Genomic DNA, 57,671 nt, shown 5'->3' with positions numbered 1-57,671 from the left:
ACTGCACCAGTTCAAACGGACCGGTGCCGATTGGGTTCTGATCCAACTTCTCCGGCGTACCGGCTTTCAGCATCTGATCGGCATATTCTGCCGAGAGGATAGACGCGAAATACCAGGCCAGATCGGCGACAAATGGTGCTTCCGGGCGGGTCAGATTGAAGCGCACGGTATAATCATCCACCCTGTCGATGCTGCCAATCAGATCACCCAGTTTCAGGCTGTCAAAATTCAGATACGTGCCGCCGGAAATTTTATGGTAAGGATTATTTTCGTCTTTCTGACGCATGAACGAGAAGATTACGTCGTCAGCATTAAAGTCGCGGGTCGGCGTGAACAACTTGCTGCTCTGGAATTTCACGCCTTTGCGCAGATGGAACGTGTAGGTTTTTCCGTCCGGGCTGACATCCCAGCGTTCCGCCAGGCTCGGCACCAGTTCCGTCGTGCCGGTTTTGAAATCCACCAGACGGTTATAGATCGGCACGGCGCTGGCATCCACCGAGGTGCCCGAGGTATAAAGTTGCGGGTTGAATTGCTCCGGCGAACCCTCAGAGCAGTAAACCAGCGTTTTCGCCGAAGCGCCGCCGGTGATGGCTAATGCCAGTAAACCTGTGCTTATTTTTACGATGTTGTGTTTCATTCTTTTCCCTATTTTCCCTGTCCGGAGAGTGTTTAGATCTTCTTCATCGTGGAACATAAAGCAAAAACAGATTAACATCTGGATAACACCTAGTAATGCTTTGTTATATATGAAAATCTTATAACAACACACCTTATTGGCGATCATTCAGAGGTCAAGATGTCGACACAAATCGCAAAACAGCTTACCGAACGTTTCTACCGCTATCTCTCCGTGACGTCACAAAGTGACGCCAGCGCGACCACGCTGCCGAGTACGCCGGGGCAGCATGATATGGCGCGTTTACTGGCCGATGAGCTGAATCAGCTCGGTCTGGAAAATATTCAGATTGACGAACACGCGACTGTTACTGCCGTCAAACCGGGCACGAAAAAAGGTGGCCCGCGCATCGGTTTCATTACGCATATTGATACCGTGGATGTGGGCCTGCGCCCGGACATTCACCCGCAAACACTGCGTTTTACCGGCGATGATTTGTGTCTCAATAAAGAACAGGATATTTGGCTGCGTCCCGCGGAAAGGCCTGAGATATCACCGTATCTGGACGAAGAGATTATTTTCAGTGACGGCACCAGCGTACTCGGCGCGGACAATAAAGCAGCCGTCACCGTGGTGATGACGCTGCTGGAAAACCTCGGCGCAGACCAGGAATACGGCGATATCGTGGTGGCATTTGTCCCTGATGAAGAGATCGGTCTGCGCGGCGCAAAAGCGCTGGATCTCGCCCGTTTTGACGTGGATTTCGCTTATACCATTGACTGCTGCGAGCTTGGCGAAGTGGTATACGAAAACTTCAACGCCGCCGCCGCTGAAATTACCTTTACCGGCGTCACCGCGCACCCGATGTCAGCCAAAGGCGTACTGGTGAACCCGCTGCTGATGGCACAGGATTTCATCAGCCATTTCGACCGTGCTGAAACGCCGGAAAACACCGAAGGCCGCGAAGGTTATGTGTGGTTTAACGGCATGAGCGCCTCGCAGCAAGGGGCTAAGCTGAACGCGTCCATCCGCGATTTTGACAGCGCCAGTTTTGCCGCACGTAAGCAGAAGATTCAGGACGTCGCGAAAGACATTGCTACGCAATATCCGGCGGCACAAGTGTCAGTTGAAATCAGCGACACCTACAGCAATATCAGCAGCGCCATCGGCGAAGACCGCCGTGCGATCGATTTGATTTTTGCAGGTCTGAAAGAGATTGGCGTTGAGCCGAAGGTGATCCCGATGCGCGGCGGTACCGATGGCGCAGCGCTGTCAGCGAAAGGTTTACTGACGCCAAACTACTTCACCGGCGCGCATAATTTCCACTCGAAATATGAGTTCCTGCCGGTAAAATCGTTTGTGAAATCCTATGAACTGACCGTGCAGCTTTGCTTGCTGGCCGCAAAAGGCTGATTTTTCTCAGGTAATACCCGCCCCCCATCCAAGCCTTCCCCTCATGAGAGGGGAGGGATAGTAGGGATATTACTTCAGCGCACCGGAAAGGAACTGCTGTAAACGGGCGCTTTTCGGGTTACCGAATACTTCATCAGGGTCGCCCTGCTCTTCGATAACACCCTGATGCAGGAAAATCACATGGCTGGAAACGTGGCGGGCAAATTCCATTTCGTGCGTGACCACCACCATGGTTTTCCCCTCTTCCGCCAGTTTTTGCATGATACGCAACACCTCCCCCACCAGTTCAGGGTCAAGCGCTGACGTCGGTTCATCGAACAGCAACACTTCCGGCTCCATCGCCAGCGCACGCGCGATAGACACGCGCTGTTGCTGACCGCCTGACAGATTTACCGGATATTTTCCCTGCGCACGGGCGTCGATACCCACTTTATCGAGGTATTTCACCGCACGTTCACGCGCTTCGGCTTTGCTTAATCCCAGCACCTGAACCGGCGCTTCCATAACGTTTTCCAGCACCGTCATGTGGCTCCACAGGTTGAAATGCTGAAAGACCATCGTCAGTTTGGTGCGCAGCAGTTGCAGCTGTTTTTTGTCGAAGACTTTCAGTTGCCCGTCGGTGTCGCGCACCATACGGATATCCTGATTATTGACGCTGATGGAACCTTCACTCGGTTTTTCCAGGAAGTTAATGCAGCGCAAAAAGGTACTTTTTCCGGAACCGGACGAGCCGATAATGCTGATGACATCGCCCGCATTCGCAGACAAAGACACGCCTTTCAGCACTTCGTGGTCACCGTAGCGTTTGTGTAAGTCGAGAACCGCTAATTTGTTTTCTGGCATAATATTTATATCCGCAATGGTTATTTTTATCAGTGGCTTGACTGAGGTTTCACATGCGCCAGCCAGCGTTTTTCCGCCTTGCGGAACAGACCAATCAGGACAAAGGAGACACAAAGATAAATCACCGCCGCAATCCCGAATGCGTAGAAAGGCTGATAGGTTGCAGAGTTAATATCACGGGCGATTTTCAGCACATCCGGCACCGTGGCGGTAAAGGCAAGCGCGGTGGAATGCAGCATAAGAATCACTTCGTTACTGTACGCCGGCAGCGCGGTGCGCAGAGCCGACGGCAAAATAATGCAGGTGTACAGTTTAAAGCGTGAGAAACCATAGGCATTGGCCGCCTCAATTTCACCGTGCGGAACAGAACGGATCGCCCCGGCAAAAATCTCCGTGGTATAAGCACAGGTATTGAGCGTCAACGCGAGGATCGTACAGTTCAGGCCGCTGCGGAAAAACGCATTCAGGAAATCCGTACCGCGCACGATTTCCAGGCTGTACATGCCGGAGTAAAACACCAGCAACTGAACGTACAGCGGCGTTCCGCGGAAGACATAGGTATAAAGCCAGATCGGATAGCGAAGGAATTTGTTGGAGGAAACACGGCCAACCGCCATCGGCACCGCCAGTAATCCGCCCATCACGACGGAGCTTATTAACAGCCACAGCGTAATCGCCAGGCCGGTAAAACGGTAACCGTCGCTGTACAGCAAGGACATGCCGTATTGTTGTAAAATTTCGATCATAGGTCCGCCCTCTTCACACCCAGCGAATAACGGCGATCAAGCCAGACCAGCACGCCGTTCGACAGCGTGGTGAAAATCAGATAAACCACACCTGCAACAATCGCGAAGTAGAAAGGCTGATACGTACCTTTGCCTGCCAGTTGCGTCGCTTTCACCACGTCATTGAGGCCGAGCAGGGATACCAGCGCGGTGGCTTTCAAAATAACCTGCCAGTTGTTGGCAATTCCGGGCAGCGCAAAACGCATCATGGCCGGGAATAAAATACGACGAAAAATTTGCGGGCCGCTGAAACCAAACGCCGTCGCCGCTTCAATCTGACCGCGAGGAACCGCCATAAAAGCACCGCGGAACGTCTCGGTAAAATAGGCGCCGTAAATAAAGCCCAGCGTAATAATACCCGCGCTCATAGGATCGATATCAATCTGAGAAAAACCGAGGGATTCAGTCAGGCTGTTAAGCGCAATCTGCAATCCGTAGAAAATGAGCAACATCAACACCAGGTCAGGGACGCCGCGAATAAGCGTGGTGTAACAACCAAAAATACCCGAAATAACCCGGCTTTTTGACAGTTTCCCGCCAGCCCCGATAAGCCCGATCACCAACGCTAAAATCACTGACGAAATCGCCAGTTCCAGTGTCACCAATGTGCCCTGGATAATTACCTGGGAATACCCATACAGCATGTATTTGTCCTGTCTTCAGTGGATCCCGGCGCTGGTTACGCTAACCCTGCGTCAGAACCGCAGGGAGCGGCGAACCGCTCCCTTTGGCACATCTCACAGCGCAAATCAGCCGCCGTAAACGTCAAAATCGAAGTATTTTTTGGCCAGTTTGTCGTAAGTGCCGTCTTTACGCATGCTGTCGAACGCTTTGTTCAGCGCAGCCTGCAAATCGGTCTCGTTCTTACGCAGACCCATACCTGTACCCACACCGAAGAATTTATCGTCTTTCACGGAAGGACCCGCGAATGCGTAATCTTTACCAGCAGCCTGTTTCAGGAAGCCTTCACTGCCTGCCACTTCATCCTGGAAAGCCACATCCAGACGACCCGAAGCCAGATCGGCGTAAATCAGATCCTGGTTCTGGTAAGCCACCACGTTGATGCCTTTTGGCTGCCACATTGCGTTGGCATAGGCTTCCTGAGTAGAACCTTGCAGAACACCGACGTTTTTGCCTTTCAGCGCGTCCAGTGTTGGCAGAATTTTAGAACCTTTTGGCGCGATCAGACGGGCGTTAGCCGCGTACAGTTTTTCGGTGAAATCAATTTCCTGCTGACGTTTTTCAGTGATCGACAGGGAAGAGATAATCGCATCAATTTTCTTCGCTTTCAGAGAAGGGATCAGCGCATCAAAGTCACTTTCAACGTAAGTACATTTGATAGCCGCACGTTTACACATCTCGTTAGCCAGGTCGATATCAAAACCTACCAGCTTGCCGCTGGAGTCTTTTGATTCAAATGGGGCGTAAGTCGGATCAGTACCGATATTAATTGCTTTAGGCGCGGCAGCAAATGCACTACCTGCACTGGCTAAGACCAGAACCAGCGGAAGAACCTTGAACAACTTTTTCATACATTAGCCTCAGTGATTATTCATCTGTTGTGGTTGTGTGTGCGTGAATGAACGTCTTTTTATAGTTTGCTGAACGGCGCAAATGGCTTTTTGCCAGGTTTTCTCATGCACGTTCCGTGCCGTTTCTCCGTAAGGTGATTTTCATCTCATGAAGAACGAAAACCGTTCAAAAAAGCATCGGGATAATGAAAGTTTTCAAAGGTCTGAAGGAAGGATAGCTGAAGCGCCCGCGAACACTGCACCTTAATGAATCAAATTGTGATCATTGTTGGTGCAATGTAACGGTATTGCGCAAAAGAGGTGCGTAACGCGGTGAGAAAGTTTAGTGACTGCCCTGCCATCGAACAAATAAGTCTTCCGGAAGCTCGATATCAAACTGGTCGATCACCCGGTTGACGGTCTGATCGATGATAGCTTCCACGGTTGCCGGCCGATGATAAAACGCCGGTACCGGCGGCATAATAATCGCGCCCAGTTCGGCGGCTTGTGTCATCAGCCGTAAGTGCCCCAGATGCAGCGGTGTTTCACGCACGCAAAGTACCAGACGACGCCTTTCCTTGAGCACAACATCCGCCGCGCGCGTCAGTAAACCGTCGGTATAACTGTTCACAATGCCGGAGAGGGTTTTGACCGAACAAGGCAAAATCACCATGCCGGTGGTTTTAAATGAGCCGGAGGAAATACTGGCGGCAATATCGCGGGAATCATGCACCACGTCGGCCAGCGCCTGAACATCGCGCAGTGTCAGATCCGTTTCCAGCGTCAGCGTCTGTCGGGCGGCGTTGCTCATCACCAGATGAGTTTCGATATCTGGCACGCTTTGCAGAACCTGCAATAACCGGACGCCATAAATCGCACCGCTGGCGCCGGAAATACCGACAATAAATCGTTTCATAAACACTGCCTCTGAAATTTCGCGCGAAACAATCAATATGAATGAACCCATCAATATGAATCAGTATACACGCCGGAGAATGGGTCTGACTTTGCCGGAATGCAGGGGAATTGGCAACCTTAAGGCGCGGGAATTGGGGCGGGGAAACGGGCGGAGTGAACAATAATAACGCGCCCGCCCGGCCTTTCAGCCTGAGCGGGCGCATTTTAAGGGGTTTAGCCTTCGTTATGCATTTCGAGGTTTTCAGCTTCCTGCTGTCCGCGCAATGCCTGAGCATCATCGTTGCGCAGCGCTTCGAGGTATTCCAGATAGTCCTGGTCAACGTCTTTGGTGACGTAAATACCGTCGAATACCGAACACTCAAATTTCTCGATGTCAGTATTATCTTCTTTCACTGCGGCGATAAGGTCACTCAGATCCTGGAAGATTAACGCATCGGCACCAATGATCTGATTAATTTCGCTGACTTCGCGACCGTGTGCAATCAGTTCATTAGCGCTTGGCATATCGATACCGTAAACGTTCGGGAAACGAATTTCCGGCGCCGCAGAGGCCAGATAAACGCGTCGCGCACCGGCTTCACGCGCCATCTCAACAATCTGCTGAGAGGTGGTGCCGCGCACGATGGAGTCATCGACCAGCAGAACGTTTTTATCACGGAACTCAGCGCGGTTAGCGTTCAGTTTACGACGTACAGATTTACGGCGTTCCTGCTGTCCCGGCATGATAAAGGTACGGCCTACATAGCGGTTTTTCACAAAACCCTGACGGTACGGTTTATCCAGAATACGCGCGATTTCCAGCGCGATATCGCAGGAGGTTTCCGGGATCGGAATAACCACATCGATATCCAGATCTTCCCATTCGCGGGCAATTTTCGCGCCCAGCTTTTCACCCATACGAACACGGGCGCTGTAGACGGAAATTTTGTCGATGAATGAGTCAGGGCGTGCGAAATACACGTACTCGAACAAGCATGGGTTGTACTGCGGATCCTCAGCACACATGCGGGTAAACAGCTGGCCTTTCTCGGTGATGTACACCGCTTCGCCCGGCGCGACATCACGCAGGAACTCAAAGCCCAGCGTATCAAGCGCCACGCTCTCAGACGCAACCATGTACTCGTTGCGGCCATCTTCCAGCGTACGTTTACCGATAACCAGCGGACGGATACCGTGCGGATCACGGAACGCCAGCATGCCATGGCCGATGATCATCGCCACGCAGGCATAAGCACCACGAATTTTCAGGTTCACGGCAGCCACAGCGGCAAAAATGTTGTCGGCTTCCAGCGGGTAATGCTGGAAACGGTCCAGTTCGCTCGCCAGGATATTGAGCAGAATTTCAGAATCGGAAGTCGTGTTCACATGACGGCGCTGGCCTTCGAACAGGTTGCTTCTCAATTCGTGAGCATTAGTCAGGTTACCGTTGTGGGCGAGTGTGATGCCGAACGGAGAGTTGACGTAGAAAGGTTGAGCTTCTGAGGCACTGGAACTGCCAGCCGTTGGATAGCGAACATGGCCGATACCCATGTTGCCTTGTAAGCGTTGCATATGGCGGGCTTCAAACACATCTTTCACCAGGCCATTGGCTTTCCGTAAACGGAAATTGTTATTGGCATCGATGGTGGTGATGCCAGCAGCATCCTGCCCACGGTGTTGTAACACCGTTAACGCGTCATAAATCGACTGGTTTACCGGCATGAAACCGGCGATACCGACAATACCGCACATGTTGTCTTTTCCTCTTCAGCGCTGCCAGAACTAAATATGTTTTGGCAAGAAACTCGACGTGCTCTGCAGGTAGTCAAAGAACCACCTGATGATATAACTGAACTGTGGGATCAACTGGGATTGTTTCCAGTCGTCACTTTGCGAAAAACTGGTGAAGGTATCCAGGAAGAACAGCATCGCGGAGACGATAAGTACACCGCGCAGTGCGCCGAAACACACACCTAACACCCTGTCAGTGCCGGACAACCCGGTTTTTTCAACCAGTGAACTGATCACATAGTTGACAATTGCACCTACGATCAACGTCGCGATGAACAAGATGGCAATTGCGATCCCGTTTCGAACTAACTCATCTTCGAAACGCGTGAAGTAGATGGCGAGATACGGGTAATAATGACTGGCTACAAAGAAGGCGCAAGCCCAGGTAACCAGTGATAAAGCCTCGCGAACAAAGCCACGGATTAAACTGACTAAAGCAGAAAATCCGATAACCGCAATGATGACGTAATCAATCCAGACCATTAACAATTCCAGTGTCTAATCTAGTCGCGTCTACCCCGGCATCCAAATCGCTGCGAATTCTAACAGAAAAAGAAAACGTTTGCGTAGCGGAAATCAGCCGGTCAGACAAATTAATAATAGCGATTAAAAAAACCTCAACCGCAGCATAAACCTATAAAATCCCAACCCGGCGATCTTATAGAAAAAGGGCACAAATCGCTTGTGCCCTCCCTGGTATTTTTTGTGTTTTTAGTGCCTTCCGGCCTCCCCCTTCGTAGAGGGAGGAGTAAGATCAGTGCGCCGAATAAGCGCGCACCTGTCCGTCTAACCCGCTAAGCTGGTGCAGCTGAGGGAGAGAAGCTTCCAGTTTTTGTTTTGACGCATCCGGGCCCACATAAAGCCGCGTGATTTGCCCCTGCACCGGCGTCGCCGGAACAGAATAAGAACGGAACCCGGAAAGCCGCAGAGTCGCAACAATCTCGGTCGCTTTGGCTGCATTTTTCAATGCGCCGAGCTGCACAACATAAGACTGACCCGCTGGTGCTTTTTCTTCCGGCGCAGGCTTAGGCTGTTCCACCACTTTCGGTTGTTCAACCGGTTTCGGCTGTTCAGCGACGACCTTCGGTTGTTCTGCCAGCTTCGGCTGTTCGACCGGTTTCGGTTTCACCACCGGTTTCGCTTCCGCCAGCGGTTTAGGTTCAGTCACTTTCGGTTTCTGAGGAGCAGGTTTAACCTGAGCCGGTTTAACTGGCGCTGTTTGCACCGGCTTCTTCTGTTCAGGCAGCGTCGTGACCGGCGGTGCTTCGACCGTCGTATTCCCCGGCGCTACGTTGCCATGATTGGCGGCATTAGTATTGGTCGCCGCATTATCGATGTCCTGCGCGCCGTTCATGGCCTGATTTGCGCCTTCCGGCGGCTGAGCAGGCAATGATTGCGTCACAGGTGGGATGGAATCCTGTTCTTCAACATCACCCGGTTTTGGCACCAATGGAATAGACGCAAATTCGTCTTCGTAATGCTTTTTCTTGCCGTCGAGTAAACCGGGCAAAATGATCACGCCCAGCGCCACCAGAATGACCGTCCCGACCAGACGATTTTGAAACTTACTTGCCACTGGTTTTCCCCGTGTCGATAGCATCCATTACGTGAGCTACGGTGTGGAACGAACCGCAGACAATCACAATATCCTGAGGAGCCGCCTCCTGCATAGCCTGTCTCCAGGCAGACTCCACATCATCAAACCGGTGCGCCTGAGGCAGGTGCGAGGCCAGCTCTTCAACGCTGGCGCCACGTGGCCCTTCCAGCGGTGCGCAATACCATTCATCCACCTGAGGCGAAAGACAAGCCAGCGTACCGGCAATATCTTTGTCTTTCAACATTCCCACTACCGCACGCACTTTTCCACCATTACGTGGCTGTTCAGCCAGGCGTCCGGCCAGATAAGCCGCGGCGTGCGGGTTGTGCGCCACATCGAGGATCAGGCGCGGCGATTCACTCACCGTCTGGAAACGGCCCGGCAGTGCAGCATGCTGTAAGCCATTGCGTAACGCCTCTTCAGGAATATCCAGCGTCGAATAATGCAGCGCGGCCAGCGCCGTCGCGGCATTTGGCAACGGGACATTCGGCAGCGGTAATCCGTCCAGTATGGTGACTTCTTCGCCATCCTGCAAAGCCGTCCAGCGCCAATTTCCGGCGTTTGCCGCGAAATTCCAGCTCTCACCCCGGCGGTATAAATCTGCGTGTTTCTCTTTTGCTACATCGGCAATAGATTGCGGCATATCCGGCTCACCGACTACGGCTGGCGTGCCTGAGCGGAAAATACCGGCTTTCTCGCGGCCAATGCTCTCGCGATCGGAGCCCAACCAGTCAGTGTGATCCAGCGCGATGCTGGTAACGACCGATACGTCCGCATCGACAATGTTCGTCGCATCCAGACGTCCGCCCAGCCCGACTTCGAGGATAACAATATCCAGCTTCGCCTGTTTGAACAGCTGCAATGCGGACAGCGTGCCGAACTCGAAATAGGTCAGGGAGATATCACCCCGTCCGGCTTCCAGCAGCGCAAAAGAGGCGCAGTGTGCAGACTCAGGCAACTCTTCGCCCTGAATACGGACACGCTCGGTATAGCGGACAAGGTGCGGGGAACTGTAAACGCCCACACGGTAGCCCGCGGCCATCAGGATGGCTTCCAGCGTCGCACAGGTGGTGCCTTTTCCGTTGGTTCCTGCGACGGTAAAGACGCGTGGCGCAGGTGTCAGTAAATCAAGTTTTGTCGCCACCGCGTTGACCCGGTCAAGGCCAAGCTCGATAGCCTGAGAGTGGAGGTTTTCAAGATAATAAAGCCACGTGGCCAAAGGCGACGTGGCTTGAGGGATAAGTTGATTTTGCATGAGTCCCGTTCAACCTGAGTTAGGTTCACTTCGACACTACATCACCAGACTGTGATAGCAGGCAATGCCCTCTTTGTCAGAACTGACGAAGAGTAAAAGCACAGCCAGGAGGTGCCGGGCGGCATAACACAGGTTACCGCCCGAAAAGCTGACCGGCTTTTACCTCGTCCGATCAGGCATCCTGATGATGGTCAGCGGCAGAACCGTCGACAGCAGAATGGACGTCAGACACATTCGGCTCCGGTTGCCCGGTCAGTTTCGCCAGAACGCTGCCCAGCTTGGCGCGCATGTCCGGACGACGCACGATCATATCAATCGCGCCTTTCTCAATCAGGAATTCACTGCGCTGGAAGCCCGGCGGCAGCTTTTCACGAACAGTCTGCTCGATAACGCGTGGACCGGCGAAGCCGATCAGCGCTTTCGGCTCAGCGACGTTGATGTCACCCAGCATGGCCAGGCTGGCGGAAACGCCACCCATGGTCGGGTCAGTCAGTACAGAAATGTACGGCAGACCGCGTTCCTGCAATTTCGCCAACGCTGCACTGGTTTTTGCCATCTGCATCAGCGACATCAGCGCTTCCTGCATACGCGCACCGCCACTGGCAGAGAAGCACACCAGCGGGCAGTTGTCTTCCATCGCCTGCTCTACGGCACGCACAAAGCGAGCGCCAACGACCGACGCCATTGAACCGCCCATGAAGGCAAATTCAAAAGAAGCCACTACGATTGGCATACCAAACAGCGTGCCTTTCATGACGATCAGGGCGTCTTTTTCGTTGGTTTCTTTCTGTGCAGCAACCAGACGATCTTTGTATTTTTTGGAATCTTTAAACTTCAGAACATCTTTAGGCTCAAGCTCGCTGCCTAATTCAACCTCACTACCCTCGTCCATGAAAGTGGACAGACGCATACGCGCGGTAAGACGCATATGGTGGTCGCACTTAGGGCAAACCATGAGGTTGCGCTCAAGCTCGGCGCGGTAAAGAACCTGTCCGCAGCTGTCACATTTAGTCCAGACGCCCTCAGGAATACTTGCCTTACGGGTTTGCGAGTCAGTGCTCTTACTAAGAATTCGTTCAATCCAGCTCATCGATAACCTTTCTGTTTGAACCCGGCCGAAGCCAGTCCGCTGTTCATGCTGTAACAAGTCCCCTGAAACCTACCCAAATACGCCTGCACACGGAGTGTCAAAAAACCTTACACACCGCATCGCAGAAGGGTTGTTCGCAGGAACAGACCATAAATTGTCGCTCATTAAACCATAACGGCCAGACACTGTGGATAAAAAACTGGTCTACCCTCTGGTTTAATGTCTTAAATTTTAACGTGCTTGCGCAAAAAATCGCCGCAGTTTAATCCTGCTGACGCTTTTCTTTCGCCGCTGCGCGTTTGTGCCGCCAGATTTCTACCACGCCCGGCAGAATCGAAACCACGATGATCGCGACGATCAGCAATTTCAGATTTTCCTGAACGATGGGCAGATCGCCAAACAGGTAGCCCGCGTAAGTAAACAGCAGCACCCAAATCAGCGCACCAATCACGTTATACGCTGCAAAGTGGCGGTAGGACATATGCCCCATACCGGCCACAAACGGCGCAAACGTACGGACGATCGGCACGAAGCGCGCAAGAATAATCGTTTTGCCACCATGTTTCTCGTAAAACTTGTGCGTTTTATCTAAATAACTGCGACGGAAAATTTTCGAATCCGGATTGCTGAACAGCCGTTCACCAAACACCCGTCCGATAGTGTAGTTCACCGCATCGCCGAGGATCGCCGCAATGGCCATGAGCAACACCATCACGTGTACGTTAATGTCATTACTCGGCAATGCCGCCAGCGCGCCCGCCACAAACAGCAGCGAATCACCCGGTAAAAACGGTGTCACCACCAGACCCGTTTCACAAAACAGGATCAGGAACAAAATCCCGTAAACCCAGATGCCGTACTGCGCAACCAGCTCCGCTAAATGCACATCAATATGAAGAATAAAATCAATAATAAAGTGGATAAAACTCATTTGATTTACCGTCCCATGTGTTCTTTAAAACGTGGCGTAAAAATCACGTGTACTGTTCCCTAATCTTCCAGGAACAAGGGGCCCATATTGACCTGAGGTAATGCAAATTTCTCAGGGTAATCAACAGATACCAGATACAACCCTTCCGGTTTGCCGGTCGCCGCAGCCAGATTGCGATCTTTCGCTGCCAGCAATTCTGCCATCCAGCCCACCGGCTGATTTCCGGCACCAATCTCGACCAGGCTGCCGACAATATTTCTCACCATATGATGCACAAAGGCATTCGCCTTGATATCCACCACCACGTAATTGCCGTGGCGGCTGACATTCAGATGCATCACATAGCGCCACGGCGTACGCGACTGGCACTGTGACGCACGGAACGACGTAAAATCGTTTTCCCCGAGCAATGCCTGCCCGGCGAGCTGCATCTTTTCGACATCCAGCGGCATGTGGACATGCGTCACACCGGTATGCAAAATCGCCGAACGGTAGCGATTATTGTAAATCACGTAACGATAACGGCGTGCGGTGGCGCTAAAACGTGCATGAAAATCGTCAGGAACACTGGCACACCAGCGCACGGCAATATCTTTCGGCAGATGGGTATTAACGCCCATTGTCCATGCCGCATCTTTGCGCAAAACCGGCGTATCGAAATGCACCACCTGCCCGGTGGCACTGACACCTGCATCGGTACGTCCCGCGCAGAGCACCACAATCGGCGCATTTGCCACGCGGCTCAGGGCTTTTTCCAGACATTCCTGGACACTCGCCGCGCCCTGCTGTCTCTGCCAGCCGTAATATTCACTGCCGTTGTACTCAATGCCTAACGCCACGCGCCCCGCAATAACCGGAGCCAAGACGTCAGCAATTACATCATCGGACATTATCAGTACCAGTATTCGTTAATCAGTTTTTCTGCGGTCTCAACCGCCATCAGGGCACCGCCGAAACGCACGTTGTCTGCCACTGACCAGAATTGCAGTAATTCAGGCACGCCGTAGTCATTGCGGATACAACCGATGCTCAGGTTCGCGTTACCGGAAGCGTCGCTGACCTGTGTCGGGAAATCATCTTCTTCGCTGAGGCTGATATCATCGATACGTTCGAGCTCAGTACGCGCCTCTTCCGCAGACAGCGGACGCAAACCTTCGAGATGCACAACCTGCGCATGACCGTAAAATACCGGTGACTGCACGCAGCTGACGGAAATTGGCAGGCCGTCATTTTGCAGAACTTTGCGAACCTGATCGACCAGACGACGTTCCTGAAGAACGCTGCCCTCTTCGTCGCTCACCAGCGGCAACAGGTTAAACGCCAGTTGCTTAGTGAAAATGCCTTCTTCTGCCGGGATACCGTTGAGCAGACGGGCGCTTTGCCCGGCCAGATCGTCCACGGCGGCTTTACCCAACGCGGAAACGGACAGCAGAGAAGTAACATGCAGACGGGCAAGTCCGGCCTGTTCGGTCAGCGGCTTGATCGCCGTCAGAAGCTGGCTGGTCAGGCTGTCGGCAACCGCCACGATATTACGGTTACGGTAATGGGATAGCGCATCCGGGTTTACGCCCGGCACCACCAGCGGAATATCATTTTCTAGGGAGAACAGACCGCTGCTGTCAATCACCAGACAACCCTGATTGGCGGCTTCTTCGGCATATAACGTTGAGGCTTCGGTACCGGCAACAAAGAACGCCAGCTGAACCTGTGACCAGTCAAACTCGGATGCCAGCTGCACGCGCAGGCTTTTGCCATTAAAGCGCACGGTCTGACCCGCACTGCGGTCGCTGGCCAGCGGAAAGAGCTCACCAACCGGGAACTGACGATCAGCCAATAATTCCAGTAACGCATCACCGACTGCGCCCGTCGCGCCAAGCAGCGCAATATTCCAGCCATCAGACATGTTGGTTTTCTCCAGAAAATAAAAGTACAAATACAAGGGGCGATGAATAATCACCGCCCTGCTTTCAAATAGTTATCGCGTCACTGTAGGCTAAAAAGCTTAAGGCCGTGTTAAGACGGGATTTAAATCAGCCTGGCTGGCTGTTAAATCCGAGCTTTTTCAGGACGTCTGCCGTCGCTGCATCATCGCAAATAACACGTAACGACGACCACTCGCGGCGTTCTTCATAGAACTTGCGCAGCTTATCGAATTCGCCCGGTTTCCCGGCGACACGGCGCAAAGGCCGGTCATCGCGGCGCACATCATACACTAAGTGGATAAGCCGCAGCAGTTTGGCTTCGCTGAGTGCGCCACGTAAGGTCACCTCGGCAAATTCAGGCGCAGGCAGCAGGGATTCCAGCGGCACGGTTTGCGGTTGTCCGATGAACTGGCTGAACGCTTCGAAAACCTGCGTGGTGCCACGTGCTTTCCCTTCCAGACTGTAACCGGCGATATGCGCGGTTCCGATGGCGACTTTATCGAGCAATGCGAGCGACAAATCCGGTTCAGGCTCCCAGACATCCAGCACAGCGGTCAGTTTTTTGCTGCCGTTCAGCGCATCCAGCAGGGCGGCGTTGTCGACAACTTCACCGCGGCAGGCGTTAATCAAAATGCGGTCAGCCGGCAGACGCGCCAGTAAATCCGCATCGACCAGATGATGCGTGGCATACGGGCCTGACATGTTCAGCGGAGTATGGAACGTCAGAATATCGGCTTCGGCGACCAGTTTTTCCAGCGGCCAGAATTCACCGGCATCGCCACGATCGGCGCGCGGCGGATCGCAGAGCAACGTACGGATACCCAGCGCTTCCAGACGGGCGTTCAGACGCGAACCGACATTTCCGACGCCGATGATCCCGACCGTTTTGTCGCGCAGCTGAAAACCATCGCGCTGCGCAAGAATCAGGAGTGAAGAGAAGACATATTCCACCACTGCAATCGCATTACAGCCCGGTGCCGCCGAGAAACCAATGTCCTGCGCGGCCAGCCATGCGTCATCAACGTGATCAGTACCCGCCGTTGCGGTACCTACAAATTTCACCGGTTTTCCCGCCAGCAAACTTTCGTTCACTTTCGTCACGGACCGCACCATCAACGCGTCGGCATCATTGAGCGCATCTTGTGGAATCGGGCGGCCAGGCACAGCATGCACGTTCCCCAGCCGGCTAAAAAGCTCGACGGCATACGGCATATTTTCATCAACCAGGATTTTCACGTTTGTCTCCGGCAGCAAGGCCTAAGAAAGAATAGAAAATAAAGAAGACACTGATTTTGCCACGATATGAAATGAGATCCCAACCGGGTTTACCTGTCGTTACGAAAACGTTGTGGCGTAGTACCGGAAATGTGCTGGAACATGGCGATAAACGCCGACGCCGAGCTGTATCCCATATCCAGCGCAATCTCGTGTACGGTTTTGCCCTGTTCTAACAACGAGATGGCATGCAGAAAGCGCAACCGCTGACGCCATTCCGCAAATCCCATGCCTAACTCCTGCTGGCAACGGCGAGAAAGCGTCCGTTCGGTGGTATAAACCTGCGTCGCCCATTGCGCCAGCGGCGTATTATCCGCCGGATTTTTCTCCAGCGCATTCAGCACCGGCGCGAGCAATTTATCTTCGGAAGTGGGCAGATAGGTATTCTGACGCGGTGCCAGACTGATTTGATCCAGCAGCACGCGGCACATGCGCAGGTCCGCTTCAGTGACCGGTTCCGACATATTGCGCGAAAAGCAGTCATCTGCAATCGCATTGAAAATGGCCGTCGGCGTCAGCAAACACGGCGTGGAAGGCAGATCTTTATCCAGCGCCGGAGCGATATCAATCGCACAAAATCGCGTCGTTTTGCGGTTATAGCTGGAATGCTCCACACCGGCAGGCACCCAGATCGCAAACTCGCGTGGTGCCAGGTAGCGCTTCCCTCCCACCAGCATCGCCAGAACGCCGGATTTCACGCAGATAATCTGGCTCCACGGATGTGAATGCTGCACATACTCGGAATTCCCTTCAACAATCTCGCCGCGAAACAATAGTGTCACCGGCATTTTTTCCGGCAACGGCGGATAATAGCGGGGAGAGGACGGATGCTGAGATGAAACGCGCGAAGCTGGCATAAAATCCTTTTTGTCTGTGAGCGATATTGCGATTGTCTTAATTGCGTGAACAGTTGTCTGATTATCGTTATATCTAACAAATAAGACAATCGTACACTTGCGTTACGATTTACTCAGGGACAATTTCCAATGAATGTACTTTATCCGCTGCTGGCCGTGCTGATCTGGTCACTGAATGCGGTCGTCAGCAAGGCGGCTTCAAGTGCGATAGATCCGGCTGCCATCTCTTTCTACCGCTGGCTTCTGGCGCTGGTGACGCTGACGCCATTTATCTTGCCCGGCGTTCTGCGTAACCTGCAAGCCGTCAGACAATACTGGTGGAAACTGCTGATCCTCGGCCTGCTCGGAATGGTGCTTTATCAGAGCCTGGCGTATTACGCCGCGCACAGCGTCAGCGCACTGTTTATGGGGATCATTAACTCCCTTATCCCACTGCTGACGGTGCTTATCGGCCTGTTTGTGCTGAGCGTGGTACCGACGGTTGGCGTGGCCGTGGGCAGTATTGTTTCTCTCGGCGGACTCATCTGGCTGGTGAGCGCAGGAGATCCGGCGCAGTTGCTGCAACAGGGTATCGGCACCGGTGAGCTGATGATGTTTGCCGCGTCGGCGTCCTACGCGCTGTACGGCGTGCTGACTAAGCGCTGGGCGATCCCGCTGCCTAACTGGCAATCGTTGTATGTGCAGATCATTTTCGGCGTTTTACTGCTGCTGCCTAACTTCCTGATGGCGAAAGACGTCAGCCTGACCATACACAACATTCCGCTGGTGCTTTTCGCGGGGATCCCGGCGTCAATCATTGCGCCTTTTTTGTGGATCCAGGGCGTCATCCGCCTCGGTGCGAACAAAGCCTCTATTTTCATGAACCTGTCGCCTATTTTCACGGCCATCATCGCTGTGTTATTCCTGCATGAACACTTGCAAAGCTACCACCTGATTGGCGGTGGCGTCACGCTGGTCGGGGTTATCCTCGCGCAGCGTCTGCGCAAGCCATTGTTTGGCCGCAAACCGGGCGAACTGCAAAAAGAAACGCGTTAAACCTCACTGCCATCCCCGTTCAGGTGGATGGCACCTTCCCCTTTTACGCTTTTGCGTACAGTAAGATGTTTTTACCCGCCGTTTTCAGAAACAATATCCTCATGAATGTTCACCGGGCTGCTATTCACTGTGTCGGTTAAAACACTTTGCAGGTATGATGAGGCGCTTCTGCGCTTTGCGCCGCGCTTACTCATCAAGCGACGTTTAAATTTCCAGCGAAGGACGGTGATATGCAACCTTTGAGCGGCCCGGGCATGCCGGTTGGCGACAACAGAACACAGCCCCAGGGTCAGACCGTTCCGGTTAAACCAGGGGGCGAATTACCGCTCACACCGGCACAGCGCACCACGCTGGAAAAGCTGATTGTGAAACTGATGGCGCTGACTCCCATAAAATCTGCTGAGATCTGGGCCAACCTGCGCCACGATCTTTCGCTGCCTCATGGCGCAGAAATCACCTCATCACAATTTCCTCAGGCGCAGACGTTATTGCAGGGTAAACTGACCCAGGCGCAGGACAGCCACGCGACCCGTCAGCTGATGTTGCAGCTGACCGAGCTGTTGCCGCAGGGAAATAACCGTCAGGCCGTCAGCGATTTTATTCGCCAGAACTTTGGTCATACTGTTCTGAGCCAGCTGACGCATCCACAGCTTCAGCAAGTGCTGGATCTGATCCAGACACGCCAGATGAATATTCCGCAACCCCAGCAGACGCCGGTCACCGATCGCCCGCTGCTGCCTGCTGAACATAACAGCCTGCAACAACTGGTCACACGCCTCAGCGCGGCGACCGGTGAAGCGCCGGTGAAAGTCTGGCAGGAACTGTTCAATCTGGTGGGCGTAAAAGTCGGCGATTCGATCCCGGCGAAGGATTTTCAGCTGTTAAGTCAATTCATGCAGGTGAAAGCGTCACTCAGCCAGCAAACCACTGCGCCGACGCTGACCACGCTGCTGAGCGTACTGAAACAACCGGCCAGCACGCACGAAATACGTCAGCTCACCGAGTATGTCGAAAACCGTTTCAGCGCGACGTTATCCACGCCGCTGACGCCGGTTCAGGTCAGCGACCTGATTGGCGTATTGTTCAGCCAGCGCGTTGACCGCTCCTCGCGTGCGGAAGACACCGATGACAGCTTTACCACCGTGTCGCGCACCGATCCGCAGCCGATCATGAATCCTTTCGTGGCCATGTTGCCGCCTTCCATGCAGGCGCTCGGCGGCAAGCCGTTAGTGTTTATCGCTTTTGTGGTCGTCGTACTGTTGCTGTGGGCGGTCATTTAAGCCGCTGCTCACGCACAGCCACAATCTTCAGGGGCGGAGTCCGCCGGATAAACTCCGCGCGCTTCGCCTTTCGCGACCGGATGCCGGTCACGAGTCCAGAAATCCAGCCCGCCGATCATTTCTTTCACGCGGAATCCCAGCTTCGCCAGTTTGTACGCACCCTGCGTGGAACCGTTACAGCCAATCCCGTCGCAATACGTCACATACACGACGTCTTTATTCAGGCCGAGGGTGCTTTCTGCCGTCATATTTTTATGCGGAAAACTGACCGCACCGGGCACATGACCGCGCGCATAATGTTCAGCAGAACGGGTATCAATAACCACAATGCCGGTCACGCCATTTTGTAAATCGGCTGCCACATCCGCGGCATCGGTATAAAAGCTCAGCTTTGACAGCAAATAGGCTGCGCTGACTTCGGGAGAAGGCGGTTCGTAAGCCAGAACATAAGACGTCTGCGACATAAATTTTCCTCTGCAATTTACTGTGTTGAAAACAGATTCATCATCTCTGTTTTTGGCCTTATGATTAATACCAATTATCGCCTATCAATAAGACCTATTATGGCTAACCTGCCCCAACCGTCAGCACTGATTACTCTTTTTGAAAACGCGGACGAAATGTCTGGCCTGCGCGACCGGCTTTGCTCAGTTCTGCGGCAGGCCATTAATACTGGTGCGCTGGCCGTCGGGCAGCGGCTTCCTTCTTCACGAATGCTGGCTGCCGATTTAAAACTCTCACGCATTACCGTAGAAGCGGCGTATGCGCAGATAGAGGCCGAAGGGTATTTGCAGCGCCAGACCGGAAAAGGCACATTTGTCAGTCAGTCGCTACCACGCCCTACTGCACCGCGTGCTAACGGCAGCGCACCGGCGAAACTTTCCACGCTTTCAGCACGTGGCCGGAATATTGTTGCAACCGGCGGCTGTAACGACCCGCAATTTCCCAGGGCTTTTGCAGCAGGCTCCCCGGATTTACGCGCATTTCCCCTGAAAATATGGAAGCAAATCACCTGTAAACAGCTGCGTACGCACGGCGAACGTTTGCTGGGATACGGCGATCCACAAGGATATTTGCCCCTTCGTCAGACGATTGCCGGTTATCTGCAACAGTCACGCGGCGTGCTGTGTTCCGCCGGACAAATCATGATCACCACAAGTTCCCAGCAGGCGCTGCAACTGCTGTCGATGTTGCTGATTGATCCCAACGATACGGTCTGGCTTGAAGAGCCGGGTTACCCGGGAGCCCGTAATGCGTTTACCAGTGCGGGTGCGCGCCTTTGTGCGATTCCGGTAGATGAAAAGGGCATTAATCATGCTGGTGATTCTCCTTCGCCGCGCCTGATCTATCTCACGCCTTCCCACCATTATCCGACCGGCGTAAGCCTGAGTTTGCCCCGCCGTCTGCATTTGCTGGATTACGCCAGACGTCACGAAAGCTGGATCATCGAGGACGATTACGACAGCGAACTGCATTACGACGGACGCCCGCTTCCGGCCATGCAGGGACTGGATAAACATCAGCAGGTTATTTATCTGGGCACCTTCTCGAAGGTTTTATTCCCGTCGCTGCGTCTGGCTTATATCGTGCTGCCTCCGTCACTTGTCGCACCGATGGTGACGCTGCGCACCGTCAGTGACGGGCATTCTTCACAGCTGATGCAGGCGGTAACCGCTGAATTTATGCAAAGCGGCCATTTCGCCTCGCACCTGCGTCTTTCCCGTCAGCTTTATCACAGCCGCCGCGATCATCTGCTGGAGCAGATCCGGCAAAAAATTGACTGGCTGACCCCGCAGGTTGCAGCCGGAGGCTTGCAGCTCGCAGCGCATTTACCTGCCGGACAAGAGCAGCGGCTCAGCGCTCTGGCCGCAAAAGCGGGTGTTGAAACACCGCGACTTTCACCGCTGTTTCTCAATCAGAGCGAACCGCATGCGCTGCATCGTGATGGCTGGCTTCTGGGCTTTTCAGCCCTTACGCCCGCCGAAATCACCTTCGCCGTTAACCGGCTGGCCGCTCTCGATACCTGCGCGATCAGCTGACTAACGGAAGCAGGAACCAGCCGGCAAGACCGCTGAACAGCAGAAACGGGAATGAGTAAGCATGAAATTTCAGCCAGATTTTGTTGTCATTCGCCATGCGCAACGCAATCAGGTTAGCCAGCGATCCCATCGCCAGACCAAAGCCACCGGCGTTCACAGCGTAGGCGAGTAACGGGCCGGAAGGCAGATAGTTGATCATCAGGATTGTCGCCGGGACGTTGCTGATCACCTGAGACAACCCCATGCTCAGCAAATAATGTCCGTAATCCGGCAGCCCGTGAATGCGCGCGAAAACCGGCTGTAAAACGTCTAACCCGACAATCAGGCGTACATCGATAAACATCACGATAAACACCAGAATCAGCGGCCAGTCGATCCGCAGCAGGACTTTTCGCGCCAGCAGCAGAAAACACAAAATCACCGCGAGCAATCCGTACAGCGCCAGCCCCAGATCCACGCAGGCAATGAACACGACATATAGCACGCAGCAGCTGGCTAAAAGGCGTTTCTGAAACGGATAGCCCTGATTGTTAGCCGTTTTTTTAAGGCTGCGCGACGGGAAACAAAAGCCGGTGACAATCAGCAATGCAACCAGCGTTACCAGCGCCAGCGGAGCCATCTGCCCGATAAAATGCAGGAATGACTGGCCGGATTTATTCCATAAAAGGATATTTTGCGGATTGCCAATCGGTGTCAGCAATGAGCCCGCGTTCACCGCCAGCGCTTCGAAAATGATGAGCCGCGTAACCGGCAGCGACGTCAGTTTTTTCAACGTAATCGTCAGCGGGATCACGATAAACAGCGCGACGTCATTGGTCATAAAGGTAGAAAGCACGGCAGCCGCTGTGACCAGGAACAACGCCAGCCTGCGTTCGTTGTCGATGGCGTTAATCATCTTGCGGCCAACAAAGTCAAAGTAGCCGCTGACTTCAACGCCTTTAGTCAGCATCAGAAGGCCGAGCAAGGTGATGATGGTGTCCCAGTCGACGAACTGCGGAAACTGCATAATTTTCTCAGTCTGGAACAGCGTGAGGACGACGCCCAGCAACACCAGAAGATGCAAGAATCTGTCGCGTAGAAAGGGTTTAAAAACTGTGCTGAAAGCCGTTGTAAGCATGGTTTTTCTTAATTAAAAAAGCCGGTTATCCGATGCGCTGACGTTACCCGAAGAAATTAATTGCTGCCACTCCAAAAGTGATTTCCCCGAGGTATCGCGCAAATAAAAAACCGGCGCTGCAAACATTGCAGCGCCGGAAGGGATTTCAGCTCAAAAAAGCACGAATTCAGCTCAAGGCTGAGGCCGTTTTCAGCGCCTTTTTCTGACGCTGCCAGCGCACAATATCAATCAGCAGGAATATCAGCAGGCTGCCGCCCATGACCGGCAAGGAAATGGCTAATCCCAGAGTGACCAGCGCTATCGGGCATTGCAGGGCAAAAGGCACCCGCTTCCAGGTTTGCAACAAGGTGATGGTCGGGCTACTGCTGCCGACATCGCCCTGACGGCGTAGCCACCACAACCGATATCCCCAGGCAATCATCGCGCATAGCCCGGTACCAAAGACAACCAGAATAACCTGATTCCAGACGCCAAACAGGATGCCCATGTGAGCATCAACGCCCCAGCGCGTAAGTTTCGCCAGCAGCGGGAAGTCCGCAAAACGCACGTGATCGGTAATCTGTAATGAAGCCGGATCCACGGAAACCGCATCAACCTGTGTCGGCCAACTGCGGTCAACTTCCGTCACCGTCCACGCTTTACCGGCGGTATAAGCCGGGCGGATTTCTATCCGGTTTGCCTCAATACCTGACGCCCTTGCCGCCTGAACAACGCCATCGAAAGTGAGCGCGGAAACCGCCACGGAGCCCGGTGCTGCGGGCATCGCATCACCCGACATGTCCATACCAGGCATATCGGGCATGTCAGACATATGCGCATGATGTTCTGCATGTTCGTCTGCCGGGGCAGCCACTAACTCAGGAGATAAACTGGTTTTGACCGCCGGTGTCATCCAGCCCATATAGGCACGCAAGACACCGATATTGTCCCCTGCCCACTGCGACCACGTCAGGCCTGTCGCAGAAAAGAACAACAGCCCGGCCAGCAGAATCACGCCCAGCATGCTGTGCCAGTGGCGGCTGCGCTGCTGCTTTTCAACTTTTCCGCTCAGCTTGCGTGGAGCACGATTTTTCCTGCGTCCGGTGAACCAGAGAACGACGCCGCCCAGCGCGGCTACCCATAACCACGAGGCGGCCAGTTCACTGTACACGCGGCCAACATCGCCCAGTAACAGGCCGCGATGTAAATCATCCAGCCAGGTGCGGAACGGCAAAATCCCGCTGGTTCCGTAAACCGTCATATCGCCTTTCACCGCAAGTGTCACCGGGTCGATAAATATTGCCCGGCTTTTGGACGCGCCCAGCTGCGGATCCGAGAACATCACCCGCGTGGTATCTCCGCGTGCCGGCGCGGGTCTGACGGCATAAATCTTTTGATCCGCCCCAGCCACTTTTGTCGCCGCCTCTGTCTGGCGTGAAAGCGGTTGTGATGCACCCTGTGAGTCGGTGAATAACGCATCCGCGTACAAATAATTTTCGAACTGCGGCGTCAGCACATACAGCGTCCCGGTCAGCGCAGCGACGAAAATAAACGGCCCGACAAACAGACCAATATAAAAATGCAGGCGCCGCAGCAGGGCCAGAAACGCGGTTTGCGCAGACAGTTTTTCCCCCGCGTTTGTACGCAGGTTTGCAGGCAGGTTCATAAATCTGATTTCCTGAATTTCAAATAGCACATCGCTAACGGCGAAAAATCGTCGTTAACCTCAAGAGGAATGGCTTAAAAATGGAAGATCAGAGAACAGGCGGCGCGCGGGGTTGTGAATCAGTGAAGAACAGCGAAGGGACAAGACGTTGTTTCAGAGAACGCGGAGGCGCACGGCTGGAAAGTTCCAGCGACCAGAGCATCGGCATGGCCTGTAAATCAAGCAGCGGTAAATGCGCCAGCAGCACACAATAACCGCAGGCAGCATTACTCATGTCGCCGGAAAGCAGCCCTTTCACGGCACCATGTTGCATCTGTTTACAGGCTTGCGGCTGACAATGTTCATCGGATGTTTCAGTGTCTGACATGTCCATGTCAGCCATATCCCCGTCCGGCATATCCATATCGGACATCACCATTCCGGGCATCATCATGTGCTGCGCACTCTCAGCCACCAGTGATTTAGAAACCACCGGTGCGATAAACAACATCAAAATCGCCACTATACCCAGCCAGGCCGGGAAGTGCCGATGTCGGTGATGAAGGCGTTGGAGTGAGAGCATTATGTCAACAAGGTGAAAATAATAAGCGGCGAAATTGTACCTGAAATGTTGAGATATAACAGAAGGGATAAACAACGGACGTAAAAAAGCCCGCATTAAGCGGGCTTCAATTTATGGCTTAACGACAGGAATTATTTGTCGTTTTTCAGCTTACGCATCACCAGAGTGGCGTTGGTGCCACCGAAGCCGAAGCTGTTGGACATCACAGTCGTCAGCTCGCGCTGAGTCGGTTTAGTGATGATGTCCATGCCTTCTGCCTGCTCATCGAGGTTTTCGATGTTGATGCTTGGCGCGATGAAACCGTGTTCAGCCATCAGCAAGGTGTAGATAGCTTCCTGCACGCCCGCGGCACCCAAAGAGTGGCCGGTCATGGCTTTGGTGGAAGACAGTGCCGGGGTTTTGGAACCGAACACTTCACGGATTGCACCCAGTTCTTTCACGTCGCCGACAGGGGTAGAAGTCCCGTGAACGTTAACGTAATCGATTGGGGTATCCACGCCGTTCATTGCCATTTTCATGCAACGCACTGCGCCTTCGCCAGATGGAGCTACCATGTCTGCGCCGTCAGACGTTGCGCCATAGCCAACGATTTCTGCGTAGATATGTGCGCCACGTGCCAGAGCGTGTTCCAACTCTTCAACTACGACCATACCGCCGCCGCCTGCAATGACGAAACCGTCACGCGCTTTGTCGTAGGTACGGGAAGCTTTTTCAGGGGTTTCGTTGTAGCTGGTGGACAATGCGCCCATCGCGTCGAATTCACACGCCATTTCCCAGCACAGTTCTTCACCGCCACCGGCAAAGACAACGTCCTGTTTGCCGAGCTGAATCATTTCTACCGCGTTACCGATGCAGTGAGCAGAGGTTGCGCAAGCAGAGCTGATGGAATAGTTAACGCCACGAATTTTGAACGGGGTTGCGAGGCAGGCAGAAACGCCGGAAGCCATCGCTTTGGTCACCATGTAAGGGCCAACGCCGCGCAGGCCTTTGGCACGCATGCCGTCGGAACCCGCCACCTGGTTACGTGGAGAACCGCCCCCGGAACCTGCAATCAGGCCGGTACGTTCATTAGAAACCATTTCAGGGGTCAGACCGGAGTCTTCAATCGCCTGTTGCATGGAAAGGTAAGCGTAGATCGAGGCATCACTCATGAAACGCACAATCTTACGATCGATAAGGCCTGCGGTGTCTAATTTGACATCACCCCAGACGTGACTACGCATCCCGGCATCTTTCAGCTCTTGCGAGAAGGTGATCCCAGAGCGACCTTCCTGCAGAGATGCAAGAACTTCCTGCTTGTTGTTACCGATGCTCGAGATGATACCCAGGCCAGTAATCACTGCACGTTTCATTTAAATACCTCTTGTACTATTCACCATTTGGGATTTCGTCACGCACTCTAGCGTACAGTTGTACGCCGAACAAGTCCGATCAGCAATTCCTTGTGTAAATCGCGGTAAATTTGCGCGAGGTCAAACGCAGCGTTAAACTCCGGCATCGCCTTGAACTGAGAGAGTTTCACGTGAGCCATAACCCGATCACGCCGGCTGAATTAAGCTGGAACGAACAGGGTACACCTGTTTCCCGACATTTTGATGACGTCTATTTTTCCAATCAGGACGGCTTGTTGGAAACACGTCATGTCTTTCTGAATGGCAACCATTTTCCGGCGCGTTTTTCCGCCCACACTCGCCCGCTTTGCATCATTGCCGAAACCGGTTTTGGCACCGGGCTGAACTTCCTGACGCTGTGGCAGGCGTTCGATGCTTTCCGTGCTGAAAGCCCCGACGCCACGCTGCAGCGCCTGCATTTTATCAGCTACGAAAAATTCCCATTATCCGCCAGCGATCTGGCCGCTGCCCATGCGCAATGGCCTGAACTGGCTGCGTATTCCGCCGAGCTTTGCGAACAATGGCCGATGCCGTTCGCCGGTTGTCACCGCCTTTTGCTCGCAGGCGGACGCATCACGCTCGACCTGTGGTTTGGCGATGTGACTACCCTGCTGCCCGCATGTGACACCAGTATGAATCAGCAGGTCGATGCCTGGTTCCTGGACGGATTTGCGCCATCAAAGAATCCGGACATGTGGACGGAAGCCCTCTTCCGTTCCATGGCGAAAATGACCCGCCCGCAGGGAACGTTCGCCACTTTCACCGTCGCCGGATTTGTGCGTCGCGGCTTGCAGGACGCGGGTTTTGACATCGCAAAAGTCCCCGGATTCGGTGAAAAGCGGCATATGTTATCCGGCGTTCTGCCCGCGGGAATTGATATTCCTCATCCTGCGCCGTGGTATTTCCGCCCGCCCGCTAAAAATGCCACTGAATTTGCGATTGTTGGCGGCGGCGTCGCCAGTGCCGTACTTTCGCTGGCGCTGTTGCGCCGTGGCTATGCCGTAACGCTGTACTGCGCCGATGAAAAACCGGCGCTGGGCGCATCCGGTAACCGTCAGGGCGCGGTTTATCCGCTGCTCAATGGCCGGGGCGACACGCTGGAACAGTTCTTTGCACATGCCTTTACGTTCGCCCGCCGCCAGTATTTCCAGCTGGAAAAAATGGGCGTGCCTTTTGATCACGGCTGGAGTGGTGTTACCCAACTGGGATATGACGAAAAAAGTCAGGCCAAAATTGACGGAGTTCTGGGCGGTAACTGGCCGGAAGGGCTGGCGAAAGGGCTTAGCGAAGCCGGGGTTGAAGCATTATGCGGATTGCCTTGCGGCAGCGGCGGTATCACGTATCCACTGGGTGCCTGGTTGTGCCCGGCGGAGCTGACCGCCTCGCTGCTTGCACTGGCGCAAAGGCAGGGATTAGCGGTGCATTATCGCCAGCGGGCCACAGCGTTAAGCCGCGATGTAAACGAAAACTGGACGCTGAAGTTTGCCGACGGGCATGAAACCCGCCATCAGGCCGTGGTGCTGGCAAACGGTGCGGATATCACTGATTTTGCCCAGAGTGAAACGCTTCCAGTTTATGCGGTCAGTGGTCAGGTTTCGCATATTCCCACCACGCCTGAACTGAGCAAACTTAAACAAGTGTTGTGCTACGACGGCTATCTGACACCGGTGAATCCGCTCAACCAGCATCACTGCATCGGTGCCAGCTATCACCGCGCCGATAAATGTACGGATTTCCGCGAAGACGATCAGCAGGAAAACCGTCAGCGTTTGCTGAACTGTCTGCCGGAGCAGCAGTGGCCGAATGACGTGGATGTCAGTGACGCACAGGCGCGAAACGGCGTGCGTTGCGCCACACGCGACCACCTGCCGATGATCGGGTCGGTTTCTGATTACGATGCACTTTTGGAAAGTTATCAGAAGCTGGATCTCGACGTTCAGCGCCATCGTCCGATTGCCAATGCGCCGGTGCATGAGAATTTGTTCCTGTTTGGCGCACTCGGTTCACGTGGCCTCAGTTCCGCGCCGCTCGGTGCTGAAGTGCTGGCCGCGCAGATTGCCGGTGAGCCATTGCCGCTGGACAGTGAAACGCTGGCCGCGCTGAATCCGAACCGGATGTGGGTAAGAAAATTACTTAAAGGCCGCCCGGTCGAATCCCGCTGATTGCACTTTTTCGGGCAATAAAAAAGCGCAGACGGTTCACCGTACTGCGCTTTTTTTCAAAACCGGACATCCCTAAATAGAAGCCTGATACAAAGTCTCCCACATCCCCTGAACCAGAGCCTGATCGCGCGGTGATAATTCACCGGCTTTGATGGCTTTATCCAGGCCATCCTGAACACGAATTTTCAACGCTTCGGCGGTATGTTCGCCATTCTCTTCTGCCTCAGCAACCGCGACGGTCAGATGGCCTCGCAGATAGCCACTGGCAAATAATTCATCGTCGCTGGCGCTTTCGACCATGTCGTCGATCAGCGTTAAAATCCGCGTTTCAAATTCTGCGATCATTACTCTTCCTCGTATCCGGACTCTGTTTTTTTATTCAATCGGCTGCAACGCAGGGAAATCTGCAGGCGTTAAAGGGGCGGTATTGTAAAACGATTGTAACGCTTTAATAAAGCGCGCCGGTCTTTCAGGGATGCCCTGATCCAGCATGCGGAGCACTTCCTCACGCACTTTGTTCTGGAAGCCCACGCGGTCTGGCTCGCAATCGCCGCTCAGATTGTCACAGCTCACGTTGAAATTAAAGCCGGCAGCGGCGCAAAACAGCCATTCATAAGACTGAGGTTTGATTTCGACTTTTTCGAATTCGCTTTGGGTTTGCGCATCGCGGCCATCCGGGCAATACCAGTAACCGAAATCCACCAGCTTGCGGCGTTCCGCGCCTGCGACGCACCAGTGGGAAATCTCGTGCATCCCGCTGGCGTAATAGCCGTGTGCAAACACAATGCGGTTAAACGGTTCCTGGTCATCGGCGGGCAGGTAGATCGGTTCGTCGTCACCTTTCACCAGGCGCACGTTGAATTCCTCAAAGAAACAGGAATCAAAAATGTCCATCAAATGATGATAGTTATGTGTTGCGGTCGAATCAGACATATTTGCAGTAAAACTCTGTAAGTAAGATCAGGGGCGACAATATACCCTTGATTGAATGACCTATTTCATGACTTCGGGCAAGCATTCTGCAGCTTCAAATATGGAGGGCAAGCCACTGGTGGATTTCAGCACCGTGGTTGTCATAAATAAGTTTACAGCTCATCACCACGGAAACCACCACCACCATCGGGCGGATCATCTTCTGGCCTTTGCTGAGTACCATCCGCGCGCCGAGACGTGCGCCGATAAACTGCCCCGCCATCATCACAAATCCTAATCCCCAGACCACTTTGCCGCCCAGAATAAAAAACAACAATCCACCAAAGTTTGAGGTGAAGTTCAGGACTTTGGCATGCGCCGTGGCTTTCGCGAGGTTAAAACCGCATAACGTCACAAAGCCTAATGCGTAAAAAGAACCGGCACCGGGGCCGAAAAAGCCATCATAAAACCCGACACAGCCTCCACCGACCAGCGCATAAGGCAGCGCAGAAAGACGTCGCTGGCGATCGCTTTCGCCCAGTTTCGGGGTCAGCAGGAAATACAGCCCGATGCAGATGATCAGCAACGGCAGGATCTGACGCAGCATATCGGCCTGTAAGCGCTGGATCAGGATCGCTCCCAGCACAGAACCCACGAACGTGCAGGCAATGTTGAGCTTCTGATCGTTAAGATCCACCACTTTCCGGCGCACGAAATACAGGCTGGCGGAGAAAGAACCGCCAACAGCCGAAAGCTTGTTGGTTGCAATCGCCTGAGCCGGAGAAACCCCGGCTGCCAGCAGCGCAGGCAGGCTGATAAGGCCGCCACCGCCTGCGATTGAGTCAATAAATCCCGCCACTAACGCTACTAAAAACAGAACACATACTACCCAGGGGGCAACAATCAACCAGTCCATTTTTCTATCAGTCCCGCTTTACGTGGCGAAGAGTTATTGAAACGTTGTTAGAGAACGTGTTTATCCAGCAGCGCCTGACAAGTTGGCGGCAACGGAGGGGGCTCAGATTTCACCGGTTTACCCGTCGAAGGTTTCGGTGGCAGGAACCAGCTTTTCAGCTCGGCACCACATCCGTCACCCGGAGGCGGCGGAGCCTGATTTTCACATTCGGTACTGCCTGCCGGGCAACGCAGACGCACATGCATATGCGCACGATGACCAAACCACGGACGCACTTTGTGCAGCCATTCACGGTCTGCGCCCGCATCCTGACAAAGCTGTTGTTTGATCGCCGCATTCACAAAAATGCGCACCACGTCTTTATCCTGCGCCGCCATTTTGATCAGCGTTTCAATACGCGGTTGCCACTGGCTCGGCACGATAGATTTACCGTTAGCACTGACCAGATCAATAGGCTGTGGTTTCAGCAACATCTGCTCGCTCCAGCGCTGACGCGGCAGTTGAAGCCAGATATCCACATCCAGCCCGGACTGATGGCTGGCATGGCCGCTGCTGAAACGCCCACCCGCAGGCATCGCCATATCGCCGACCAGCATGGTTCCCAGCCCTTTTTGCTGCGCCTGAGTACCGAGTCGCGTAATGAACGCCAGTAAATCCGGCTGGCCGAAATAACGACGCTGATCGGTACGCATCACCTGATAATCCGGTGAATTCAGCGGCAAAGGCTGTGCGCCAATCTGACATCCGTTGGCGTAACTTCCCACCGCCTGCGGCGCGCCGGAAATCGGTTGAGTAATTTTCTGCCAGGGCGTTGCCGCCACAGCCGGTGCGCAGAGCGCGAGCGCCAGAAGACTGGCACAGGCGGTTTTAAACGCTGGAACGTTGCGTAAGAATTTCATCGAAGGCTTACCAGCGTGGCACGGTGGAATGAACGTCGCCGTTCTGGGCACGCTGACGCAGCAAATGATCCATCAGCACAATCGCCATCATGGCTTCGGCGATTGGCACAGCGCGGATCCCCACGCACGGATCGTGACGGCCTTTGGTGATCATATCGACCTGCTCGCCTTCACGGTTAATAGTGCGCCCCGGAACGGTGATGCTGGACGTTGGTTTCAGCGCCAGATGCGCAACCACCGGCTGACCGCTGCTGATCCCGCCGAGAATGCCGCCCGCATGGTTGCTTTCAAAACCGTTTGGCGTAATTTCGTCACGGTTTTCGCTGCCACGTTTGCTGACCACGGCAAAACCGTCACCGATTTCCACGCCTTTTACGGCGTTAATGCTCATCAGCGCATGCGCCAGATCGGCATCAAGACGGTCGAATACCGGCTCACCAAGGCCTACCGGCACATGCTCGGCAACCACGGTAATTTTGGCACCAATCGAGTCGCCTTCTTTTTTCAGGCTGCGCATCAGTTCGTCCAGCGCTTCAAGTTTGCTTTCATCCGGGCAGAAGAACGGGTTGGTTTCGACCAGATCCCAGTCTTTCAGTTCGCAGGTAATGTCGCCCATCTGGGACATATAGCCGCGCACTTTAACGCCGAATTTTTCGAGCAGGTATTTCTTCGCAACCGCGCCTGCGGCCACGCGCATTGCGGTTTCACGTGCAGAAGAACGGCCGCCGCCGCGATAGTCGCGTACGCCGTATTTTTGTTCGTAGGTGTAATCGGCATGGCCCGGACGGAATACGTCTTTGATCGCACTGTAATCCTGCGAGCGCTGGTCGGTATTCTGGATAATCAGGCCGATGCTGGTTCCTGTCGTTACACCTTCAAATACGCCGGACAGGATTTTGACTTCATCCGCTTCACGGCGCTGCGTGGTGTAACGCGAGGTTCCCGGACGACGACGGTCGAGGTCGTGTTGCAGGTCTGCTTCTGTCAGCGAGATGCCCGGCGGTACGCCGTCAATGATGCAGCCGAGTGCCACACCGTGAGATTCGCCGAAGGTGGTGACGCGGAAAAACTGCCCAATACTGTTCCCTGCCATCACGGCTCCTTAACCATTAATAAGTTGTTTATTTGCAAAATGACCGGCTGACGAACAGCCGGTCAACAGGGTATTTAGTCGCGGTAAGCGCGGAACTCTTCTGCACAATCAATCAGTTGCTGTTTAGTCAGCATGAAGACACCGTCACCGCCGTTTTCGAATTCCAGCCAGGTGAACGGGATCTCAGGATATTGATCCATCAGATGTACCATGCTGTTGCCCACTTCACAAATCAGCACGCCATCATCGGTCAGGTAATCCGGCGCACAGGCCAGAATACGGCGCGTCAGTTTCAGGCCATCGCTACCGGAGGCCAGACCGAGCACCGGTTCATGGCGGTATTCCTGCGGCAAATCGGACATATCTTCTTCGTCAACGTACGGCGGGTTCGTGACGATCAGGTCGTATTGCAGCGGCGGCAGTTCACGGAACAGGTCAGAACGGATTGGCGTAACCCAGTTCTCGATGCCGTGCGTGTCGATGTTGCGCTCGGCCACGGCCAGCGCATCGGCAGAGATATCCACGGCGTCCACTTCCGTTTCAGGGAAAGCATAAGCACAGGCAATTGCAATACAACCGCTGCCGGTACACATGTCGAGAATGTGCTGAGGTTTGTCGTGCAAAATGCCGGAGAAGCGGTTGCTAATCAGCTCGCCAATCGGCGAACGCGGCACCAGAACGCGTTCATCGACATAAAATTCCATGTCGCAGAACCAGGCTTTGTTGGTCAGATAAGCGACCGGAATGCGCTCGTTGACGCGGCGGATAACGCGCTCAACGATACGGTGACGCTCGCTGGAGGTCAGACGCGCCGTGTGCATATCTTCAGGAATATCGAGCGGCAAAAACACGCTTGGCAAAACCAGCTGCACAGCTTCGTCCCACGGATTATCAGTACCATGGCCGTAATAAACATTGGCCGCGTTGAGGCGGCTGACGGTCCAGCGCAGCATGTCCTGAATGGTATGCAGTTCACTGACGGCTTCGTCGACGAAAATTTTGTCCAATTTTGTTCTCCAGGCAGTACAGGGTTTTTAACAGACGTTTAACCCGTAATTTTCCGCATAGTTTGCCACGAAGCCCGCCACAAATCAGCAGCTAGTCAACGCACTTGCGCGACACCTCGAAGAATTTAACCCTGAGTTTTCTTTAAACCGCAGGGTGACGGAAGGTACACTGTCGGAATTGAGCGAAAATGACGATAAAAAAATGAAGAAAAAACACCGGCTGAGCCCGGAGGAAGCGGCCCTGTTTCGTGAAGCAGTGCCGGGCGTCAAGCGCCTGAAAAACGATACAATTACTCACCATCCGCTGCGCAAAAAAGTGTCAGAACTGTCGCCGAAAAAGCTGATTCAGGAGCAGGTGGACGCCAGTTATTATTTTTCTGATGAATTCCAGCCGATGTTGCAGGAAGAGGGCCCGGTTCGCCACATCAGGCCAGACGTCAGCCATTTTGAATTGAAAAAATTGCGCCGAGGAGATTATTCTCCTGAGCTATTTCTTGATTTGCATGGTTTAACGCAGAAAGAAGCCAAGCAGGAATTAGGGGCGCTGATCGCCGCCTGCCGCCGCGAGCACGTCCACTGCGCGTGCGTCATGCACGGTCACGGCAAACATATTCTCAAGCAGCAAACCCCGCTGTGGCTGGCTCAGCATCCTGATGTTGAAGCCTTTCATCAGGCACCGAAAGAGTTAGGCGGCACTGCCGCGTTACTGGTGCTGGTTGAGCTGGATGACAAAATCAGCTGACCGCGAAAAAAAACACAAGCATGCAGAAACGAGAAAGGCACAGCATAAGCTGTGCCTTTCTTTGTGTCGTTCTCCGTCCCGGAAAACTACACTTTTGCCATCACCTGGCACGGACTAAACTGCCAGTCAAAGCTGCCCTGCCCGGTTTGCGCATTCAGCTCCACGCTTGCCATTGCAGAGGTGGCGAACATCGGCGGGCAAACTCCCGGACACAATTCTGCGACCAGGTAACCGACCAGCGGCAGGTGGGAAACCACCAGCACCGCATTGACGCCCGTCTGCGCCAGATGCTGCAATTCACTGGCAACCAGAGCAGGATCGCCGCCCGGTGTCAGTTCTTTCAGGATATCAATCTCAACGTTTTCAGGCAGAGACAGACACTGACGAACTTTTTCGAGTGTCTGCTGCGCACGCAGGTACGGACTGACCAGAACGCGGTCAATGGTGATACCCCGGCCATTCAGCCATGCCGCCATATGTACTGATTCGTCACATCCGCATTCGCTTAACGGACGAACCGAATCGCTGGCTGCTTCAAGAACCGCATCACCGTGACGCATAATTACAACTTGCATATTGCACCGCTTTTGTTAACAAAAATAGCGCTATACAGAAACGCCTTGCGTGCTGTATTACCCATTGCCCAGCCTTTTTGATCGCCGTTCGGACGACCCTTCTCATGACAAGATAACTGTAAGGCAGTACATCCACTTAACACGCCGTGCCCACAAATTCTGTCTGTGCAGCAACAGCGGTCGGGCATTTTGCCTGAAAGTTCGCGTAAAGAAAACGCTGTTTTTTACACCAACCCTTACAGCTTGTAAACTGTTCAGGCGAATATTTAACCACTCGGGTTGTAGATCAACCGCTTGGGATTGTTCGTATACAAAGCCGGCCTCACCATAAAAAAGATCCCGCGCGCTGTCGTCAGGCGGCAAGCAGGATCTGTTCCAGATTGTCGCGAAACTCAGCATTAAGCAGTGACGCGGGTCACACTCTGCCGACCTTTTCACGCGCCTCTCTCAGGGACAAAAACGCCTGCCCTGCTCCGCCCGCTGGCGCAGACCGTCGCATGGCGTGAAATGCTCACCGTAACGTTGCGCCAGTTGTTCCAGCGTTTTAACCACGCTGGCAGCACCGAGCGTGTCGATGTAACGGAATGGCCCACCGCGAAACGGCGGAAAACCAATACCAAAAACTGCGCCGAGATCACCATCACGCGCGCTGCGGATAACATTTTCATCCAGGCAGCGGACAGCTTCGTTCAGCATCAGCATGACGCAGCGCTGAGCGATCTCCTCGCCCGACTGCTGCGCTTTTGGCGTGACATTTAGCAAACGATAGACCGAAGGATCGACCTGTTTTTTCTTCGCCCCGCGCCCTTTCTGGCCGTAGAGATAAAAACCTTTGCCATTTTTACGGCCTTTGCGGTCGTCTTGCAGAACTGCATCAAAACCGGATGGCGCGGCAAAACGCTCGCCAAACGCCTCCACCAGAATCGGGCCGATTTTAGTGCCGACATCAATGCCCACCTCGTCAAGAAGCTGAACTGGCCCGACAGGGAAGCCAAAGTTCACCAGCGCATTATCGATGTGATCCACAGGTTCGCCAGCCAGCAGGCAGCGCGCCGCTTCGTTGATGTAAGGAGCAAGAATGCGGTTTACGTAGAACCCGGCGCTGTCGCCGACGACAATCGCCGTTTTCCCCTGTTTCTTCGCCAGCGAGACCGTAGTCGAAATCGTCTGCGCGCTGGTGCCCGTATGGGGAATAACTTCCACCAGCGGCATTTTGTCTACCGGGCTGAAATAATGCAGGCCGATAATCTGCTCAGGCCTTGTGGCCTTTTCCGCAATCTGGTGAATCGGCAAAGAAGAGGTGTTTGAAGCAAATATGGTACGCGGTGCCGCATTTTTCTCGATCTCTGCCACCATCGATTGCTTGAGCGCCAGGTCTTCAAATACCGCTTCCACCACGATATCAATCTGCGAAAAACCGCTGTAATCCGTCGTCCCCGAAATCAGCATCATCTGCCGCTGCTGTTCGTTGCGGGTGAGCCTGCGGCTGCGGACTTTTTTCTCCAGCAGATCCCAGCTGTATTTCAGCGCGTGGCGGATGCCTTCGTGATTAATATCTTTAATGCGCACCGGCAGCCCGGCGCGGGTCGCGGTGACATTAGCAATACCGCCGCCCATCAGCCCGCCACCGAGGATCCCCACGCGGTGAACCGGCAACGGCTCAGCGTCAGCGCCTTTTTCTTTTTTCAGCGCCGTCGAGGCAAAGAATAATCCGCGAAGCGCGGCAGATTGCGGCGTCATCACCAGTTCGCCAAAAGCTTTGGCCTCGGCCTGATAGCCGTTTCCGCTGCCCTGATCGAGGCCGGTTTTCACCACATCAATAATTTTTTCCGTGGCCGGATAATTACCGTGCGTTTTTGCGCGGGTCTGTTTGCGCACAAAATAGAACAACAGGCTTTTTCCCAGCGGACCGCCCGCCAGCCGCGCCTGCCAAGGCAGTGGTGGGCGCGATTTACGGCCTTTTGCGACACGTTCCAGCGCGGTTTTCAGCAAAATAGAATAAGGCACGGCGTCGTCCACCAGCCCCATCCTCAGCGCCTGTTTCGCACGAATACTGCGCCCGGTAAGCATCATATCCAGCGCTTTCGGCGCGCCGATTAACCGTGGTAAACGCTGCGTACCGCCCGAACCGGGTAACAGCCCAAGCTGAACTTCCGGCAGGCCGAGCTGCGTTTTATCATCCAGCGAGCAGACGCGCGAATGGCACGCCAGCGCCAGTTCGAGCCCTCCGCCAAGACAGGCACCGTGGATGGCGGCCACGACCGGCACGGAAAATGACGCAATCTGCGACATGACTGTCTGGCCTTTCTGCGCCAACTGGCTGGCCTCAACCGCCGTTTTGCAGCCGGAAATCATCGTGATATCGGCACCGGCAATAAATGAGTCAGTTTTACCAGAAACCAGCACCAGGCCTTTCAGATTCGGATACTGCTGCGCTTTTTGCAAAATAGCGCAGATTTGCTGAGCAAATTCAGCCTTCAGGGTATTCACTTTTTCACCGGGAACATCAATGGTGATGATGCCGACATGTTCTGCGGTAAACATCAGTGAGAAAGCGGAAACCGGCTCTGCGGATGACTGTTCTTCCAGTAGGATATTGTCCATGTTGTCCCTCATTGCGCTGCCTCCAGAATCATTGCCGCGCCCAGCCCACCGGCGGCGCAGGCGGTTGTCAGCCCGTATTTTCCACCGCGACGGCGTAATTCATGCAGCGTTTGCGTGATCATCCGTGCACCGGTTGCGGCGAACGGATGACCGTAGGCCAGCGAACCGCCTAAAACGTTGAATTTATCCCAGTCGATTTCGCCAACTGCCCGACTGCGCCCCAGTTTTTCGCGGGCAAATTCGTCACTGGCCAGCATTTTAATATTTGCCAGCGTCTGCGCGGCAAAGGCTTCATGCATATCAATCAGATCCAGATCCGCCAGCGTCAGTCCCGCGCGATCTAATGCCAGCGGCGTGGCGTATGCAGGGCCGAGAAGCATGTCTTCCCAGACATCAATGGCGGAAAACGCAAAGCTCTTCAGATAGCCCAGCGGCTCAAGCCCTAATTCCCGGGCACGGGATTCGCTCATCATCAGAACGGCAGCGGCGCCGTCGGTAAGCGGCGTACTGGTTGCCGCCGTCACTGTGCCGTGTTTACGGTCAAATGCCGGACGCAGTTTCGCGTACTGCCCGATTTCTGAATTCAGGCGGATGTTGTTGTCTTTTTGCAGCACTTCACGATAAGGCGGAACCTGCGCCGCCATCACCTGTGTGTTCAGATAGCCCTGTTCCCAGGCAAGCGCGGCCAGCGAGTGCGAACGGTGCGCCAGCTCATCCTGCTGTTCGCGGGAAATCCCGTGGCTTTTTGCCATCTGTTCAGCAGTATCGCCCATGCGCAGGCCGGTGGAATATTCCGCCACGGCCGGAGGAACCGGCAGCAGATCGCGTAATTTCAGTTTGCTGAAAATCGAAAGACGCTGCGACAACGTGCGCGCTTTATTGACGTCAACCAGTGCTCGGGCGAGGCGTTTACTGACACCAATCGGCAGAACCGATGAGGAATCAGCCCCGCCCGCAATCCCGACGCGTACTGTGCCGCTGAGAATACTTTCGGCCACGTTCGCCACGGCCTGAAAACTGGTCGCACAAGCGCGGGAAACGCTGTAGGCGTCAGTCGAAACATTCATTCCGGTGCCGAGCACAATTTCACGCGCAATATTCGGCGCTTCAGGCATCTGGACAACCTGTCCGAACACCAGCTGATCAATGTCTTTCGGATCGATTCCACTTTTCGCCAGCAACTCGCTGACCACGGTTTTGCCCAAATCCACAGCGGGGATACCGTGATAGGCGGTGGCCTGCCTTGCAAAAGGCGTGCGCAAACCATCGACAATCGCAATGCGATCGCCTTCACGCGTAACCAGTGGAATGACTTTGTTCATACAAGCTCCTGAGTAAATAGGGTCTTAAGAGGTCAGACCTGATAACTCAGTGTTAACTATGTATTTACATTTGGCAAAGTGAAAGGGTTTGAAGTGCGAGCAACAGCAAATTTTTCTGAAATGAGAGTGAAAAGAAAGAGGTGGGAAAAAATTGCAGACAAAAAAATACCGCTGTCTGGCAGCGGCATTTTAAAAGCAGAATTAATTAACGTAATCCGAGCTGGAAGATCATCGTCTCTGCCTGGCAGGAGAAAGTGAAATCCACTTTCAGCTCAACGCCACCGTCAACTTTTTCAATCTTACTGTTAATTTCGCAAGGCTCTGATTCAACGCCGCGTGCGCGTTCGGTCAGGGTTTGTAGCATTTCTTTGGCTTGCGCTTCGGTTTCGAAGACGTGCAGGTAAGAGGCGGTGCAGTCGGTGTTGTCCATAATGGTGCCGACATCAACACAACAGCAGGCAGCAGTTTCTTCGGCGCCACATTTGTTGATGGAATGCAGAGGTTGAGTGGATTTAGAGGACATGGTTACGTCAGACATAATTTTCTCCCCGGCATCAACGGCAACGTCCACCGTCTGGCCTGATTGCGAATTAAAGAATTATTTTCAGCCTGTATTTTACGCCAGCGGTTGGGCTACAGCTAGCACTTACTTTTTATGTGCCTTTGAAGTGATCCAGATCACGTAAATGTAATGAATCGATGATTAATACGTCAACGTTCTCACTTTAACGTTTCTTAATTGAACTTTTATTGTTGGTTTTTTGTTAAGTGGATCCAATTTCTTGCATCAAATAAGAAATATCAATGAAACATCATTGCAACTACACCACAGGTCAGACCTATACTTCGCTCACTGGTCTGATTTGTCAGACTGATAACGAACCCTACAATCCCGCGCTCATTGTTACTTGATGTAACATTGTTTGATAAAAACATAAAATTGAGGTTTTGGTCATGAACCAGAAAAACCTGTTTAAAAGATCAGCTCTGGCAGCTGCAGTGGCAATTGTTTCCTCCAACGTATACGCGGCAGGTTTTCAGCTCAATGAATACACCGCCGCCGGTTTAGGCCGTTCTTTCTCGGGTGAAGGCGCTATCGCTGATACCGCAGCATCCGGAAGCCGTAACCCGGCGACGATGACAATGTTTAATCGCCCTGCGTTTTCCATCGGCGCAATCTATGTCGACCCGGATGTCGATGTCACCGGCAAATCTCCGGTCACGGGTGCAGATACCAGTGCCAGTAACATTGCACCGAATCAGTGGATCCCAAATATCCACTTTATTATGCCCCTGAATGAGCAATGGGCCCTCGGCGCATCGGCGACCTCAAACTACGGTCTGGCAACAGAATTCAACGATAATTATCCGGCAGGCCCGATTGGTGGCGAAACCGATCTGACCACCATCAACAATAACTTAAGCGTCGCTTACCGTTTGAACGAGCACTTCAGCTTCGGTCTGGGCTTTGATGCGGTTTATGCGAAAGCGAAAATTCGCCGTACTGCGGGCGAACTGGTTCCGCTTAAAACCGGCGGTTTGCTGCCTGCGGATACCGAAGCCGCTAAGCTGAAAGGCAACGAATGGGGCTACGGCTGGAACGCCGGTGTCCTGTATGAAGTGGATGACAATAACCGTTACGGCTTCACTTACCGCTCAGAAGTAAAAATAGATTTCGACGGCGAATATCGCAACGGCATTCCGCAGGCATTGGGCGGCACAGGCGGCCACACTGTTCCGGGTTCCCTGACCCTGAACCTGCCAGAAATGTGGGAGTTGTCAGGTTATAACCGTGTCGCGCCGAAATGGGCTATTCACTATAGCCTGGCGTACACCAGCTGGAGCCAGTTCCAGGAGCTGAAAGCTACGGGTTCTCAGGGCCAGACGCTGTTCCAGAAAGACGAAGGCTATCATGATGCTTACCGCATCGCGCTGGGTACCACCTATTACTACGACGAAAACTGGACATTCCGTACCGGTATCGCGTTTGATGACAGCCCGGTTCCGGCGGACAACCGCACCATTTCTATCCCGGATCAGGACCGTTTCTGGATTTCAGCCGGTACCACGTATGCGTTTACCAAAGATGCTTCAGTGGACGTCGGTGTTTCCTATATGCACGGCCAGACGGTGAATATCAGCGAAAAAGTGGCTGACGGCGTACCGAATTATGAGTTCCAGGCTAAAGGCACCGCGATGTTGTACGGCGCGAACTTTAACTACAGCTTCTGACCGGTTTTCACGACAGAGCACATAAATGAAAAAAGCGCCGAGAGGCGCTTTTTTTTGCATTGAATCTTAAACGGATGAACTTGATTAGAAAATTACTCTGAATCGATATCCTTCAGATCACCCTGAATCAGTGCCGCATTCGGGTTCACCTGAGGTGTCAGCTGACCGCCCCTCGCCAGGAAGTCATGGCGCTGGAAGTACGCTTCGCGGATCATCAGGTAAGGATCGGAAGAGTTACGGATCAGGCCGTCAGAATCGAGCAATTCAGCACGGGTTTCAACACCTTCCAGTACCCATTTACCGGCTGACATCCAGAAGGTCAGATAACTCAGCATCGGATACAGGTCATCGACCAGATCGCCGCCTTCGTCACGAATCGTCGCACTGCCGTAGCCCGGCAACATGACGTAAGGGCCGTAACCGACGCCGTAATGCCCCAGCGTGCTGCCGAAGCCCTGCGCTTCTTCGCGTGCCAGTTTCGGATTCGCCATCGATGCCACATCAATCAGACCGCCCATCCCCAGGATCGTATTAAGGAAGAAACGGTTGAAGTGGATCGCCGCGCGGTACGGATCGCCTTTCAGCAAGGAGTTCACCATGCTGGCCGGTTCATCAAGGTTACTCAGGAAATTACTGGTTCCGTTACGCGCCGGTTGCGGCACGTAATCACGCCAGGCAACAGCCACAGGACGTAGTACATACGGGTCCATGTAGTTGAAGTTGAAGTTAAACATCGCGCGGTTGAAACCTTCCAGCGGATCAGATCGTCCCTGCTGTTCGCTGTCCGATGACCCGGACGTGCCGGCACAACCGACCAGCAAAACTGTCGCAAACGCCAGCCCAGTCAGGCGTAAGTTCATGGATATCTCCCTGTTTTTGATCTTCGGCTCGTGATTAAGGAACCTGCTGATTAATTTCAATGCTGACCTGGCCGTTACCGGCAAAATCGGTCAGCGAACTGTCGCCGTACCAGTCACCCGGGGCTGGCGTCGCCAGACCATTTTGTGAAATACGAACGCGTACTTTTAATTTTTGCAACGAAGAAAGCAAGCGTTCCGGCATCATCGCATTGCTGTCATCGACGGTAATCGCCAGCGGGAAGCGGCTCAGCGGCAGTTTTTTAACCGCTACCGGCACCGGGCTACTTCCATCCGTTACCGAGATAAAGACCGTGCCATTGTGCGGAAGTTTCTGCTGAGCATCCGCAGAGAGCGTTACGTTTACCGCCAGTTTAACCTGGTCTAACCCCGCCTTCTGTTTTGCCTGTGCAATGCTTGCCTGAACCATCTCAAGCCGTTTATCACCCGCCGGCAAAATTTTCAGCATAACTTCCCACGCGCCAATGGCTTGCGGATAGTGACCCTGTTCATATTCATTATAGGCCAGCAAGCTTAATACACGCAGGTCGCCCTGAGATTTTTCCAGCATACCCCGTAGGAGATTTCCGCCGGTAAGGTTATCTTGCGGATCGGATGAACGGGTTAACACTTCGGCATAACCGAGTTTAACCGCCATATCGTTCGGGGCCAGTTCATATGCATGGGCGTAAGCCTGTGTGGCCGTAGCGGCGTTATTGAGCGCCATACCCACGCGGCCCAGCATAACCCAGTCCTGCACATTTTCCGGATCGGCCTGCAAATCAGTCCGCAATCCCAGCCCTAAATCCTGCACATCTCTTGCGGTCAGCGGCGTGCCGTGGTCATCCGCGATACGATGACGCAAATCTGGCATATGCTGCATCACCTGATTCCACGCACTCACCTGCCCTAATCCGCCCGCATATAAATAGAGGCCCAGCGTGATGATCACCAGCAAAATCGCGCCCGGTACCAGCGTCCAGCGGCCGATCGGTTGTACCGCGGCCGGTGCGTGGCCGTCAGGGATATCGGTCAGCAAATTTTCCTGCAATTCCTGGATATGCGCCGGGCGTTCATCTACTACGCCCTGTGATTCGTCCTGCTCAAGCTCATGTAAGCGGTGATGGTAAAACGCTTTATTGAGCGCATCGCGCGACGTATGTTCTGCGCGGTCGCCACGGATCACCGGCACGATAAACAGCGCCAGCGCGATCACCAGCATCACTCCAATACACAGCCAAAAAATACTCATGATCCTGTCCTGTCGCTGTCTTTAAGTAACTGCGCCAGGCGCTGTTTCTCTTGTTCTGACATTTCTTCTGTACCGGTTTCGCTGACCACGGCACGGCGGCGGGAACGCATGAAAATCATTCCTGCACCGATAATCACTACCAGCACCGGGCCAAGCCACAGAATAAGGGTCGACGGCGTCACCGGCGGTTCGTACGTGACGAAGTTGCCATAACGCGCCACCATATAGGCGACGATTTGCTGGCGATCCTGGCCTTCATTGAGCAACTGAAACACCTTGGTGCGCATATCGGCGGCGATAATTGAATCGGACGCCGCAATATTGGTGTTCTGGCATTTCGGGCAGCGCAGTTGCGCGGTGATCTCGCGGTAATCCTGCTCCTGCTGTGGCGATTTAAACTGATAGGTATCGATAGCCGCGAAAGCACTGAAACTCAGTGCCACGCCGAGCATTAACGCAGGCAATACGCGTAAGATTTTCATGCATTGCCTCCGAATTTTTTGTACAGCGGCAACACTTCGCTCTGCCAGACTTTCTCATTCAAATCGCCCGCATGGCGATAGCGGATAATGCCCTGTCCGTCGATCAGGAAAGTTTCCGGTGCTCCGTACACGCCCAGATCTAACCCGAGCATTCCGTCACCGTCGTACAGGCTCAGCATGTACGGATTGCCCAGCGTATTCAGCCAGTTCACCGCTTTCTGACGGTCATCTTTGTAATTGAGCCCGACCACGCGCACGCCTTTGGCGGCCAGTGTGTTCAGATAATCATGTTCGGCACGGCACGTCGGGCACCACGTCGCCCAGACGTTCAGCAGCATCGGTTTGCCGTCCCGCAGCACCGACTGATCGTAGGTTTTTCCGGCCTGTGCCAGCGATTCCAGCTTGAATACCGGGACCGGTTTGCCGATCAGGGCGGATTCGAGCAACGTCGGATCATCGCCGTTGGCGTTGCGCGTCAGCTGGACTAAAAATGCCGCCGCCAGCGCCAGAAACAGAACCAGCGGAATAAAAAGAAGTTTACGGTTCATGCTTCAGCCTCCGCCTTGGCCTGTTTCTTCAGTTTTTTGCTCATGCGGTAACGCGGATCGAGAATGCACAATACGCCGCCGGCAGCCATAAAGAGCCCGCCCAGCCAGATCCAGCGGACAAACGGTTTGTAGTACAAACGCACCGCCCACGAACCGTCGTCCAGCTCTTCACCCAGCGCAGCATACAAGTCGCGCGCCAGATTGCCGTCGATGGCGGCCTCGGTCATCATGCTTCGCGCCACGCTGTAGAAGCGTTTTTCTGCGTGCAGCGTAGTGACTTTTTTGCCGTTCTGCGTGACGTCGATATTGGCTTCTCCGCCGGTGTAATTCGGGCCGGTAATGTCACGAACGTCGCGGAAGACAAAGTGATAATCGTGGATATCCACAGTATCACCGGCTTTCATGCGCACATCGCGCTCCACGCTGTAGTTCTGGCTGAAGGCAATACCGATCACCGTGACCGCCACGCCCAGATGACCGAGCACCATACCCCAGTGACTGCGTGAGAGTTTGGTCAGACCGCGCCAGAACGAATGACGGTGCGTGGCGCGTTCGTGCAGTTCCATTAACGTCAGCACAATCACCCAAACCGACATCAGCAGACCGACAACGGTCATACCGACAATTTTGTCCTGCAACAACCACGGCAGAAGAATCGACAGAACCAGCGTCACCACCAGCGCAACACCCAGACGACGCCACAGTTTGCTCGGCTCGTCACGACGCCAGCGCACCAGCGGGCCGATACCTAACAACAGCGCCAGCGGCGCCATCAGCCAGGTAAACATCGTATTAAAGAACGGTTCGCCGATGGAAATACTGCCCAGCCCGAGCTGTTTATGAATCAGCGGTAACAGCGTGCCGAGCAGCACCACCAGCATGGCGGCGACCAGCAGTACGTTATTGCCAAGCAGATAACTTTCGCGCGAATGCAGTTCATGACGGCTCGGGGCACGCACCGAGTTACCTTTGAAGGCGTACAGCAGCAAGGAACCGCCGATCACAATCACTAAATACGCGAGGATAAACATGCCGCGCGCCGGGTCGGAGGCGAACGAGTGAACCGATACCAGCACGCCGGAACGCACCAGGAAAGTCCCGAGCAGACACAGCGAGAACGCGGTGATCGCCAGCAGAACCGTCCAGGCTTTGAATGTCCCGCGTTTTTCAGTCACGGCGAGCGAATGAATAAGCGCGGTTCCCGCCAGCCACGGCATAAATGACGCGTTCTCGACCGGATCCCAGAACCACCAGCCGCCCCAGCCTAATTCGTAATACGCCCACGCAGAACCGAGCACGATGCCGATAGTCAGAAACACCCACGCCGCCGTGGTCCACGGACGCGACCAGCGCGCCCACGCAGTATCAAGCCGTCCGGCCATCAGCGAGGCTATCGCAAACGCGAATGCCACCGAGAAACCGACGTAACCCATGTACAGCAATGGCGGATGGAAAATCAGGCCGATGTCCTGAAGCACCGGATTCAGGTCACTGCCGTCCACCGGGAAATTCGGCAAAGAGCGGATAAACGGATTCGACGTCAGCAGAATAAACAGCAGGAAACCGCCGGTGATCATGCCCATTACCGCCAGCACGCGCGCCACGGCATCCTGCGGCATCTGACGGCTGAACAGCGCAACGGCCAGCGTCCAGCAACTCAGCAGCAACACCCATAACAGCAGCGATCCCTCGTGCGCGCCCCAGGTGGCCGCCACGCGGTAATACACCGGCAAATGGGTATTAGAATTGTTAGCGACATAGGCGACGGTAAAATCATTCACCACAAACGCGTGAACCAGAATCGCAAACGCCAGCACGATGCAGGCAAACATGCCGTACGCCAGCGGACGCGCCATCGCCATCATCCGGTTATCCTGCCGCGCCGCGCCCCATTGGGGGTAAATACTCAGTAAAACCGCCAGCCCTAACGCCAGACAGAGTGCAAATGTTCCCAGTTCCGGCATCATGAGCGGCTGTTTCCTTTATCGTTACCCACGTAAGCAGAAGCGGGCCCTTTGTGGTTTTCTTTCATGGCGTCGGCAACTTCCGGCGGCACGTATTTTTCATCGTGTTTGGCCAGAACCTGAATCGCATTCACGACATTCCCCGGTTCCATCACACCCTGCGCCACCACACCCTGCCCTTCACGGAACAGGTCCGGCAGAATGCCGTTGTACGTCACCGCAATCGCACCGCGTGCATCATAAATCTTGAAACTCACCTGCAGGCTTTTTGGATCCCGTTTTACCGAGCCGGGCATCACCATGCCGCCAATGCGCAGGCGCTGGCCGACTTCCGGCATTTCGTGGTTTTCGCCTTTGCCCTGCAAGATTTCACTCGGGGTATAGAACAAATCAATGTTGGAACGCAGCGCATACATCACCAGTGAAATGCTCAGGCCAAGGCCAATCAGCACCACCAGCGCCAGCGACAGGCGCTTCTTACGACGTGGATTCACAATAACTTCTCCCCGGATGTGTCCGGTTCCAGCGGTGACGTCTGGGCGCCTTGCTGTTTTTTAGACGTAGACTGATTAATGCGTTTTTCGCGAGCCTGACGGCGTTTCACATCGTCCAGAATCTGACGATGCTGCACGAGGGTATGCACCACCAGCGCAATCAGGGAAATCAGGGTTGCCGCCACCGACAGCCAGACATAAAAAGCATAACCGCCCATGGCGAAAAAATCGTGCCAGCTTGAGAATGCAGGGCTCATCCGCGACGCTCCTTTTTCAGCAGGCCAGCCACCCACGGACGCAAACGTTCCTGATGCAGGATCAGGTTGCGTAAACGCATCAGCGTGAGGGTAATAAAGAAGAACAGATAACCGAAAATCGCCCAGCGAAGCGGATAACGCATACTGGGGTCGATGGTTTGCTGCATGTTGGTGGAACCCTGATGCAGCGTGTTCCACCACTGAACGGAGTAATGAATGATAGGAATATTGACCACGCCGACCAGCACCAGAATACCCGCGGCGCGTCCCGCCAGACGGCGATCGTCGAAGGCGTTATACAGCGCAATCACCCCGAGATAGAGGAACAGCAACACCAGTTCGGACGTCAGACGCGCATCCCAGACCCACCAGGTGCCCCACATCGGTTTTCCCCAAGCCGAACCGGTGACCAGTGCGATAAACGTGAAAACGGCACCGACCGGCGCCATCGCCGCAACGGCCAGATCCGACATCTTCATCTGCCACACCAGGCCGATGAACGCCGCGATCGCCATTGCGCTGTAAATTCCCATCGACCAAATCGCCGCCGGAACGTGAATGTACATAATCCGGTAGCTGTTACCTTGCTGATAGTCGGGCGGCGCATAGCCAAAACCCCAAACCCAGCCGATCACCAGACAGGCAATACCGATAAGCCCGAGCCACGGAATGAACCGGCCACAGACGTGGTAAAGCCGTTCAGGCCGCGCGAGTTGATGTAACCATTTCCACATTGTTATCGTTGCTCACTTTAAAATGTCACTGTGTGGGTTGCCGTGGAACCTCGGTGGGCTCTTGTGCGGTCGGAAGATAATTCCCCGCACTTATTGTTGGCATGTCTATTGTTCACTATAGAGAAGTGTGATGTTAGTCAAAGGTTGCGTTTTTTCTTCTCTATTGTAACGGCACGTAAAATATTTCTGTGTTAAGTGCCAGCGGCAAAACTAGCCCTAAATAATTCCGGTTGCAGGAAGGCGGCAAACGACGCCATCCCGATGAGCTGACACAAGTCAGTGATTCGGGTGGCGAAGAGCAGCCAACGCATCTACAGCCCGAAGAATGACGGGTTAGTGAACGCTGACTCGCAGGGCGGCTGCAGTAGCAAACGGCGCTAATGTCGCACTACCCGCTAACATCGCGCCGAGAATGGCCAGATATCCGCCGATGGGCATCGACATCGACGCGGCATCAATGGCACCGGTGGCAAAAATCAGCACCGGAATATACAGCGGCAGAACCAGCAGACTCAGCAACACGCCGCCCTTGCGCAGCCCGACCGTCAGCGCCACGCCGATGGCGCCGATAAAACTCAGCGTCGGCGTCCCCAGTAAAATCGTCAGCGCGACGGCTTTCCAGGTTTCAAAATCCAGTGAAAGTAACAGGGCAATCAGCGGAGACAGGATCAGTAACGGCAAACCGGTCACCACCCAGTGAGCACATACTTTCCCCAGAACCGTGAGTGCCAGCGGCGAGGGCAATAACAACAGCTGCTCAAGCGTGCCGTCGAGAAAGTCATCGCGGAACAACCTTTCCAGCGCCAGCAGAGACGACAACAGCGCCGCAACCCAGACAATACCGGGCGCAATCCGCGCCAGCAGTTTTGGCTCCGGGCCAATTCCTAACGGAAACAGCGTAATAACAATCAGGAAAAACCACAGCGGGTTGATAATTTCTGCACTTTTTCGAAAAGCAATTTTCAGTTCGCGGCTCAGAACCTTAGTAAACATTCCGTCTCTTTCCCTTTCGCGTCACGCCAGCTCTGCGCCGGTCAGACGGATTTTCCGCACGTCGCGGTTAACGCCTTGCAAATCCTGATGCGTAGTCAGCAGCACCATTCCGCCCTGCTCCGCATGCTGTTCGAACAGCGCAATCAGCGTCGCAACACCTTGCTTATCAATGGCCGTCAGCGGTTCATCAAGGATCCACAGCGGCGCATTGCTCAGCCATAAACGCGCCAGCGCAACACGCCGTTGCTGCCCGGCAGACATCTGCGCGACCATGACATCTTCGTAGCCCAGCAGGCCAACATTTTCGAGTGCCTGATAAATAGCATCCGCTGCGGCGTCACCGCGAACTGACGGACTGCTGACAGACATATAGAAGGCAAGGTTTTCAAACGCAGTAAGCACTGACTTTATGCCGGGCTGATGACCGAGATACAGAAGTTCCTGATGAAAAACATCGCGCTGACGGCGGGTACTAACGCCCTGCCAGCGGACTTCACCGGCGTCCGGAGAGGACAACCCGGCCAGAATACGCAGCAAACTGGTTTTACCGGCACCGTTCCGGCCTTCAATCTGCACCATTTCGCCCGGTAAGACCGTGAAACTCAAGCCACTAAACAAGGTCCGCTCATCGCGAACGCAGCTCAGGTTAAGGGCTTCAAACATGGAGATGTCTCTTATTTTTCACAAGTCCGCATCATACCACAGGCGTCCGGCACGACGCAGCTTAGGGAGCGGTACGTTATTACATATAAACGGCCGCCAGAAAAGTCTGATATCGCAGACATTGCCCCAAAAATGACCCATAAGGTTCATGGGTTAACGGTTTGTAACTTATTTGTATATCTGCTCATAAATTTCCGGCGTCGCCTATGCTTATGCATGACGTACTTTTTTATCACTTTGATTTTTTTTCGGGGTAGAACGATGAGCGAAGATAAAAAGCAGGAGAGCAGTACCGACGTTGACAGCGAGGAGCATTCACAGGGTAAGAAAATCGAAACCGGTGAAGAGAATCTGCCCTCCAAAGCTGCTGCCGTGCATGAGGTTATCCGCATGGAAGGCGAGAAAGAACTGGAACGTGACGGCCAGGCGTTGCTCTGGTCAGCGATTGCCGCCGGGCTTTCGATCAGTGCTTCGCTGATGGCGAAAGGCATTCTTCACGCCCGCCTGCCCGATTCGCCTGAACGGTTCTTTATCGAAAACATCGGTTACACCGTCGGGTTCATTATTGTCATCATGGCGCGCCAGCAACTGTTTACGGAAAACACCGTCACCGCCGTGTTGCCCGTCATGCAAAAATTGACCGGCAAAAACGTCGCACTCTTGCTGCGGTTATGGGGGCTTGTGCTGATCGGAAATATCATCGGCGGTGGCTTTGCAGCGCTGGCGTTTCATCTGGTGCCATTTTTTGATCCGGAGACCGACAAAGCGTTTCACGAGATCAGCATGGAAATTATGGAAAAAGGACCCGGCGCAATGTTTGTCGGCGGCATGGTTTCCGGCTGGTTGATTGCCACTATGGTCTGGATGATCCCTTCAGCAGGTGCAGCCAAACTGTGGGTGATTATGCTGATGACTTACATGGTGGCGATCGGTGACCTGACGCACATCGTCGTCGGCTCGGTGGAAGTCCTCTATCTGGTCTTCTCCGGCGCAATCCCGTGGACTGACTTTATCTGGCCTTTCGCCCTGCCGACGCTGGCCGGAAACATCGCGGGTGGTACTTTCATCTTTGCGCTGATCAGCCACGCACAAATCCGTAACGACATGAGTAATCAGAAAAAAGCCAAAGTTAAAAAGGCAGAACAGGAAGCCGCGAAGAAGGAAGCGGCGAAACCGTGAAAGGAATAAAAGCGCAGAACTGGCGACGAAACGACCAAACGACAGGCTAACGCCTTATTATTGAGAGAAAAACGGGTATACTATGCGGGCGCTTTCTACTGGCGTCCGTGTCTCCTTAGTTAAACGGATATAACAAGCCCCTCCTAAGGGCTAGTTACAGGTTCGATTCCTGTAGGGGACACCATTTTAATGTCTACAAACGTCCACTCAAGTCTATTTTATTCTCTAAACTCAGCGACTTAACCCCGTCACTTCGTCTACCAAATTCCAATAACTTTTATCAACATCCTGCACATTTTGTTGGTATAACAGTTGGTATGGTAAGTTCGATAATGCAGATACCATCAGTATGGGAGGTTTTCTATGGCACTCACTGAGGTAAAAGTAAGAAATGCTAAACCTGCTGAGAAGCCGGTAAAGCTGACTGATGGTGGTGGTATGCACCTTCTGATTCAGGCCAGCGGTTCGAAATATTGGCGTCTGCAATACCGTTTTGCCGGTAAACAAAAAATGTTGGCGTTAGGTGTTTATCCTGAAATCTCTCTTGCCACTGCACGTCTTAGAAGGGACGAAGCAAGAAAGCTAATCGCAAACAACATAGATCCTAGTGAGAAGCGAAAATCTGAAAAGGTTGAAGAAAAAGGTTTGCTCACATTCGAAACGGTTGCCAGAGATTGGCATTCCAGCAACAGGACATGGTCTGATAGTCACAGAACAACAGTGTTAAACAGCTTAATCACTCATCTGTTTCCAGTCATTGGTAAACGGAACATCACTGAACTCAAAACCCGTGATTTACTGCTTCCGCTAAAAAACGCTGAGAAAAGCGGGCATCTTGAAGTGGCTTCTCGTTTACAACAACGCATTACAGCTATAATGCGATATGCTGTCCATAACGCTTTGATTGACCAAAATCCCGCCTATGACCTTTCAGGTGCCGTAACAACACCTAAAAGCACTCATCGCCCTGCTCTCCCCTTCGAACAGCTACCTGAGCTTCTAAGACGAATTGAAGCTTATAAAGGTAAAGGCATAACGCAAATTGCAGTCCAGTTAACTCTGCTGACTTTCATCCGTTCAAGTGAACTTAGGTTCGCACGTTGGTCCGAAGTGAATTTCGAAAATTCCTTATGGATGATCCCAGGAGAACGTCAAGAGTTGGATGGAGTTAAGTATTCTGGCAGAGGTTCGAAAATGAAAACCCCTCACCTTGTGCCACTCAGCATACAGGCCGTAGCCTTGCTGAAAAAGCTCCATTCCATAAGCGGTGAAAAGGAGCTGATGTTCATTGGGTTCAGCCGTGATGACAAACCCATGAGCGAAAACACCGTTAACAAGGCTCTTCGTGCTATGGGTTACGACACAAAAAAAGAAGTGTGTGGGCATGGGTTCAGGACAATGGCATGTAGTGCTCTAATTGAGTCTGGACTGTGGTCAAGAGATGCTGTTGAACGTCAAATGAGCCATCAAGAACGAAACTCCGTTCGAGCAGCATACATACACAAAGCAGAACATCTCGAAGAAAGGAAACTAATGCTCCAATGGTGGGCTGACTACCTTGAAGCATGTGAAGAGAGAGAACTGACTCCTTTTTCGTTTTGTAACAAAGCTGGATTTTAGCGAGCTAAAGGACACTCATATCCACCGATCAAAATGGCTCTTGTCAAAGAGAGCCAAGATTCATGCATTTGTCTAAGAGCGCTATGAATGCAGACCTTTTCTTCTTTTTTGCCGAATTAGCATCAATCTTATCAATTACTTAGTTGGCTAATACAGGATAAGGTGTGGGCATTATTTTACATAAAAAAATGCCCACACTTTGCGACTCAACCAATGTCCAAATTTCAATTCAACTAAAAGCTATACAAAACCCACCCAGGTGCCTTTCCATTTCAAACCATCATTAGATAACAATCCCTATATCTATTGTTCGAGAGCAAAATTTTTAAAAAACAGATGTCAAAAAAGGTTGCAACAGCACTAAAATTGATCAATTTTTAACCACCATAACTTATTAAAGTTGCATCAAGGCACTGTAATGAACAATCAAATCAAGGAAAAACAGAAGGTTAATGTTGTCCAATACTTGAGGATGTCAACTGATCATCAAATCTTCTCAGTTGATAACCAGGCTGAGTTCATCTCCAAATATGCGCAAAGTCACAATATGGAAATCATTGGAACATATGATGACCGGGGCAAAAGTGGCATATCAGCAGACGGCAGGGATAGTTTTAACAAGCTGATTCAAGATGTTGTAACTCATACCATAAAAATAGCGGCTGTCTTGGTCTATGATGTTAGCCGCTTTGGAAGATTTCAAGATAATGATGAGGCTGGGCATTACAGTTTTTTGCTGAAATTACACGGAGTTAAAGTAATATATTGTGCTGAAAACTTACCAGAAGAATCACCAGAAATTCAAATGCTTACATTGCCCGCATTAAGATACGCTGCAGGTGCATACAGTAGAAACCTTTCAATAAAAGTATTTGCGGGTCATGTTAATCTTGTAAAAAGAGGTTATTTTCAAGGCGGTATTCCTGGTTATGGGCTTCAAAGGAAATTAGTTGATTCCAATAATTCTCCCAAAATGATTCTATCGCACGGTGAACGTAAAAGTTTACAAACAGATAGGGTTATCTTAGTTCCAGGCGAAGAAAAAGAACTTGAGATAATAAGGTTAATTTTCAATATGTTCATTTTTGATTCATACAATGAATATATAATAGCTAACAAGCTTAATGAGCTTGGATATCGAAATAAATATAGCCTGTGGACTCGAAGTAATGTCCATCAAATATTAATTAATGAACGATACACCGGAAAATACATATATAACAAAACATCTTCAAAACTAAAATCAAAAAGGATAAAAAATCCAGAAGAAAATTGGGTTCAGTATATGAGCGCATTCGAACCTATTATCTCTATAGAAAAATTTAACATGGTTCAGGATATTATCAAAAATAGAAGTTTAAACGTAAGCAATGAACAAATACTTTCATATTTATCAAAAAAACTAAAGAGCAATGGTAAGCTTTCCGGAGTAATTATTGACGAGGATGACACAGGACCATCCAGTAGTATCGTTGCTAGCAGATTTGGTGGGTTGTTACGAGCGTACAAGCTTATTGGATATACTCCAGAAAGAGATTATTCATATATCGAAATAAATGAATCTTTAAGAGAAATGCATAGTAACGTAATTAATGATTTTCTTGAAAGACTAGAAAACGTATCTTTATATCCCAGAACAGATGAAAAAAAGAAGCAAATTACAATAAATGACTCATTGAAATTATCCTTAGTTTTATCAAGATGTCACAAACTGAAATCAGGAAAATTAAGATGGGTGGTTAGATTTGAAAGTAATTTAAAGTCAGATTTCAATATTATTGTAAGAATGAACTCTTCAAATAGTGAACCTGTTGATTATTATATATTACCTTCGATTGAAAGTTTCGAAAACGAAATTAAAATTAAAGAAAATAATTCTTTATTATTAGAGTTATACCGCTTTGATGATATTGAGTTTTTATTTAAATTGCTCATGCCATTAACAACAGAGGAGGCCGCGTAATGTCTGATGAGAACACCAAGATATCTATGATTAAAATATCATCAATCAAAATTGAAAATCCAAGAACCAGAAGTAAATTCAGACATGATGAAATTACGGAAAGCATCAATAAAAGTGGATTAAGAAAACCAATAACTGTTAGAAGAATAAATGATGAAACATATAAATACGCTCTAATTTGTGGGCAAGGGAGACTAGAATCAATATCCAAGCTTAATGAGGAGTCTATACCAGCATTTATTATAGATATAGATGAAGAAGGTGCTTATATAATGAGTTTAGTAGAAAATTTCGCACGTATAAATCCCAGGGCGGGAGAACAATTTTATAGAATAAAAGAGATGAAATTAGAGGGGTTTAGCGAGAAGGAAATCGCCAAAACTGTTGGTTGCACAGTAAGTTGGATAAATTCCATCTCAACATTATTAGAGAAAGGAGAGAGTAAGCTTCTTTCAATAGTAGAATCAGGGAAAATGCCTTTATATTTAGCTGTGCAGATTGCACGTTCTGATTTTAATGATTCTCAGAACCTAATCGTTGACGCATTCGATGAGGGCAAAATAAAAGGTAAGAACATAACTAAAATAAGAGATATTTTAGACTCTAGAAATGAAGGGTTAAAGGGGGTGTTCAACCGTACATTTGGAAAATCTAAGTCTCAAAAAAAACTGACAACAGATGAACTTACAAAATTATATCAGGATAACATTGATGAACATCGCTCCTTGAAAAATAAAGCTGATTTTATTGAGGAAAATATCATTCTTGCGAGGCAAATCATGACTGAACTAATGAAAAACGAGGAGTTTTTAGCAATCATTGAGAGCGAGAAACTAACAAACATTCCATCAATAATATTAGAAAGAAAACATTGAGGACAAATGAATGGTTAGCTATTGCTTTGAGAGAAACTCTGTGAAATTCAAGATAGATGATTTGATACCGACAAAGAAACCACCCATAAATGTTAAAAACAGCAAAAAATACCTTCAAATTAAAAAATCAATAAACAGCATAGGAATAATTGAACCGATTGTAGTTTATTTAGATAGCAAACTTGGTAAAATTAAAATACTTGATGGACATCTCAGAATTGAGGCACTAAAAGAGTTAGGAGAAACGGAAGCGATCTGTTTAGTCTCAACCATTTACGACACTTATACACCTAATAGTAAAGTAAGCCGAATTACAATAATTCAGGAACAAAAAATGATAAGAAAAGCACTTAAGTCAGGTGTTTCCATAGAAAAATTGAGCGAAGCACTGGGAATTTCAATTGATATTTTAAAAGGTAAAATTAACTTATTAGACGGCATAGATCCTGAGGTTGTTAATTTACTAGCGAACCAAAACGTTCCAAAAGCAACTTTTAACGTTCTGAGAAAAATGAAAAATATCAGACAAATAGAATGTGCTTGTATAATGAACAACATGGAAAATTATTCCGAAAAATTTTCACTATCATTGCTACACAATACTCAACCTAACTTACTTGTAGATGGTCAACAGGGAAATGATAAAGAAGGACATCGAAAAACAATAGATCGTCTCGAAAGGGAAATGGCGCAAGTCCATATTGAATCTGAAAAATTAAAAGAATCTTATGGGGAGAACACTCTTAGGCTGGTCATTATGAAATCTCACATTCAGAAGTTACTTGAGAATACAAAAATATTACATTGGTTGTTAGATAACAAAAATGAATTATTGATAGAGTTGAAGAAAATATCTAATATTAACTCATTAACAAAGTGATTGAGGTTTATGAATGAAAGAGTATGCTAATTCAAAGCTAACTTCCAAAGATGGTTGGTTGGAACGTAACTTAATGGTATAGAGTTTTTAATTGCAGAAGAGCATTTAGTCATATCATCTTCGTCAGATTCCATATCACTACTATTTAATATCCATACGTCCTCATCTTTATGTTAAATGTTCTATCAAAGGAGGAATACATAATCCACCATCATCTGTATTAGGGAAACTGAACCATGATTCAATTATTAAAATTTTATCATTTTCTAACTCCTCAGCGTTGTTGTAAAAATCATTAGCTGATATTCCACTCAAAGACTGGTCAACGGAAAATAATTTTCACAATACTTCCATAACACTGCTCTTACCTGTCCTATTTGAGCCAATAATGTAGTCAGGTTCTTTTCAAAATATATTGTTGTGGGTTATCATTAGATATACTTTTAAAACCAGAGATAAAAATTTTTGTGAGTTGCATAGCAATTCCTTATCATGCTAATAATGAATTATTAAAACCAACTGTAAATCATTTATCCCTAGTACTTATGTCTACAAAATTTTCATAGCCGATAATTGAATTTTTTGTATAAACTGATGTAATTTCATATAATTAAAACAGTTTATTGATTAATTTAACACCGGGTAATCATAGGATAAGCTCGTTTATCGGAAATTGCATTTCAAAAAAAATACAATAAATTCATTTAATTACAATAACAAGGATCTAGATCATGTCTGAGACAATGAAAAACCTTAATAACATTCGCACTTTGCGTGCCCAAGCACGCGGTCTTACACTCGAATCTTTAGAGGAGATATTAGAAAAGCTTACTACCATAACAGAGGATCGTCGCGAAGAAGAAGCTTCGCAACGTAAAGAAAATGAGGACAAACAAGCAAAACTTAAAGCTTTTCGAGAGAAGCTGTTGGAAGAAGGTATTGACCCTTCTGAACTGATAGCCTCTACCATATCACCAAAGTCACCGAAAGCAGCTCGTGCTCCTCGCCCTGCAAAATATAAGTATATAGATGAGAATGGAAGTGAAAAGACTTGGACTGGTCAAGGCCGTACTCCGAAGGCTATTGCACTTGCACTTGAATCAGGAAAAAAGTTGCAACAATTTGAGATCTGATAAAAAGTTATCTTATGTAAATAGGCTTTCAATGGATCAATAATGTCCTCCATTTTATTAAAATGAGGACATGATTTAATACTTGATTAGTTTAAATTAATCGATTCATAAATCATGCCATTCTGATATGTCTTATTTTTTGAAATGCACATGGAATAAATACGGATGAAATTTATTGACCAGATGTTCGTAAGGACATTTTTTAATAGCATTAGAAAAATAGTTCGACGTTCTTACAGTAAAGGATTTTCACATGGGAAGAAAAATGGCTATTTAGAAGGTCATGAAGATGGAACTCTTAAATATTTAATTCGTAATGAAATAAATAGTCCTTCAATGTCTCCTATTGACGACTCAATTTATGGCCCAGAAAATATTGGTGTTACTCATAGTTTAGAGCAACTCATGATTCGAAAGGTCAGGATGGCAACTGAGGCAGGAATTATAAGTTATCCCTCAGAATCACAATGGCGAATGATTTTCTCAAACCATCCCGCCACTTGTGTCGTTGCTGGCGCTGGTTCAGGTAAATCGACAACCTTGATTCTCCGTTTAGTATTTATGCACTTTTATTTAAATATTCCATTAAAAAAAATCACCGTTATTTCATTCACAAAAAAATCATGTGATGAGTTGAGTGATAAATTAAGCTACGTTTTCAGTTTTTGGGATCAAGAGCATGATAAAATTGCGATAAATTCAATTGTAAATACATTCCATTCTCTTATATATAGATTTTCACTAAGTTCAATGCCAGGCATAAGTGCTTTCGATTTCCTTGGTGGAAGGATAAATCCAGATGACCCAAGTTTAGAGTTATCATTAGGTAAAAGAACCAATGAGCAAGTTGAAGTTTTAAAGGGTGTTTATACCGAGCTATATAACAAAAACAAAGATTTTAAAATATGTATAGATAAGCTTATAGATATTTCAATAACTGCATCACAAAGATCAGATGAAATGGAGGAAAGAGATTGGTTGATTAATTACGCTGCAGAGCGAGATCTGGTTTTAACGCAACAAATCAATGACCTATGGAATGAAGAAGGGAAATGGCCTATAGATGGAATAATATCTGGTCCGGTAAAGTGCTTTCACGTTAATGGAAATATTTTTTATGCTAATGGATATGTAGAACATAATAAAATGCCAGTTTTTCTGTCAGGTAATATTGGTGGAAAGAAACTGTATGACGAAAAAGATTATGTTAAAGGTAGTGAGTCGGACCCTAAGAAAAAGATACTCTTAGGAAAGGCTATATACTTTAAAAATAAAATAGCTGCTGGATACAACACTAAAATCTCGATATTTATTAATAGCAATCAGAAGCTTAATTCGGTTAATAGTTTTTTGAAGAATTACATCACTGGTGAAGCGCCCAGTAACTTCTCCATAAAGTTGAATGGTGAATTGGCTCAAACAAATATACTTGAGCTATTGTACGATCAAGGTTCTTTCATA

55 protein-coding genes and 1 tRNA gene (2 of these 56 running past the window's edge) are annotated in these 57,671 nt (G+C 51.4%); 15 read left to right on the top strand and 41 right to left on the bottom strand.

What is annotated here, in order from left to right; all coding sequences use genetic code 11:
* On the bottom strand, positions 1-637 hold the 5' end (the start) of the coding sequence (locus ACLBVC_RS06640; protein WP_410148982.1) for an ABC transporter substrate-binding protein. Its footprint begins 959 nt before the window's first position; only the first 637 of its 1,596 coding nucleotides appear in the window; it begins with the start codon at positions 635-637; its stop codon lies beyond the left edge, outside the window.
* 159 nt (positions 638-796) lie between these two features.
* On the opposite strand from ACLBVC_RS06640, the gene pepT reads away from it, so the two are divergent.
* Positions 797-2,029, top strand: a complete 1,233-nt coding sequence (gene pepT, locus ACLBVC_RS06635; protein ID WP_410148981.1) for a peptidase T — start codon at positions 797-799, stop codon at positions 2,027-2,029.
* Positions 2,030-2,098: 69 nt separating this feature from the next.
* Here the strand turns inward: pepT and hisP are convergent, their stop codons facing one another.
* The 15 genes from hisP to ACLBVC_RS06560 all read right to left on the bottom strand — a co-directional run bounded on the left by hisP (position 2,099) and on the right by ACLBVC_RS06560 (position 16,783).
* The gene (gene hisP / locus ACLBVC_RS06630; RefSeq protein WP_152324387.1) at positions 2,099-2,872 is read right to left on the bottom strand and encodes a histidine ABC transporter ATP-binding protein HisP; all 774 of its coding nucleotides are present in this window, start codon (positions 2,870-2,872) and stop codon (positions 2,099-2,101) included.
* A gap of 29 nt (positions 2,873-2,901) precedes the next feature.
* Positions 2,902-3,618: an ABC transporter permease gene (locus ACLBVC_RS06625; protein WP_152324388.1), complete on the bottom strand. Its 717-nt coding sequence runs from the start codon at positions 3,616-3,618 to the stop codon at positions 2,902-2,904.
* A complete protein-coding gene (locus tag ACLBVC_RS06620) occupies positions 3,615-4,301 on the bottom strand; it encodes a histidine ABC transporter permease HisQ (protein WP_410148980.1) in 687 nt (228 codons plus the stop codon). Before ACLBVC_RS06620 ends, ACLBVC_RS06625 begins: the two co-directional genes overlap by 4 nt.
* Positions 4,302-4,406: 105 nt before the next feature.
* Positions 4,407-5,189, bottom strand: a complete 783-nt coding sequence (gene argT / locus ACLBVC_RS06615) for a lysine/arginine/ornithine ABC transporter substrate-binding protein ArgT (protein WP_101076128.1) — start codon at positions 5,187-5,189, stop codon at positions 4,407-4,409.
* A 322-nt stretch (positions 5,190-5,511) separates the two neighbouring features.
* On the bottom strand, positions 5,512-6,084 hold the full coding sequence (locus tag ACLBVC_RS06610; protein ID WP_410148979.1) for a UbiX family flavin prenyltransferase: 573 nt from the start codon (positions 6,082-6,084) through the stop codon (positions 5,512-5,514).
* Between the two features lie 215 nt (positions 6,085-6,299).
* Positions 6,300-7,817: an amidophosphoribosyltransferase gene (purF, locus tag ACLBVC_RS06605; protein WP_410148978.1), complete on the bottom strand. Its 1,518-nt coding sequence runs from the start codon at positions 7,815-7,817 to the stop codon at positions 6,300-6,302.
* Between the two features lie 30 nt (positions 7,818-7,847).
* Complete coding sequence (cvpA, locus tag ACLBVC_RS06600; protein WP_104921249.1) at positions 7,848-8,339, bottom strand: colicin V production protein; 492 nt, start codon at positions 8,337-8,339, stop codon at positions 7,848-7,850.
* A gap of 271 nt (positions 8,340-8,610) precedes the next feature.
* Complete coding sequence (gene dedD, locus ACLBVC_RS06595) at positions 8,611-9,432, bottom strand: cell division protein DedD (RefSeq protein ID WP_410148977.1); 822 nt, start codon at positions 9,430-9,432, stop codon at positions 8,611-8,613.
* Positions 9,422-10,708 carry a bifunctional tetrahydrofolate synthase/dihydrofolate synthase gene (gene folC, locus ACLBVC_RS06590; RefSeq protein WP_410148976.1) on the bottom strand — a complete coding sequence of 429 codons (1,287 nt, stop codon included), beginning with the start codon at positions 10,706-10,708 and terminating at the stop codon, positions 9,422-9,424. Before folC ends, dedD begins: the two co-directional genes overlap by 11 nt.
* Before the next feature lie 172 nt (positions 10,709-10,880).
* Positions 10,881-11,798, bottom strand: a complete 918-nt coding sequence (gene accD, locus ACLBVC_RS06585) for an acetyl-CoA carboxylase, carboxyltransferase subunit beta (protein ID WP_410148975.1) — start codon at positions 11,796-11,798, stop codon at positions 10,881-10,883.
* A 262-nt stretch (positions 11,799-12,060) separates the two neighbouring features.
* Positions 12,061-12,729: a DedA family protein gene (locus ACLBVC_RS06580; RefSeq protein WP_195816384.1), complete on the bottom strand. Its 669-nt coding sequence runs from the start codon at positions 12,727-12,729 to the stop codon at positions 12,061-12,063.
* Between the two features lie 59 nt (positions 12,730-12,788).
* Entirely contained in the window at positions 12,789-13,619 is an 831-nt protein-coding gene (gene truA, locus ACLBVC_RS06575) for a tRNA pseudouridine(38-40) synthase TruA (RefSeq protein WP_410148974.1), read from the bottom strand.
* Positions 13,620-13,621: 2 nt separating this feature from the next.
* The gene (locus tag ACLBVC_RS06570; protein WP_195816386.1) at positions 13,622-14,632 is read right to left on the bottom strand and encodes an aspartate-semialdehyde dehydrogenase; all 1,011 of its coding nucleotides are present in this window, start codon (positions 14,630-14,632) and stop codon (positions 13,622-13,624) included.
* 127 nt (positions 14,633-14,759) lie between these two features.
* Positions 14,760-15,887, bottom strand: coding sequence for a 4-phosphoerythronate dehydrogenase PdxB (gene pdxB, locus ACLBVC_RS06565; RefSeq protein ID WP_410148973.1), 1,128 nt, complete (start codon positions 15,885-15,887; stop codon positions 14,760-14,762).
* Between the two features lie 89 nt (positions 15,888-15,976).
* Positions 15,977-16,783, bottom strand: a complete 807-nt coding sequence (locus ACLBVC_RS06560) for an AraC family transcriptional regulator (RefSeq protein ID WP_410148972.1) — start codon at positions 16,781-16,783, stop codon at positions 15,977-15,979.
* 129 nt (positions 16,784-16,912) lie between these two features.
* On the opposite strand from ACLBVC_RS06560, the gene ACLBVC_RS06555 reads away from it, so the two are divergent.
* Complete coding sequence (locus ACLBVC_RS06555) at positions 16,913-17,818, top strand: DMT family transporter (protein WP_410148971.1); 906 nt, start codon at positions 16,913-16,915, stop codon at positions 17,816-17,818.
* A gap of 230 nt (positions 17,819-18,048) precedes the next feature.
* Complete coding sequence (gene flk, locus ACLBVC_RS06550) at positions 18,049-19,098, top strand: flagella biosynthesis regulator Flk (RefSeq protein ID WP_410148970.1); 1,050 nt, start codon at positions 18,049-18,051, stop codon at positions 19,096-19,098.
* Between the two features lie 8 nt (positions 19,099-19,106).
* Here the strand turns inward: flk and ACLBVC_RS06545 are convergent, their stop codons facing one another.
* A complete protein-coding gene (locus ACLBVC_RS06545) occupies positions 19,107-19,562 on the bottom strand; it encodes a rhodanese-like domain-containing protein (protein ID WP_410148969.1) in 456 nt (151 codons plus the stop codon).
* 99 nt (positions 19,563-19,661) lie between these two features.
* Between ACLBVC_RS06545 and pdxR the strand changes: the two genes are divergently transcribed.
* Positions 19,662-21,137: a MocR-like pyridoxine biosynthesis transcription factor PdxR gene (gene pdxR, locus ACLBVC_RS06540; protein ID WP_410148968.1), complete on the top strand. Its 1,476-nt coding sequence runs from the start codon at positions 19,662-19,664 to the stop codon at positions 21,135-21,137.
* Here pdxR and ACLBVC_RS06535 read toward each other — a convergent pair.
* The 4 genes from ACLBVC_RS06535 to fabB form a co-directional block, all read right to left on the bottom strand.
* Positions 21,130-22,254: an SLC13 family permease gene (locus ACLBVC_RS06535; RefSeq protein ID WP_410148967.1), complete on the bottom strand. Its 1,125-nt coding sequence runs from the start codon at positions 22,252-22,254 to the stop codon at positions 21,130-21,132. The genes pdxR and ACLBVC_RS06535 overlap by 8 nt on opposite strands.
* 166 nt (positions 22,255-22,420) lie before the next feature.
* Entirely contained in the window at positions 22,421-23,899 is a 1,479-nt protein-coding gene (locus tag ACLBVC_RS06530; protein ID WP_410148966.1) for a PepSY-associated TM helix domain-containing protein, read from the bottom strand.
* Between the two features lie 88 nt (positions 23,900-23,987).
* Positions 23,988-24,389 (bottom strand): DUF2946 domain-containing protein, encoded by a 402-nt coding sequence (locus ACLBVC_RS06525; protein WP_410148965.1) that lies wholly within the window; start codon positions 24,387-24,389, stop codon positions 23,988-23,990.
* 203 nt (positions 24,390-24,592) lie between these two features.
* Positions 24,593-25,813 (bottom strand): beta-ketoacyl-ACP synthase I, encoded by a 1,221-nt coding sequence (gene fabB / locus ACLBVC_RS06520; protein WP_101076146.1) that lies wholly within the window; start codon positions 25,811-25,813, stop codon positions 24,593-24,595.
* Positions 25,814-25,983: 170 nt separating this feature from the next.
* Here fabB and mnmC point away from each other — a divergent pair, with 170 nt between their 5' ends.
* The gene (gene mnmC / locus ACLBVC_RS06515) at positions 25,984-28,014 is read left to right on the top strand and encodes a bifunctional tRNA (5-methylaminomethyl-2-thiouridine)(34)-methyltransferase MnmD/FAD-dependent 5-carboxymethylaminomethyl-2-thiouridine(34) oxidoreductase MnmC (RefSeq protein WP_410148964.1); all 2,031 of its coding nucleotides are present in this window, start codon (positions 25,984-25,986) and stop codon (positions 28,012-28,014) included.
* Positions 28,015-28,086: 72 nt separating this feature from the next.
* Here the strand turns inward: mnmC and ACLBVC_RS06510 are convergent, their stop codons facing one another.
* From ACLBVC_RS06510 to prmB, 6 genes are all read right to left on the bottom strand, one after another.
* Positions 28,087-28,359, bottom strand: a complete 273-nt coding sequence (locus ACLBVC_RS06510) for a YfcL family protein (RefSeq protein WP_410148963.1) — start codon at positions 28,357-28,359, stop codon at positions 28,087-28,089.
* Between the two features lie 30 nt (positions 28,360-28,389).
* Entirely contained in the window at positions 28,390-28,947 is a 558-nt protein-coding gene (locus ACLBVC_RS06505; RefSeq protein WP_410148962.1) for an elongation factor P hydroxylase, read from the bottom strand.
* A 94-nt stretch (positions 28,948-29,041) separates the two neighbouring features.
* Entirely contained in the window at positions 29,042-29,842 is an 801-nt protein-coding gene (locus ACLBVC_RS06500; RefSeq protein ID WP_410148961.1) for a sulfite exporter TauE/SafE family protein, read from the bottom strand.
* Between the two features lie 47 nt (positions 29,843-29,889).
* Positions 29,890-30,741: a penicillin-insensitive murein endopeptidase gene (gene mepA / locus ACLBVC_RS06495; RefSeq protein WP_410148960.1), complete on the bottom strand. Its 852-nt coding sequence runs from the start codon at positions 30,739-30,741 to the stop codon at positions 29,890-29,892.
* Between the two features lie 7 nt (positions 30,742-30,748).
* Positions 30,749-31,834, bottom strand: a complete 1,086-nt coding sequence (gene aroC, locus ACLBVC_RS06490; protein WP_410148959.1) for a chorismate synthase — start codon at positions 31,832-31,834, stop codon at positions 30,749-30,751.
* Between the two features lie 74 nt (positions 31,835-31,908).
* Positions 31,909-32,841, bottom strand: a complete 933-nt coding sequence (prmB, locus tag ACLBVC_RS06485) for a 50S ribosomal protein L3 N(5)-glutamine methyltransferase (RefSeq protein WP_410148958.1) — start codon at positions 32,839-32,841, stop codon at positions 31,909-31,911.
* A 202-nt stretch (positions 32,842-33,043) separates the two neighbouring features.
* On the opposite strand from prmB, the gene smrB reads away from it, so the two are divergent.
* Positions 33,044-33,583 (top strand): endonuclease SmrB, encoded by a 540-nt coding sequence (gene smrB / locus ACLBVC_RS06480; RefSeq protein WP_410148957.1) that lies wholly within the window; start codon positions 33,044-33,046, stop codon positions 33,581-33,583.
* 86 nt (positions 33,584-33,669) lie between these two features.
* On the opposite strand, the gene sixA is transcribed toward smrB, so the two are convergent.
* The 4 genes from sixA to ACLBVC_RS06460 form a co-directional block, all read right to left on the bottom strand.
* Complete coding sequence (sixA, locus tag ACLBVC_RS06475) at positions 33,670-34,158, bottom strand: phosphohistidine phosphatase SixA (RefSeq protein WP_195816401.1); 489 nt, start codon at positions 34,156-34,158, stop codon at positions 33,670-33,672.
* Positions 34,159-34,605: 447 nt separating this feature from the next.
* Positions 34,606-36,762: a fatty acid oxidation complex subunit alpha FadJ gene (gene fadJ / locus ACLBVC_RS06470; protein ID WP_410148956.1), complete on the bottom strand. Its 2,157-nt coding sequence runs from the start codon at positions 36,760-36,762 to the stop codon at positions 34,606-34,608.
* Between the two features lie 8 nt (positions 36,763-36,770).
* Positions 36,771-38,084 (bottom strand): acetyl-CoA C-acyltransferase FadI, encoded by a 1,314-nt coding sequence (fadI, locus tag ACLBVC_RS06465; RefSeq protein WP_410148955.1) that lies wholly within the window; start codon positions 38,082-38,084, stop codon positions 36,771-36,773.
* Positions 38,085-38,289: 205 nt separating this feature from the next.
* Positions 38,290-38,622, bottom strand: coding sequence for a YfcZ/YiiS family protein (locus tag ACLBVC_RS06460; RefSeq protein WP_101076468.1), 333 nt, complete (start codon positions 38,620-38,622; stop codon positions 38,290-38,292).
* A gap of 416 nt (positions 38,623-39,038) precedes the next feature.
* On the opposite strand from ACLBVC_RS06460, the gene fadL reads away from it, so the two are divergent.
* Positions 39,039-40,316: a long-chain fatty acid transporter FadL gene (gene fadL, locus ACLBVC_RS06455; RefSeq protein WP_410148954.1), complete on the top strand. Its 1,278-nt coding sequence runs from the start codon at positions 39,039-39,041 to the stop codon at positions 40,314-40,316.
* Positions 40,317-40,408: 92 nt separating this feature from the next.
* Here the strand turns inward: fadL and mlaA are convergent, their stop codons facing one another.
* The 10 genes from mlaA to ccmA form a co-directional block, all read right to left on the bottom strand.
* Positions 40,409-41,176, bottom strand: a complete 768-nt coding sequence (gene mlaA / locus ACLBVC_RS06450) for a phospholipid-binding lipoprotein MlaA (RefSeq protein WP_410148953.1) — start codon at positions 41,174-41,176, stop codon at positions 40,409-40,411.
* Positions 41,177-41,210: 34 nt separating this feature from the next.
* Positions 41,211-42,425, bottom strand: a complete 1,215-nt coding sequence (ccmI, locus tag ACLBVC_RS06445) for a c-type cytochrome biogenesis protein CcmI (RefSeq protein ID WP_410148952.1) — start codon at positions 42,423-42,425, stop codon at positions 41,211-41,213.
* Entirely contained in the window at positions 42,422-42,907 is a 486-nt protein-coding gene (locus ACLBVC_RS06440) for a cytochrome c-type biogenesis protein (RefSeq protein ID WP_410148951.1), read from the bottom strand. The genes ccmI and ACLBVC_RS06440 overlap by 4 nt, the downstream gene beginning before the upstream one ends.
* Positions 42,904-43,455, bottom strand: coding sequence for a DsbE family thiol:disulfide interchange protein (locus ACLBVC_RS06435; RefSeq protein ID WP_410148950.1), 552 nt, complete (start codon positions 43,453-43,455; stop codon positions 42,904-42,906). Before ACLBVC_RS06435 ends, ACLBVC_RS06440 begins: the two co-directional genes overlap by 4 nt.
* On the bottom strand, positions 43,452-45,422 hold the full coding sequence (locus ACLBVC_RS06430; protein WP_410148949.1) for a heme lyase CcmF/NrfE family subunit: 1,971 nt from the start codon (positions 45,420-45,422) through the stop codon (positions 43,452-43,454). The genes ACLBVC_RS06435 and ACLBVC_RS06430 overlap by 4 nt, the downstream gene beginning before the upstream one ends.
* Complete coding sequence (ccmE, locus tag ACLBVC_RS06425) at positions 45,419-45,913, bottom strand: cytochrome c maturation protein CcmE (protein ID WP_410148948.1); 495 nt, start codon at positions 45,911-45,913, stop codon at positions 45,419-45,421. Before ccmE ends, ACLBVC_RS06430 begins: the two co-directional genes overlap by 4 nt.
* Positions 45,910-46,170: a heme exporter protein CcmD gene (gene ccmD / locus ACLBVC_RS06420; RefSeq protein ID WP_152324422.1), complete on the bottom strand. Its 261-nt coding sequence runs from the start codon at positions 46,168-46,170 to the stop codon at positions 45,910-45,912. The genes ccmE and ccmD overlap by 4 nt, the downstream gene beginning before the upstream one ends.
* Positions 46,167-46,904, bottom strand: coding sequence for a heme ABC transporter permease (locus tag ACLBVC_RS06415; protein ID WP_410148947.1), 738 nt, complete (start codon positions 46,902-46,904; stop codon positions 46,167-46,169). Before ACLBVC_RS06415 ends, ccmD begins: the two co-directional genes overlap by 4 nt.
* A gap of 333 nt (positions 46,905-47,237) precedes the next feature.
* On the bottom strand, positions 47,238-47,897 hold the full coding sequence (gene ccmB, locus ACLBVC_RS06410) for a heme exporter protein CcmB (protein ID WP_410148946.1): 660 nt from the start codon (positions 47,895-47,897) through the stop codon (positions 47,238-47,240).
* A gap of 21 nt (positions 47,898-47,918) precedes the next feature.
* On the bottom strand, positions 47,919-48,560 hold the full coding sequence (gene ccmA / locus ACLBVC_RS06405; protein WP_410148945.1) for a cytochrome c biogenesis heme-transporting ATPase CcmA: 642 nt from the start codon (positions 48,558-48,560) through the stop codon (positions 47,919-47,921).
* 261 nt (positions 48,561-48,821) lie between these two features.
* Here ccmA and ACLBVC_RS06400 point away from each other — a divergent pair, with 261 nt between their 5' ends.
* The 8 genes from ACLBVC_RS06400 to ACLBVC_RS06365 form a co-directional block, all read left to right on the top strand.
* Positions 48,822-49,739 (top strand): formate/nitrite transporter family protein, encoded by a 918-nt coding sequence (locus ACLBVC_RS06400; protein ID WP_410148944.1) that lies wholly within the window; start codon positions 48,822-48,824, stop codon positions 49,737-49,739.
* A gap of 109 nt (positions 49,740-49,848) precedes the next feature.
* Positions 49,849-49,923, top strand: a tRNA-Arg gene (locus ACLBVC_RS06395).
* A 179-nt stretch (positions 49,924-50,102) separates the two neighbouring features.
* Positions 50,103-51,359 (top strand): tyrosine-type recombinase/integrase, encoded by a 1,257-nt coding sequence (locus ACLBVC_RS06390; protein ID WP_410148943.1) that lies wholly within the window; start codon positions 50,103-50,105, stop codon positions 51,357-51,359.
* Between the two features lie 418 nt (positions 51,360-51,777).
* A complete protein-coding gene (locus ACLBVC_RS06385) occupies positions 51,778-53,322 on the top strand; it encodes a recombinase family protein (protein ID WP_410148942.1) in 1,545 nt (514 codons plus the stop codon).
* Positions 53,322-54,197, top strand: coding sequence for a ParB/RepB/Spo0J family partition protein (locus tag ACLBVC_RS06380; RefSeq protein ID WP_050875703.1), 876 nt, complete (start codon positions 53,322-53,324; stop codon positions 54,195-54,197). Before ACLBVC_RS06385 ends, ACLBVC_RS06380 begins: the two co-directional genes overlap by 1 nt.
* Positions 54,198-54,207: 10 nt before the next feature.
* The gene (locus ACLBVC_RS06375) at positions 54,208-55,077 is read left to right on the top strand and encodes a ParB/RepB/Spo0J family partition protein (protein WP_410148941.1); all 870 of its coding nucleotides are present in this window, start codon (positions 54,208-54,210) and stop codon (positions 55,075-55,077) included.
* Between the two features lie 731 nt (positions 55,078-55,808).
* Positions 55,809-56,210, top strand: coding sequence for an H-NS family histone-like protein (locus tag ACLBVC_RS06370; protein ID WP_410148940.1), 402 nt, complete (start codon positions 55,809-55,811; stop codon positions 56,208-56,210).
* Between the two features lie 165 nt (positions 56,211-56,375).
* Positions 56,376-57,671: the 5' portion of a UvrD-helicase domain-containing protein gene (locus tag ACLBVC_RS06365; protein WP_410148939.1), read on the top strand. Its footprint extends 1,041 nt past the window's final position; the window shows 1,296 of its 2,337 coding nt (coding positions 1-1,296); it begins with the start codon at positions 56,376-56,378; the stop codon falls past the right edge of the window.

This window comes from Rahnella selenatireducens (assembly GCF_046449555.1).
Lineage (GTDB): Bacteria > Pseudomonadota > Gammaproteobacteria > Enterobacterales > Enterobacteriaceae > Rahnella > Rahnella selenatireducens.
This window is presented reverse-complemented; position numbering and strand designations above follow the sequence as displayed.

Coding starts and splice junctions, on each gene's coding strand:
- pepT (WP_410148981.1), top strand. CDS start 797: ATGTCGACACAAATCGCAAAACAGCTTACCGAACGTTTCTACCGCTAT.
- hisP (WP_152324387.1), bottom strand. CDS start 2,872: ATGCCAGAAAACAAATTAGCGGTTCTCGACTTACACAAACGCTACGGT.
- ACLBVC_RS06625 (WP_152324388.1), bottom strand. CDS start 3,618: ATGATCGAAATTTTACAACAATACGGCATGTCCTTGCTGTACAGCGAC.
- ACLBVC_RS06620 (WP_410148980.1), bottom strand. CDS start 4,301: ATGCTGTATGGGTATTCCCAGGTAATTATCCAGGGCACATTGGTGACA.
- argT (WP_101076128.1), bottom strand. CDS start 5,189: ATGAAAAAGTTGTTCAAGGTTCTTCCGCTGGTTCTGGTCTTAGCCAGT.
- ACLBVC_RS06610 (WP_410148979.1), bottom strand. CDS start 6,084: ATGAAACGATTTATTGTCGGTATTTCCGGCGCCAGCGGTGCGATTTAT.
- purF (WP_410148978.1), bottom strand. CDS start 7,817: ATGTGCGGTATTGTCGGTATCGCCGGTTTCATGCCGGTAAACCAGTCG.
- cvpA (WP_104921249.1), bottom strand. CDS start 8,339: ATGGTCTGGATTGATTACGTCATCATTGCGGTTATCGGATTTTCTGCT.
- folC (WP_410148976.1), bottom strand. CDS start 10,708: ATGCAAAATCAACTTATCCCTCAAGCCACGTCGCCTTTGGCCACGTGG.
- accD (WP_410148975.1), bottom strand. CDS start 11,798: ATGAGCTGGATTGAACGAATTCTTAGTAAGAGCACTGACTCGCAAACC.
- ACLBVC_RS06580 (WP_195816384.1), bottom strand. CDS start 12,729: ATGAGTTTTATCCACTTTATTATTGATTTTATTCTTCATATTGATGTG.
- truA (WP_410148974.1), bottom strand. CDS start 13,619: ATGTCCGATGATGTAATTGCTGACGTCTTGGCTCCGGTTATTGCGGGG.
- ACLBVC_RS06570 (WP_195816386.1), bottom strand. CDS start 14,632: ATGTCTGATGGCTGGAATATTGCGCTGCTTGGCGCGACGGGCGCAGTC.
- ACLBVC_RS06560 (WP_410148972.1), bottom strand. CDS start 16,783: ATGCCAGCTTCGCGCGTTTCATCTCAGCATCCGTCCTCTCCCCGCTAT.
- ACLBVC_RS06555 (WP_410148971.1), top strand. CDS start 16,913: ATGAATGTACTTTATCCGCTGCTGGCCGTGCTGATCTGGTCACTGAAT.
- flk (WP_410148970.1), top strand. CDS start 18,049: ATGCAACCTTTGAGCGGCCCGGGCATGCCGGTTGGCGACAACAGAACA.
- ACLBVC_RS06545 (WP_410148969.1), bottom strand. CDS start 19,562: ATGTCGCAGACGTCTTATGTTCTGGCTTACGAACCGCCTTCTCCCGAA.
- pdxR (WP_410148968.1), top strand. CDS start 19,662: ATGGCTAACCTGCCCCAACCGTCAGCACTGATTACTCTTTTTGAAAAC.
- ACLBVC_RS06535 (WP_410148967.1), bottom strand. CDS start 22,254: ATGCTTACAACGGCTTTCAGCACAGTTTTTAAACCCTTTCTACGCGAC.
- ACLBVC_RS06530 (WP_410148966.1), bottom strand. CDS start 23,899: ATGAACCTGCCTGCAAACCTGCGTACAAACGCGGGGGAAAAACTGTCT.
- ACLBVC_RS06525 (WP_410148965.1), bottom strand. CDS start 24,389: ATGTTGTTTATCGCACCGGTGGTTTCTAAATCACTGGTGGCTGAGAGT.
- fabB (WP_101076146.1), bottom strand. CDS start 25,813: ATGAAACGTGCAGTGATTACTGGCCTGGGTATCATCTCGAGCATCGGT.
- ACLBVC_RS06510 (WP_410148963.1), bottom strand. CDS start 28,359: ATGATCGCAGAATTTGAAACGCGGATTTTAACGCTGATCGACGACATG.
- ACLBVC_RS06505 (WP_410148962.1), bottom strand. CDS start 28,947: ATGTCTGATTCGACCGCAACACATAACTATCATCATTTGATGGACATT.
- ACLBVC_RS06500 (WP_410148961.1), bottom strand. CDS start 29,842: ATGGACTGGTTGATTGTTGCCCCCTGGGTAGTATGTGTTCTGTTTTTA.
- mepA (WP_410148960.1), bottom strand. CDS start 30,741: ATGAAATTCTTACGCAACGTTCCAGCGTTTAAAACCGCCTGTGCCAGT.
- aroC (WP_410148959.1), bottom strand. CDS start 31,834: ATGGCAGGGAACAGTATTGGGCAGTTTTTCCGCGTCACCACCTTCGGC.
- smrB (WP_410148957.1), top strand. CDS start 33,044: ATGAAGAAAAAACACCGGCTGAGCCCGGAGGAAGCGGCCCTGTTTCGT.
- sixA (WP_195816401.1), bottom strand. CDS start 34,158: ATGCAAGTTGTAATTATGCGTCACGGTGATGCGGTTCTTGAAGCAGCC.
- fadJ (WP_410148956.1), bottom strand. CDS start 36,762: ATGGACAATATCCTACTGGAAGAACAGTCATCCGCAGAGCCGGTTTCC.
- fadI (WP_410148955.1), bottom strand. CDS start 38,084: ATGAACAAAGTCATTCCACTGGTTACGCGTGAAGGCGATCGCATTGCG.
- ACLBVC_RS06460 (WP_101076468.1), bottom strand. CDS start 38,622: ATGTCTGACGTAACCATGTCCTCTAAATCCACTCAACCTCTGCATTCC.
- fadL (WP_410148954.1), top strand. CDS start 39,039: ATGAACCAGAAAAACCTGTTTAAAAGATCAGCTCTGGCAGCTGCAGTG.
- mlaA (WP_410148953.1), bottom strand. CDS start 41,176: ATGAACTTACGCCTGACTGGGCTGGCGTTTGCGACAGTTTTGCTGGTC.
- ccmI (WP_410148952.1), bottom strand. CDS start 42,425: ATGAGTATTTTTTGGCTGTGTATTGGAGTGATGCTGGTGATCGCGCTG.
- ACLBVC_RS06440 (WP_410148951.1), bottom strand. CDS start 42,907: ATGAAAATCTTACGCGTATTGCCTGCGTTAATGCTCGGCGTGGCACTG.
- ACLBVC_RS06435 (WP_410148950.1), bottom strand. CDS start 43,455: ATGAACCGTAAACTTCTTTTTATTCCGCTGGTTCTGTTTCTGGCGCTG.
- ACLBVC_RS06430 (WP_410148949.1), bottom strand. CDS start 45,422: ATGATGCCGGAACTGGGAACATTTGCACTCTGTCTGGCGTTAGGGCTG.
- ccmD (WP_152324422.1), bottom strand. CDS start 46,170: ATGAGCCCTGCATTCTCAAGCTGGCACGATTTTTTCGCCATGGGCGGT.
- ACLBVC_RS06415 (WP_410148947.1), bottom strand. CDS start 46,904: ATGTGGAAATGGTTACATCAACTCGCGCGGCCTGAACGGCTTTACCAC.
- ccmB (WP_410148946.1), bottom strand. CDS start 47,897: ATGTTTACTAAGGTTCTGAGCCGCGAACTGAAAATTGCTTTTCGAAAA.
- ccmA (WP_410148945.1), bottom strand. CDS start 48,560: ATGTTTGAAGCCCTTAACCTGAGCTGCGTTCGCGATGAGCGGACCTTG.
- ACLBVC_RS06400 (WP_410148944.1), top strand. CDS start 48,822: ATGAGCGAAGATAAAAAGCAGGAGAGCAGTACCGACGTTGACAGCGAG.
- ACLBVC_RS06390 (WP_410148943.1), top strand. CDS start 50,103: ATGGCACTCACTGAGGTAAAAGTAAGAAATGCTAAACCTGCTGAGAAG.
- ACLBVC_RS06385 (WP_410148942.1), top strand. CDS start 51,778: ATGAACAATCAAATCAAGGAAAAACAGAAGGTTAATGTTGTCCAATAC.
- ACLBVC_RS06380 (WP_050875703.1), top strand. CDS start 53,322: ATGTCTGATGAGAACACCAAGATATCTATGATTAAAATATCATCAATC.
- ACLBVC_RS06375 (WP_410148941.1), top strand. CDS start 54,208: ATGGTTAGCTATTGCTTTGAGAGAAACTCTGTGAAATTCAAGATAGAT.
- ACLBVC_RS06370 (WP_410148940.1), top strand. CDS start 55,809: ATGTCTGAGACAATGAAAAACCTTAATAACATTCGCACTTTGCGTGCC.